At 67.8% G+C, this 56565-nt stretch carries 55 protein-coding genes and 3 pseudogenes (1 of these 58 only partly in view); 29 read left to right on the forward strand and 29 right to left on the reverse strand.

The window, feature by feature from the left end; all coding sequences use genetic code 11:
• Positions 1-176 precede the first annotated feature (176 nt).
• The 4 genes from AC1D1G_RS04670 to AC1D1G_RS04685 all read left to right on the forward strand — a co-directional run bounded on the left by AC1D1G_RS04670 (position 177) and on the right by AC1D1G_RS04685 (position 4213).
• On the forward strand, positions 177-1568 hold the full coding sequence (locus tag AC1D1G_RS04670; protein ID WP_283335725.1) for an MFS transporter: 1392 nt from the start codon (positions 177-179) through the stop codon (positions 1566-1568).
• A complete protein-coding gene (locus AC1D1G_RS04675; RefSeq protein ID WP_477951372.1) occupies positions 1565-2452 on the forward strand; it encodes a transketolase in 888 nt (295 codons plus the stop codon). Before AC1D1G_RS04670 ends, AC1D1G_RS04675 begins: the two co-directional genes overlap by 4 nt.
• A 1-nt stretch (position 2453) precedes the next feature.
• Entirely contained in the window at positions 2454-3446 is a 993-nt protein-coding gene (locus AC1D1G_RS04680; RefSeq protein WP_283353034.1) for a transketolase family protein, read from the forward strand.
• Between the two features lie 116 nt (positions 3447-3562).
• The gene (locus AC1D1G_RS04685; RefSeq protein ID WP_280782771.1) at positions 3563-4213 is read left to right on the forward strand and encodes a GntR family transcriptional regulator; all 651 of its coding nucleotides are present in this window, start codon (positions 3563-3565) and stop codon (positions 4211-4213) included.
• A 68-nt stretch (positions 4214-4281) separates the two neighbouring features.
• On the opposite strand, the gene AC1D1G_RS04690 is transcribed toward AC1D1G_RS04685, so the two are convergent.
• Both AC1D1G_RS04690 and AC1D1G_RS04695 read right to left on the reverse strand, forming a co-directional pair.
• The gene (locus AC1D1G_RS04690; protein WP_477951373.1) at positions 4282-5391 is read right to left on the reverse strand and encodes a C45 family autoproteolytic acyltransferase/hydolase; all 1110 of its coding nucleotides are present in this window, start codon (positions 5389-5391) and stop codon (positions 4282-4284) included.
• 59 nt (positions 5392-5450) lie between these two features.
• On the reverse strand, positions 5451-6878 hold the full coding sequence (locus AC1D1G_RS04695) for a purine-cytosine permease family protein (protein WP_477951374.1): 1428 nt from the start codon (positions 6876-6878) through the stop codon (positions 5451-5453).
• A 164-nt stretch (positions 6879-7042) separates the two neighbouring features.
• On the opposite strand from AC1D1G_RS04695, the gene AC1D1G_RS04700 reads away from it, so the two are divergent.
• Positions 7043-8062 carry a LacI family DNA-binding transcriptional regulator gene (locus AC1D1G_RS04700; protein WP_477951375.1) on the forward strand — a complete coding sequence of 340 codons (1020 nt, stop codon included), beginning with the start codon at positions 7043-7045 and terminating at the stop codon, positions 8060-8062.
• Positions 8063-8138: 76 nt separating this feature from the next.
• Here AC1D1G_RS04700 and AC1D1G_RS04705 read toward each other — a convergent pair whose 3' ends face one another.
• Genes AC1D1G_RS04705 through AC1D1G_RS04735 form a run of 7 tightly spaced genes read right to left on the reverse strand, consistent with a single transcriptional unit; the run spans position 8139 to position 14021 of the window.
• Positions 8139-8663 carry a flavin reductase family protein gene (locus AC1D1G_RS04705; protein ID WP_005237834.1) on the reverse strand — a complete coding sequence of 175 codons (525 nt, stop codon included), beginning with the start codon at positions 8661-8663 and terminating at the stop codon, positions 8139-8141.
• A 7-nt stretch (positions 8664-8670) separates the two neighbouring features.
• Positions 8671-9018, reverse strand: coding sequence for a cupin domain-containing protein (locus AC1D1G_RS04710; RefSeq protein WP_016884597.1), 348 nt, complete (start codon positions 9016-9018; stop codon positions 8671-8673).
• Positions 9019-9024: 6 nt separating this feature from the next.
• Positions 9025-10482 (reverse strand): pyrrole-2-carboxylate monooxygenase subunit, encoded by a 1458-nt coding sequence (locus tag AC1D1G_RS04715; RefSeq protein WP_317570873.1) that lies wholly within the window; start codon positions 10480-10482, stop codon positions 9025-9027.
• A gap of 1 nt (position 10483) precedes the next feature.
• Positions 10484-11161 (reverse strand): DUF2848 domain-containing protein, encoded by a 678-nt coding sequence (locus AC1D1G_RS04720; protein ID WP_280782749.1) that lies wholly within the window; start codon positions 11159-11161, stop codon positions 10484-10486.
• Positions 11158-11970: a carbon-nitrogen family hydrolase gene (locus tag AC1D1G_RS04725; protein WP_477951376.1), complete on the reverse strand. Its 813-nt coding sequence runs from the start codon at positions 11968-11970 to the stop codon at positions 11158-11160. The genes AC1D1G_RS04720 and AC1D1G_RS04725 overlap by 4 nt, the downstream gene beginning before the upstream one ends.
• Positions 11971-11987: 17 nt before the next feature.
• Positions 11988-12632: a GntR family transcriptional regulator gene (locus tag AC1D1G_RS04730; RefSeq protein ID WP_477951377.1), complete on the reverse strand. Its 645-nt coding sequence runs from the start codon at positions 12630-12632 to the stop codon at positions 11988-11990.
• A gap of 21 nt (positions 12633-12653) precedes the next feature.
• Positions 12654-14021, reverse strand: coding sequence for an MFS transporter (locus AC1D1G_RS04735; RefSeq protein ID WP_477951378.1), 1368 nt, complete (start codon positions 14019-14021; stop codon positions 12654-12656).
• Between the two features lie 328 nt (positions 14022-14349).
• On the opposite strand from AC1D1G_RS04735, the gene AC1D1G_RS04740 reads away from it, so the two are divergent.
• Complete coding sequence (locus tag AC1D1G_RS04740) at positions 14350-15963, forward strand: amidohydrolase (RefSeq protein WP_477951379.1); 1614 nt, start codon at positions 14350-14352, stop codon at positions 15961-15963.
• Positions 15964-15972: 9 nt separating this feature from the next.
• Here AC1D1G_RS04740 and AC1D1G_RS04745 read toward each other — a convergent pair whose 3' ends face one another.
• A complete protein-coding gene (locus tag AC1D1G_RS04745) occupies positions 15973-16602 on the reverse strand; it encodes a TetR/AcrR family transcriptional regulator (protein WP_477951380.1) in 630 nt (209 codons plus the stop codon).
• Between the two features lie 164 nt (positions 16603-16766).
• On the opposite strand from AC1D1G_RS04745, the gene AC1D1G_RS04750 reads away from it, so the two are divergent.
• From AC1D1G_RS04750 to AC1D1G_RS04765, 4 genes are all read left to right on the forward strand, one after another.
• On the forward strand, positions 16767-18272 hold the full coding sequence (locus tag AC1D1G_RS04750; protein WP_477951381.1) for an APC family permease: 1506 nt from the start codon (positions 16767-16769) through the stop codon (positions 18270-18272).
• 2 nt (positions 18273-18274) lie between these two features.
• A complete protein-coding gene (locus AC1D1G_RS04755; RefSeq protein WP_283353026.1) occupies positions 18275-18580 on the forward strand; it encodes a hypothetical protein in 306 nt (101 codons plus the stop codon).
• 42 nt (positions 18581-18622) lie between these two features.
• A complete protein-coding gene (locus tag AC1D1G_RS04760; RefSeq protein ID WP_477951382.1) occupies positions 18623-19174 on the forward strand; it encodes a TetR/AcrR family transcriptional regulator in 552 nt (183 codons plus the stop codon).
• Positions 19175-19303: 129 nt separating this feature from the next.
• Positions 19304-20893, forward strand: coding sequence for a GMC oxidoreductase (locus tag AC1D1G_RS04765; RefSeq protein ID WP_477951383.1), 1590 nt, complete (start codon positions 19304-19306; stop codon positions 20891-20893).
• 22 nt (positions 20894-20915) lie between these two features.
• Here AC1D1G_RS04765 and AC1D1G_RS04770 read toward each other — a convergent pair.
• From AC1D1G_RS04770 to AC1D1G_RS04780, 3 genes and pseudogenes are all read right to left on the reverse strand, one after another.
• A pseudogene (locus AC1D1G_RS04770) lies at positions 20916-22291 on the reverse strand (L-serine ammonia-lyase).
• A gap of 4 nt (positions 22292-22295) precedes the next feature.
• Positions 22296-23570, reverse strand: coding sequence for an amidohydrolase (locus tag AC1D1G_RS04775; protein ID WP_477951384.1), 1275 nt, complete (start codon positions 23568-23570; stop codon positions 22296-22298).
• A gap of 73 nt (positions 23571-23643) precedes the next feature.
• Positions 23644-25008: a DUF3100 domain-containing protein gene (locus tag AC1D1G_RS04780; RefSeq protein ID WP_477951385.1), complete on the reverse strand. Its 1365-nt coding sequence runs from the start codon at positions 25006-25008 to the stop codon at positions 23644-23646.
• Positions 25009-25237: 229 nt separating this feature from the next.
• Here AC1D1G_RS04780 and AC1D1G_RS04785 point away from each other — a divergent pair, with 229 nt between their 5' ends.
• Positions 25238-26218 (forward strand): Lrp/AsnC family transcriptional regulator, encoded by a 981-nt coding sequence (locus AC1D1G_RS04785; protein ID WP_477951386.1) that lies wholly within the window; start codon positions 25238-25240, stop codon positions 26216-26218.
• A gap of 130 nt (positions 26219-26348) precedes the next feature.
• Entirely contained in the window at positions 26349-26978 is a 630-nt protein-coding gene (locus AC1D1G_RS04790) for a nucleoside/nucleotide kinase family protein (RefSeq protein ID WP_477951387.1), read from the forward strand.
• Positions 26979-26984: 6 nt separating this feature from the next.
• Here the strand turns inward: AC1D1G_RS04790 and AC1D1G_RS04795 are convergent, their stop codons facing one another.
• From AC1D1G_RS04795 to AC1D1G_RS04810, 4 genes are read right to left on the reverse strand one after another with little or no spacing between them, the layout of a single operon-like run.
• Positions 26985-27986 (reverse strand): Gfo/Idh/MocA family protein, encoded by a 1002-nt coding sequence (locus tag AC1D1G_RS04795; protein ID WP_317570860.1) that lies wholly within the window; start codon positions 27984-27986, stop codon positions 26985-26987.
• A gap of 1 nt (position 27987) precedes the next feature.
• Positions 27988-29172, reverse strand: coding sequence for a Gfo/Idh/MocA family protein (locus AC1D1G_RS04800; protein ID WP_477951388.1), 1185 nt, complete (start codon positions 29170-29172; stop codon positions 27988-27990).
• A gap of 8 nt (positions 29173-29180) precedes the next feature.
• Entirely contained in the window at positions 29181-29540 is a 360-nt protein-coding gene (locus tag AC1D1G_RS04805; protein ID WP_477951389.1) for a universal stress protein, read from the reverse strand.
• A gap of 36 nt (positions 29541-29576) precedes the next feature.
• Complete coding sequence (locus AC1D1G_RS04810) at positions 29577-31019, reverse strand: sugar porter family MFS transporter (protein ID WP_477951390.1); 1443 nt, start codon at positions 31017-31019, stop codon at positions 29577-29579.
• A gap of 153 nt (positions 31020-31172) precedes the next feature.
• On the opposite strand from AC1D1G_RS04810, the gene AC1D1G_RS04815 reads away from it, so the two are divergent.
• Both AC1D1G_RS04815 and AC1D1G_RS04820 read left to right on the forward strand, forming a co-directional pair.
• The gene (locus AC1D1G_RS04815; protein WP_283335699.1) at positions 31173-31811 is read left to right on the forward strand and encodes a TetR family transcriptional regulator; all 639 of its coding nucleotides are present in this window, start codon (positions 31173-31175) and stop codon (positions 31809-31811) included.
• Entirely contained in the window at positions 31808-32470 is a 663-nt protein-coding gene (locus tag AC1D1G_RS04820; protein WP_009476973.1) for an enoyl-CoA hydratase/isomerase family protein, read from the forward strand. Before AC1D1G_RS04815 ends, AC1D1G_RS04820 begins: the two co-directional genes overlap by 4 nt.
• 39 nt (positions 32471-32509) lie before the next feature.
• Here the strand turns inward: AC1D1G_RS04820 and AC1D1G_RS04825 are convergent, their stop codons facing one another.
• Genes AC1D1G_RS04825 through AC1D1G_RS04835 form a run of 3 tightly spaced genes read right to left on the reverse strand, consistent with a single transcriptional unit; the run spans position 32510 to position 35168 of the window.
• Positions 32510-33709, reverse strand: a complete 1200-nt coding sequence (locus tag AC1D1G_RS04825) for an acetyl-CoA C-acetyltransferase (protein ID WP_477951391.1) — start codon at positions 33707-33709, stop codon at positions 32510-32512.
• 32 nt (positions 33710-33741) lie between these two features.
• A complete protein-coding gene (locus AC1D1G_RS04830; RefSeq protein WP_005260718.1) occupies positions 33742-34404 on the reverse strand; it encodes a 3-oxoacid CoA-transferase subunit B in 663 nt (220 codons plus the stop codon).
• Positions 34401-35168: a CoA transferase subunit A gene (locus AC1D1G_RS04835; protein ID WP_016884572.1), complete on the reverse strand. Its 768-nt coding sequence runs from the start codon at positions 35166-35168 to the stop codon at positions 34401-34403. The genes AC1D1G_RS04830 and AC1D1G_RS04835 overlap by 4 nt, the downstream gene beginning before the upstream one ends.
• A 197-nt stretch (positions 35169-35365) precedes the next feature.
• Here AC1D1G_RS04835 and AC1D1G_RS04840 point away from each other — a divergent pair, with 197 nt between their 5' ends.
• A complete protein-coding gene (locus AC1D1G_RS04840; protein WP_477951392.1) occupies positions 35366-36148 on the forward strand; it encodes an IclR family transcriptional regulator in 783 nt (260 codons plus the stop codon).
• Between the two features lie 242 nt (positions 36149-36390).
• Here AC1D1G_RS04840 and AC1D1G_RS04845 read toward each other — a convergent pair whose 3' ends face one another.
• From AC1D1G_RS04845 to AC1D1G_RS04860, 4 genes are all read right to left on the reverse strand, one after another.
• On the reverse strand, positions 36391-36630 hold the full coding sequence (locus AC1D1G_RS04845) for a DUF6400 family protein (RefSeq protein ID WP_005237803.1): 240 nt from the start codon (positions 36628-36630) through the stop codon (positions 36391-36393).
• A gap of 165 nt (positions 36631-36795) precedes the next feature.
• The gene (locus tag AC1D1G_RS04850; protein WP_283330859.1) at positions 36796-37350 is read right to left on the reverse strand and encodes a YceI family protein; all 555 of its coding nucleotides are present in this window, start codon (positions 37348-37350) and stop codon (positions 36796-36798) included.
• A 123-nt stretch (positions 37351-37473) separates the two neighbouring features.
• Positions 37474-37950, reverse strand: a complete 477-nt coding sequence (locus AC1D1G_RS04855) for a carboxymuconolactone decarboxylase family protein (protein ID WP_477951393.1) — start codon at positions 37948-37950, stop codon at positions 37474-37476.
• A 17-nt stretch (positions 37951-37967) separates the two neighbouring features.
• On the reverse strand, positions 37968-38429 hold the full coding sequence (locus AC1D1G_RS04860; protein WP_009476979.1) for a MarR family winged helix-turn-helix transcriptional regulator: 462 nt from the start codon (positions 38427-38429) through the stop codon (positions 37968-37970).
• A gap of 100 nt (positions 38430-38529) precedes the next feature.
• Here AC1D1G_RS04860 and AC1D1G_RS04865 point away from each other — a divergent pair, with 100 nt between their 5' ends.
• The 12 genes and pseudogenes from AC1D1G_RS04865 (at position 38530) to AC1D1G_RS04920 (ending at position 50061) form a co-directional block, all read left to right on the forward strand.
• Positions 38530-39039, forward strand: a complete 510-nt coding sequence (locus AC1D1G_RS04865) for a VOC family protein (RefSeq protein WP_477951394.1) — start codon at positions 38530-38532, stop codon at positions 39037-39039.
• A gap of 52 nt (positions 39040-39091) precedes the next feature.
• Positions 39092-39880 (forward strand): pirin family protein, encoded by a 789-nt coding sequence (locus AC1D1G_RS04870; protein ID WP_009476980.1) that lies wholly within the window; start codon positions 39092-39094, stop codon positions 39878-39880.
• Positions 39834-40970, forward strand: a pseudogene (locus tag AC1D1G_RS04875) (alpha/beta hydrolase fold domain-containing protein). The gene AC1D1G_RS04870 and the pseudogene AC1D1G_RS04875 overlap by 47 nt, the downstream one beginning before the upstream one ends.
• Entirely contained in the window at positions 40967-42037 is a 1071-nt protein-coding gene (locus AC1D1G_RS04880; RefSeq protein WP_283354545.1) for a quercetin 2,3-dioxygenase, read from the forward strand. The pseudogene AC1D1G_RS04875 and the gene AC1D1G_RS04880 overlap by 4 nt, the downstream one beginning before the upstream one ends.
• 51 nt (positions 42038-42088) lie before the next feature.
• Positions 42089-42766 carry a FadR/GntR family transcriptional regulator gene (locus AC1D1G_RS04885; protein ID WP_477951395.1) on the forward strand — a complete coding sequence of 226 codons (678 nt, stop codon included), beginning with the start codon at positions 42089-42091 and terminating at the stop codon, positions 42764-42766.
• Between the two features lie 136 nt (positions 42767-42902).
• Positions 42903-44180 carry an MFS transporter gene (locus tag AC1D1G_RS04890; RefSeq protein WP_283336477.1) on the forward strand — a complete coding sequence of 426 codons (1278 nt, stop codon included), beginning with the start codon at positions 42903-42905 and terminating at the stop codon, positions 44178-44180.
• A 41-nt stretch (positions 44181-44221) separates the two neighbouring features.
• The gene (locus AC1D1G_RS04895; RefSeq protein WP_477951396.1) at positions 44222-45067 is read left to right on the forward strand and encodes a fumarylacetoacetate hydrolase family protein; all 846 of its coding nucleotides are present in this window, start codon (positions 44222-44224) and stop codon (positions 45065-45067) included.
• Entirely contained in the window at positions 45064-46698 is a 1635-nt protein-coding gene (locus AC1D1G_RS04900) for an FAD-dependent oxidoreductase (protein WP_477951397.1), read from the forward strand. The genes AC1D1G_RS04895 and AC1D1G_RS04900 overlap by 4 nt, the downstream gene beginning before the upstream one ends.
• 54 nt (positions 46699-46752) lie before the next feature.
• Positions 46753-47886 (forward strand): DUF3500 domain-containing protein, encoded by a 1134-nt coding sequence (locus AC1D1G_RS04905; RefSeq protein WP_477951398.1) that lies wholly within the window; start codon positions 46753-46755, stop codon positions 47884-47886.
• Between the two features lie 159 nt (positions 47887-48045).
• Positions 48046-48630: an Rv1733c family protein gene (locus AC1D1G_RS04910; protein WP_105423210.1), complete on the forward strand. Its 585-nt coding sequence runs from the start codon at positions 48046-48048 to the stop codon at positions 48628-48630.
• Positions 48631-48778: 148 nt separating this feature from the next.
• Complete coding sequence (locus tag AC1D1G_RS04915) at positions 48779-48979, forward strand: hypothetical protein (RefSeq protein WP_105423212.1); 201 nt, start codon at positions 48779-48781, stop codon at positions 48977-48979.
• Positions 48980-49122: 143 nt separating this feature from the next.
• The gene (locus tag AC1D1G_RS04920; protein WP_283354549.1) at positions 49123-50061 is read left to right on the forward strand and encodes a dioxygenase family protein; all 939 of its coding nucleotides are present in this window, start codon (positions 49123-49125) and stop codon (positions 50059-50061) included.
• 26 nt (positions 50062-50087) lie between these two features.
• Here the strand turns inward: AC1D1G_RS04920 and AC1D1G_RS04925 are convergent, their stop codons facing one another.
• Complete coding sequence (locus AC1D1G_RS04925) at positions 50088-50693, reverse strand: Rv1733c family protein (RefSeq protein WP_280784808.1); 606 nt, start codon at positions 50691-50693, stop codon at positions 50088-50090.
• 138 nt (positions 50694-50831) lie between these two features.
• Complete coding sequence (locus tag AC1D1G_RS04930) at positions 50832-51734, reverse strand: LysR family transcriptional regulator (RefSeq protein WP_105423218.1); 903 nt, start codon at positions 51732-51734, stop codon at positions 50832-50834.
• Between the two features lie 74 nt (positions 51735-51808).
• Here AC1D1G_RS04930 and AC1D1G_RS04935 point away from each other — a divergent pair.
• A pseudogene (locus AC1D1G_RS04935) lies at positions 51809-52763 on the forward strand (DMT family transporter).
• Between the two features lie 28 nt (positions 52764-52791).
• Here AC1D1G_RS04935 and AC1D1G_RS04940 read toward each other — a convergent pair.
• The 3 genes from AC1D1G_RS04940 to AC1D1G_RS04950 all read right to left on the reverse strand — a co-directional run bounded on the left by AC1D1G_RS04940 (position 52792) and on the right by AC1D1G_RS04950 (position 56318).
• Positions 52792-53838 carry a GGDEF domain-containing protein gene (locus tag AC1D1G_RS04940; RefSeq protein ID WP_477951399.1) on the reverse strand — a complete coding sequence of 349 codons (1047 nt, stop codon included), beginning with the start codon at positions 53836-53838 and terminating at the stop codon, positions 52792-52794.
• A gap of 70 nt (positions 53839-53908) precedes the next feature.
• The gene (locus AC1D1G_RS04945; RefSeq protein WP_283336485.1) at positions 53909-54808 is read right to left on the reverse strand and encodes a carbon-nitrogen hydrolase family protein; all 900 of its coding nucleotides are present in this window, start codon (positions 54806-54808) and stop codon (positions 53909-53911) included.
• A 4-nt stretch (positions 54809-54812) separates the two neighbouring features.
• Positions 54813-56318 carry an APC family permease gene (locus AC1D1G_RS04950; RefSeq protein WP_283336486.1) on the reverse strand — a complete coding sequence of 502 codons (1506 nt, stop codon included), beginning with the start codon at positions 56316-56318 and terminating at the stop codon, positions 54813-54815.
• Positions 56319-56445: 127 nt separating this feature from the next.
• Here AC1D1G_RS04950 and AC1D1G_RS04955 point away from each other — a divergent pair, with 127 nt between their 5' ends.
• A protein-coding gene (locus AC1D1G_RS04955) for a TetR/AcrR family transcriptional regulator (protein WP_283354554.1) crosses the window boundary here: on the forward strand, positions 56446-56565 show its beginning. The gene runs 498 nt beyond the window's last position; 120 of the gene's 618 nt are visible here — the first part of the coding sequence; the start codon lies at positions 56446-56448; its stop codon lies beyond the right edge, outside the window.

Raw genomic sequence — 56565 nt, forward strand, 5'->3', positions numbered from 1 at the left:
CGACGACGCGGTAGGTGACTGCCACCACAGTAAGCCGATCGACTGTTAACAGTCAACCGTCGGCGGGTAACGGTTGACATATGGACGTGGCTCGGATCACACTGTTGGAACCGCACTGTTGACAGTCAACAAATCGGCGGCAATCGTAGAAACCGGCAGCCCGAAGAGGAGTCCCCATGAGTACCGAAACACTCAGGATGCGAGGTCCCGTCCATGGCACGAAGGACGCCAAGCGCGTAGCAATCGGCTCCTCGGTGGGGGCCGTGATCGAGACGTACGACTTCATCGGCTTCGGCACGGCCGCCGCGCTGTACTTCGGTACCGCCTTCTTCCCGGGCGCCGACCCGGTCACCGGAACACTCGCCGCGTTCGCGACGCTGGGTGTCGGCTTTGCTGCGCGCCCGCTCGGCGGGGTGCTCGGCGGACATCTCGGGGACAAGCTGGGCCGCAAGCCCGTGCTGGTGGCATCACTGATCGCGATGGGTCTCGCGACCTTCGCGATCGGCCTGCTGCCCACCTATTCACAGGTGGGGCTCATCGCGCCGGTGCTGCTGGTCCTCGTCCGCGTCGTCCAGGGCCTCGCGTTCGGAGCCGAGTGGGGCGGTGCGATCCTGATGAGCTACGAGCACGCCCCCTGGAAGTCCAAGGGTAAGTTCACCGGCATCGTGCAGGCCGGCTTCCCCGTCGGGCTGCTGCTGGCGAATCTGGTGTTCCTGTTCAGCGTGCACCTCGGCGGCGACTGGGCCTGGCGGGTACCGTTCCTCGCCAGCATCGTCCTGGTGATGGTCGGCCTGGTCATCAGGTCGAAAGTGCCCGAGTCCCCGGTCTTCGAGGACGTCAAGAACGAGGGCGACATCGTCAAATCCCCGGTACTCGAATCCATCAAGTACGACTGGCGAAACATTCTGCGCGGTATCGGTCTTCGAGTCGCCGAGACGGCCGGTTACGCGGTGTCGATCACCTACATGATCTCCTACCTGCACAACCAGGGTCTCGCCGGAAAGTCCGAAACCCTTGTCGCCCTGTGCATCGCGTCCGCAATCGGCGTCTTCGCCACCGTCGCCTGGGCCCGCCTCACTGACCGTATCGGACGACGCCCCCTCTACATCGCGTCCTGCGCCTTCGCGGCACTGTTCGGAATCCCGATGTTCCTTCTGGTCAACACCGGTCTGTTCATCCTGGTCATCGCCACCATCGTGATCGCCTACGCGGTCTGCCAGAACTCGATGGCGGGAGCGCAGGGAGCGTGGTTCCCCGAACTGTTCGACGCCTCGCGCCGAGCCTCGGGAGCGTCCCTCGCCTACCAGATCTCGGCGATGGTCTCCGGCTTCACCCCCTTCGTCACCACGCTGCTGTTCGTCTCCTTCGGCTGGTGGGGTCCGGCGCTGCTGTTCAGCACGTACGCCCTGATCGGACTGTGGGCGGCGTTGATCACCAGGGAGACCTGGGGACCCACCGAACGGCGCCTCGCCGCCGAGGCTGCGGCGCGCACCGATTCCAAAAGCACCGACGCGCCGACGTCCACCGGCACCACGCCCACGATCCGCAAGGAAAAGGAACTCCTGTGACCATCACAACCGCCACCACCGCGGTCGAAGACACGACCAGTGACGCGTCGCGCATCGCGACCGTCGAACAGTTCGCCTACCGCATGCGGCACAACGTCATCGACATGGGTGAGGAACAGGGCCAGGGATACGTCGGGCAGGCGCTCGGAGCCGCCGACATCTTCGCCACCGTCTACGCCGACCAACTGCGCTACCGCGCCGACGATCCCGCATGGGAGGGCCGGGACCGGTTCCTGCTGTCCACCGGCCACTACGCCATCGGCCTCTACGCCGCACTCGCCGAGGCCGGAATCATCGACCGCAGCGAACTGGAAACCTACGGCTCAGACGACTCCCGCCTCCCGATGTCGGCAATGTCCACGTACACCCCCGGCATGGAAATCTCCGGCGGCTCCCTCGGCCACGGTCTGACCATCGCGGTCGGGATGGCCCTCGGTCTGCGTCACCAGCGCTCCACCGCCCGCGTCTTCAACTTCCTCTCCGACGGCGAACTCGACGAGGGTTCGACGTGGGAGGCGGCGATGGGCGCCCACCACCACCGGCTCGGCAATCTCACCGCGATGGTCGACATCAACGCCCTCCAAGCCGACGGTGCGACCTCGACGGTGCTGAGCACCGAACCCGTGCACGACAAGTGGGCGGCCTGCGGGTGGCACGTCGAACGCGTCGACGGCAACGACGTCACCGCACTGGTGCGCGCGTTCGACAACGCCGCCGCCGAATCCGACGGCAAACCGTCGATCATCCTCTGCGACACCCGCGTCGGGAAGGGTGTGCCCCTGCTCGAGTCCCGGGAGAAGGCGCACTTCATGCGCATCGACGAACACGAGTGGCAGATCTGCCGCGACCAACTCACCGCCGGCTTCGACCACAAGGACGCCTGACATGACCACCGCCAGCAAGCCGAAGCTCAAGACCTCGGCCATGATCGCCTCGTTCGTCGACGACGGCCAGAAGACCACGTCCGCGCCGTTCGGGCACGCGCTGGTGAAGGCTGCCCGGGAGAACGACAAGATCGTCGGCCTGTCCGCCGACCTCGCCAAGTACACCGACATGCACATCTTCGCTCAGGAGTTCCCCGACCGGTTCTTCCAGATGGGGATGGCCGAACAGCTCCTGCTCGGAGCCGCCGCCGGGATGGCCGAGACCGGTCTGGTGCCGTTCGCGTCCACGTATTCGGTGTTTGCCGCGCGCCGCGCCTACGACTTCCTGTGCCTCGACATCGCCGAACCGAACCTCAACGTCAACATCATCGGTGGCCTCCCCGGACTGACCACCGGCTACGGGCCCAGCCATCAGGCCACCGAGGACATGGCCATCTTCCGGGGCATCCCCAACCTCACCATCGTCGACCCGTGCGACTCGATCGACATCGAACAGGCCGTCCCGCAGCTCGCCGCCTCCGACGGTCCCACCTATCTGCGGCTGCTGCGGGGGAAGGTCGCGACCGTGCTCGACGAGTACGACTACACGTTCGAACTCGGCAAGGCCAAGGTGCTCCGCGGCGGCAACGACGTCGTGTTCGTCACCAGTGGGCTGATGACGATGCGCGCTCTGCAGGCCGCGGACCGACTCGCCGAGCACAACGTCGACGTGGCGGTCGTGCACACGCCGACGATCAAACCGTTCGACGCAGAGACCGTTCTCGCGGAGGTGAACACCGACCGCCTCGTGGTCACCCTGGAGAATCACACCGTGATCGGCGGCCTGTTCGAGACCGTGGCCGCCGCCGTCGTCACGGCCGGGCTCGGCAAGCGGATCGTGCCGATCGCTCTCCCGGACCAGTTCCTCGACGCCGGTGCCCTGCCCACCCTGCACGAGCGGTACGGCCTGAGCACGGACCGGATCGTCGCCAAGGTTCTGGGCGAACTGGCATGACCAGCGCGTACGGCCCACGCCGCAGGCCGGGCGGCGCGGGCCGTACGATGGCTGTCAACAGGTTGCTGTCAACAGACCGCTGTCGACAGTTGATCGCTGACCCCACGGAGGCACCCATGGCCGGACAACCCGCCGCACTGCTCGGGCTGGAGAAGACCAGTCTCCGTCAGCAAGCCGTCGCCGCCCTGAGGGTCGCGATCACCAGCGGGGAACTCGCGCCGAGCAGCCCGCTCGTGGAGACCGAACTGTCCGAGATGCTGCAAATCAGCCGCGGCACGCTCCGCGAGGCGATGCGGCAACTCCAGCAGGAGGGATTGATCTCCGCAGGCGCGCGGGGCCGGCTGTACGTCCGGCATCTCGATTCCAAGGAGATCCGCGACATCTTCGCCGTCCGCGCCGCACTCGAGGCGCTGGCCGTCCGGGAACTCGCCGGCCTGGCCGACCGCACCACCGTCATCGCGGAACTGCGCGCCGCCCTCGACGTCATGGACACCGCCGTCCTCGAAGCCCGCATCGAGGCCGACCTGAACTTTCACCGCACCATGTGCACCCTCACCGGCAACGACACACTCCTGCACTCGTGGATCTCCCTCGAAGGATCGATCCGGATGTCGATCATGTTCGCCGGCCTCGACCGCGCCGTCGGCAATATGGACGTCGGCCGCCACAGCGCGATCGTCGACGCCATCGAAACCGGCGACGCCGACGAAGCGGCCACAGCGATTCAGACGCACATGGACTGGGCCTCGGCGAATCTGGTCTCCTGACCCCAGGTGAGTGAGAAAGAGTGCGGGCACACGCTTTGCCGCTCACGTACCCGGGACAGGCCGCCGCGTCACCCGCCGACGACGCAGGCGGTCCCGGTGGCGTCGAGTGTGGTCCACGACCGTCGGCGGGCGTCGATCGGTGTGCCGGCGAGGATGCGGGCACGGCGGTGCTCGGGTTCGAGCAGCACCGTCGCGAGGGTGGCCCAGCGCTGACCGAAGACCGCATCCGGGGCGGGGACGCAGCACAGCTGAGGCTGCCCCGGGTCGGAGTGCAGGTACTCGACGAGGTGATCGGCGACGGCCGGCTCGGCGTACCGCTGCTGCCGGGAGGCGATCAGACCGTAGCGGTCCTGCGAGTCCGGCTCGTACAGACCGGTCTTCTCGCGGGCGGCGTTGGCCGGGTCGAGAAAGTGGTTGGTGTGGGTGAGGAATCCGTCGCTCGGGCGGAGCGTCGCGACGCCGACGGGGCTGACCTCGGCACACGCGACGGTGTCAGGGTCGATCAGGGTCAGTGCGCCCGAGGTGGCGATCGGTGCCGAGCGCAGCAACTCGAGGGCTTCGTCCACGGTTCCGGCTTCACCGAGGACCGCCGCCGACAGGACGTGCACGGGCACCCCGGCCGGTGCGTCGTCGCGGTGGCCGAGGATGTTGAAGAACACGCCGAGACCCGCGCTGTTCATCCCGATCTTGCCGAGGATGCCGTGCTCGGTCAGCCCCACGTAACTGTGGCGGGTTCCGCGCACCTGATGGGTGTGCCAGAACGGGTCCAGTTCCTCGTGCCAGTCCCAGGTTTGGACGCCGAACGGCGCCGACGGACGATCCGCGGGTGCGTAGGCGATGGTGGAGCACTCGCCCGGGCGAGCGGCGGTCGCCTGCGACAGGATCTCCGTCCGGCCGTTCAGCGCCATCACGTGCCAGGGCTCGAGCCCGGCGCCGGCAGCGATGCCCTCGATCTCCTCGAGATACCGGGGTCCCCACGCCGCAAGGACATCCGCGAGGCGGTGCGCGCTGTCGCGGGTCCGGGGCTCGCTCACGCCGACCGTGTCGAACAGGCGCAGATACAGTTCGACGGACGCGGGCAGGTCGGTGCGCAGCTGCGTGCCGCGGGCGATGCCGCGTTCGCGCGGCCGGGTGTCGTCCACGCTGACGTGGGAGTGGTCGGTACTGGTCTCGGTCATCGTCGTCCTCGCTGTGGTTCCGGTGTGAATAGTGCTGTGTGCTCGCCGATCACAGTCGATCATCGGGTGCGGTACGAACGCATCAGCACGACGTACAGTGCTGCGGACACGATCAACCCGACCGGCAGTGACAGGTCCACGCCGCCGACCGCGTTCGCGATCGGACCGGTGTAGACCGGGGCGGCGACGCAGAGCGCGGCTGCGGCGATGCCGGTGAAGACGGCGACCGTTCCCGCCCAGTTGATCCCACCGCTGTACCAGTAGGGGCTGCTGCTGGTTTCGTTGCCGAGCTCGAGGCCGTCGTAGCGGTTGCGTCGCCACAGGACGTCGGCGACGTACACGGCCATGACGGGACCCATCACGGTCACGACGAGCTGCATCATGTTGCTGACGGTGTCGAGGAAGTTGGAGACGAGCAGGGCGTACAGCGTCATGGCCACACCCATCGAGCCGTCGAGGAGGACGCTGCGCGAGCGGCGCAGGCGCAGGCCGACCGATTGCAGGGCGAGCCCGGAGCTGTAGGCGGTCATCGCGTTGTTGGCGATGGTGCCGACGATGACGGCGAGCAGGAAGATCGGCGTGAACCACGCCGGGAGAATGGTCTCGAGCGCGATCTGCGGGTCTGCCATGTCGAGCCCGGTACCGGCGAGTGCGCCGAGCGCGGTGAACAGCACGCTGGGGACGAACGCGCCCAGCGCCGTCCACACGGCGACGGAGACCGGCGAGGTGGTCGCAGGCAGGTAGCGGGCGAAGTCCGCGCTGTTGGTGTAGGACAGCGGAGCCGACGCCACGATCGACACACCCGCGGCCACCGTCGCCCACAGGCCGATTCCGTGGAGTGCCTCCGCCGGCTGGTAGCCCCAGTCGGCGTTACCGAGGACGTACCCGGCCATCACCACGAAGATCGACGTCAGCACCAGGGCCAGCGGCTGGTAGAGCCGCACGATCGTGGCGTGCCCGTACACGCCGATGGCCAGCGTGACGGCGGCGATCGCCAGGATGACGACGACCTTGACGGGGGTGGTCGCATCGATCCCGAACCGTTCGACGAGCCGGAAGGCCGTGTACGACGCGGCCGCCCAGTTCAGCGCCAGGTAGCAGACGCTGATGAACCAGCTGGTGACGAGAATGTTCACCCGGTTGCCGCGGATGCCGAAGATCGCCCGCGTGATCACCTCGCTGGGCGTGCCCGACGCGGGTCCGCTGGCGGCGACGATCCCGGTGAGGATCGAGAACAGGTTGCCGACCACGATCACCGCCAGCGCCTGCCAGAAGGACAGGCCCATCAGGATCAGTGCGCCGCCGACGACCAGGGCCAGGTAGCTCACGTTGGGCGCCGCCCACACCGCGAACAGGTCCCGGGCGCGGCCGTGCCGTTCGCTGTCGGGGATGAAGTCGATGCCGTGTGTCTCCACCCGCCCGGCGCGATCGGCCGGCGGTGTTTCGCCTGGCGTCACCGCGCGCGGGTCTGCTTTTGTCGATGCCATGGGGTCCTCCGGATAGATGAGCACGGATGTGCGGCTGGTGGGCGCAATCGCCGATCTGGCGTGACCCCGGTCACCGTACGGAACCAAATCGATTTGGACAAGAGTCGCAAAAGCGAAATTACAAATCGATTTGGTGCAGGTCGGGCTGTTGGTAGCCTGAGTGCGTGACGGAGAAGCGATCGAGGCCCACCATCGCCGACGTGGCTCGGCACGCGGGGGTGTCGACCACGACGGTGTCGCACACGTTCAGCGGGAAGGGCGTCGTCGCCACCGCGACGCGCGAGCGTGTCCGCTCGGTCGCAAAATCCCTCGGCTACCGGCCGGACGTGGTGGCGAGGAGCCTGCGAAGCAACCGTCTCGGCGTGCTCGCCCTCGTGCTCCGGCCACTCGACACACTGGATTCGTCTCTCCCCGAGGGCGTCGACTACTTCCTGCGATTCGCGGGTTCGGCGGCTCTGGCCGCGATGGATTTCGGATACGGGCTCATGCTGGTGTCCGATCCGACCCGCGACGAGTCGCCGGCCGCCGCCCTCGCCTGCGACGGGTTCCTGATCACGGAACCCGTCACGAACGACCCCCTCATCGAGATGCTCCTCGGGGAGGGGGTGCCGTTCCTGTCCGTCGGCAAGGATCCGGCGAGGGCTGCGTACGACGCCTGGCTCGACACCGACACAGAACTCATGACCGGCCGAGTGCTGCGGCACCTCGAGGACGCGGGGGCGACGCGAGTGGCTCTCGTTGCCGGAACTGATCCCAATTCGTGGAACCTGGGCGCTGAGGCCGCCTACCGCGCGTGGGCAGCGACGCGCGGTCAGGACGCTCGGGTCGCCATCCGGCCCGAGACCACCGGTGAGGCCGGCGGACGCGACGCCGCGGACGAACTGTTCGACCGGAGCGACCCACCCGACGCGGTGTACTGCCTCACCGGCCGGCACGCGGCCGGGGTGCTCGCGCGGGTCCGGGAACGAGGACTCGACGTCCCCGGCGACGTGCAGATCGTCGGCGGCTCCGACTCGGAACACACCCGATCCGCCGTTCCCCCCATCACCTCGGTGGACCTGCAGCCCGAACACCTTGCCCGCGTAGCCGTCACACTGCTGGTCAACCGCCTCGACAACTCCGACCGGCCGGTCCCCCCGGGGCACCTCCACGGACGACTCGTCGTGCGGGGCTCCACCCGGTAGTCCTGTCGAGGACCCCGAATTACACGTGCTCGCCGGCGCACCGTCGGTGATGCGCAGGCGAGCAGGTTCGGCCGGATCAGAACAACCAGGGGACTTCGTCGTGACCGAAGTCGTGGAAGTCGCCGAACCGCCCCGAGTAGAACACCAGGCCGGTGCCCTCCCGGCAGCGCATGTCGGTGACTTCGCCGTAGAAGACGCGGTGGTCGCCGATGTCGTGGGCGCTGTGGACCCTGCATTCGAGCTGGGCCAGAGCATCTTTGATCAGCGGCAGACCCGAGCGGCTGCGATCGCAGGGCAGGTCGTCGAATCGGGCGCCGCCCCGCGTGGCGAAGCGGCGGGCGAGGGCTTCCTGACGGGAGCCGAGGACGGACACGGCGAACGACCCCGCGGCTTCCACGGCCTCGGTGGTGCGGGAGCCGTGGGTGAGTGAGACGAGCAGGATCGCCGGGTCCAGGCTGATCGAGGTCAGGGAGCTGATCGTCATGGCGCTGGGGTTGCCGTCGCCGTCGTCGGCGCTGACGACGGCGACGCCGGTGGTGAACCGGCCCATGCTTCGTCGCATGTCCGTCGGGGTGGGGGCGTGGAATGCCGGAAGGGTCATCGTGGGCCTACTTACTGTGGTACCGGACTTCGAAGGTGACGACGCCTTCGTCCGTGCTCCAGGGGCCGTGCGGCATGCCGGGCGGCCGGCAGGCGTACATTCCCGCGGTGAACGTCTCGCCGAGGGTCAGGTCGGTGAACGACCCCTCGAGGATGTAGACCTCCTCCCAGAAGTCGTGTTTCTGCACGCCCATCGGTGTCGAGTCGGCGCCGGGTTCGTAGCGCAGGATCCGGGTGGCGACGTTGCCTTCCGGGTCCTTGGCGAGGATGCGTTCGGTGATCTTCGGATCGTCACCCGGACATACCGTCCACTCGACGTCGGTGACCGGGAAGAATTCGAATTCGGGCTTGGCCATGATGGTTTACTCGCTTTCCGCTTTGTAGCCGTCGGTGAACTGCTGCACTGCCGCGACGGCGCTGTCGTAGTCGTAGTTGCGGTACGTGTATGCACCCTTCACCACGAAAGGGGCACCGGCGTAGAACATCTCGTACTGCTGGTGTCGTCCGGCGAATTCGGATCCGATGATGTCCCAGGCCAGCTTGAAGAGCTTGACGCGCTCCTCGGACGGCACACCGGGGGACTGGACGTAGTGCTCGATGTCCCGGGACGTCAGCGGACTGGTGAGATCCTTGACACTCGACGGGAGTTGCAGCACACCGCCGCCGACGAGGTCGCGCAGGATCGCGATCACCCGCGGGTAGATCTCCGACTGCAGGCCCATCGACCCGTACAGCGCCTGCCTGCCCGGCAACCACATCCCGGCCGAATCCGGCTCGGCGGTGTACTCGGCGGCCAGCACCGCGGAACGGACGCCGCTGACGAGTGCGGCGAGCTCGCCGAGCTTCTCCTGAACGCTGGGGATCTTGTCCACCCCGTTGACCTGGGTGACCCGACGCGCAACGCCGGCAATGAATTCGAGCTTCGTCGCAAAGCGGATCTGCGCCTGCCAGTTGCCGAGAACGTGGGCGCCGGTCTCGAAGAACTGTCGGCGGACGCCGGTGGTGTCGCGGTCGACGAACACTCGATCCCACGGCACGAGGACGTCGTCGAAGACGAGGAGCGAGTCGGGCTCGTCGTAGCGGCAGGTCAGTGGGTAGTCGAACGAGCTCGTCGCGGCCGGGATGTACGGGCGGCGGACGTACTGCTTGAGACCGGGGGCGTTGGTCGGGACCACRAACCCGACGGCGAAGTCCTTGTCGTCCGGGCCGAGCGGCTTGATGCACGAGACGAAGATTTCGTCGGCGATCGCCCCGCCGGTCGCGAGCATCTGCGAACCCCGGATGACCAGACCCTCCGTGGTTTCCTCGACCACGCCGGCCTGCAGGTACTCGCCCTCCCAGCCCGACGCCGTCGTCGCGCGTGAGACCTGCGGCGGGATGATCGCGTACGAGACGTAGAGGTTCTCGTCGAGCAGCCGCCGGTACAACTCGGACACGTTCGCCCCGAAGTCGTGCCCACCCTCGGCCGCGAACACCTCGGGATGCGCGGCGAACGCGGCGAGGAACGTCCCCACATGATCGGGGCTACGACCGATCCAGCCGTGCGTGTGCTTCGCCCACCGCTCGATCGCCTCCCGCCGCTGCGCAAGCTCCTCCCGCGACCGTGGAATCGAGAACACCCGATTGGCCGCGTTCCCGGTTTCGGGTGCGACGTACTGCATGCCGTTGGCCTCGTCCGCGGCCAGATCGAACAGCTCGGCAATCGTCCGGGTCACGGGCGCGAAAGCCGGATGGGTGGTGACGTCGTCGATCTTCTCCCCGTCGACGAGCACTACCCGCCCGTCGTTCAGGGAGGCCAGGTAGTCGGCTCCGGTGCGCATGTCAGTGTCCTTCGGTGGTGTAGGAGTGGGTCAGGGTTCGGCCGTCGGGCAGGGTGAGTTCGAGGTCCCACCGGTGACCGGGGGTGAACTTGCCGTCGAGCAGCGGCAGGGTGCCTGCGAAGCAGAGCAGGTCCTCGCCGGTGTCGCCGATCCGGTCGGCGAAGATCTGCAGAAGGTTGTGCGGTGTACGGAGGTTGGCCAGGGTGCCGTCCTGATACAGGACCCCGTCGACCCACGATCGGGCCCGGCACGCGTCCCAGTCGAACGACGCCCAGTCCGCGATCTCGACGACGGCCGGGCCTACCGGCTTCGGGCACGCCCGCTTCGAATCACCGATGTCGACGGTCTCGAGTTGGCGGTCGGTGTGATCGGAGCCGACACCGAGGTAGTACCGCCCACGGTGCCTCAGGATCACCGGCTCGACCTCGCCGGAGGTGTGCGCGCCGGTGACGGGGGCCTGCGTCGCGGTCGTGATCGTCGCGATCTCGACGGGGTAGAACATCGGCACCTGTGCCGGCGGTGCGACTCCGATGGCGGCGAGCTCGTCGATGTGATGTTGCACCGCTGCTTCGTCGCGGCCGGTGTACCCGGCGACCAGGGTTCGGCCGTCGCCGAATTGCAGGATCTCGGAGGAATCGAGGGTTTCGAAGGTGAGCACCTCCGTGGTGGCGCCGGTCATGAAAGGACCTTTCTGCGGTTGAGGAAGCTGTAGTCGTCGAGCCGGTCCCTCAGGACCGGGAACTCGGCGCGGGTGCGGTCGACCACGGTGGGGTCGATCTCGGCGATGGTGATGCCCTCGGACGAATCCGCCTCGGCGATCACCGTTCCCCACGGGTCGACGATCCGGCTGTGGCCGCCGAGTTCGACGGAATTGTGGGTGCCGGTGGCGTTGCAGGCGATCACGAAGACCTGGTTGTCGACGGCGCGGGCCGAGGTCAGCAGCCGCCAGTGCTCCTTTCGGGCTTTCGGCCAGGCCGCGGGCACGATGACGAGTTGTGCTCCGGCGGCGACCAATTCGGTCCACAATCCGGGGAACCGCAGGTCGTAGCAGGTGGTGGCCGCGATCGAGCCGAACGGCGTATCGGTGGTGTGGATCTGCGTCCCCGGCTGCAGGAGCTGCGCTTCGAGGGAGTCGTATCCGAACACGTGAACTTTGCTGTAGTGGTGTTGGATCTGTCCGTCGGGGCCGATCAGGACCGCGGTGTTGCGCAGCCTGCCCTCTTCGCCCTGTTCGACGATGCTGCCGGCGTGGATGTAGCACTGCCGTTCGACGGCGACGGCTGCCAGAACCTGGACGGTACCGCCGTCGAGGGTTTCCGCGGCTGTCGAGTAGCCGTCGAAGTGGTTGTATCCGACGCGCCACAGCTCGGGCAGAACGATCAGGTCGACGCGCTCGTCGAGCCCGGTCAGGAGGTTGCGCACGCGCTCGAGTCGATGCGCGGGGGTTTCGGAATCGGGGCTGGCCAGTTGAGCCAGGGCTATCTTCATGGGTTTCCTTCGTGCCGTTAGATGTTCGGCCGTTTCATTGACTGCAGGGTGGTGTCGAGGTGTTCCCGCACCGCCTGTACCGCGGCGTGGGGATCGCCTGCCGCGATCGCGTCGGCGATGGCGCGGTGCTCGACGAGAACCTGCTTCTTGCGGGTTTCGTCGGCCATGACGATGCGGATTCCCATCCGCATCTGACGGTCCCGCAGTGAGCTGTAGAAGTTGTTCATCAGTGGGTTGCCGGCCGCACGGATGATGGCCGTGTGGAATTCGAGGTCGTGCGCGATGAAGTCGACCGGGTCGGTGTCGTTCTCCTGGAGGTCCAGGAGAATGCGGAGCCGGTCCGGTACCAGGCCCGGTTGGGGCGCCACTTCGGTGACCGACCATTCCTCGACCACCCGGCGGGCCTGCATGATGGCTTCGACGTCGCTGTCGGACAACGCCGGGATGAAGGCGCCCTTGTGGGGCACTCGCCGGATGAAGCCTTCGGCCTCGAGACGTAACAGCGCCTCGCGCACGGGGGTTCGGGAGATTCCGGAGGACGCGGCGACCTGCGCCTCGGACAGAAACATCTCCTCGTCGCGGGGCAGGGTGATGATGGTGTTCTTCAGCCACTCGTAGGCCAGCCCCGGTGCCGTTGCCCCGGTGGTCTTCGATGTCGTCATGGCTTGCCCCTTCGAGGAGAGTCAGTTGTGGACGGACGCCGGTGTTTCCGGTGTCCGGGAGATGGCCTCGTCGCCCACGGCCGCGAGATCCACGGACTGCGTTTCCCGCGCGAGAAGTGAGGCGATCAGGGAGATGACTCCCATGGCTGCGAGATAGGCACCGATGGCGTATCCGGTGCCGAACCGGGTGTAGAGCGCGATCGCGATGATCGGGGCGAGCGAGCCGGCCAGGACGGACGCGAGGTTGTAGGCCAGCGACACCCCGGAGTACCGGACCTCGGTGGGAAACAGTTCGGAGAAGAACGCGCCGATCACGGCGCTGTAGGCCGCGAAGATCAGCAGTCCCACCGACACCGCGAGGGTGATCGCCGCCGGATTCTTCGTGTCCAGCAGCGCGAAGAACACGAACGCCCACACGATGGTGGCGGCGGACGCGGCGATGTAGATCGGTCGCCGGCCGATCCGGTCGGCGAGCACGGCGAACATCGGGATCGTCACCAGGGCGACGACCATGCCGATCATGACGGCGTTCAACCCGGTGCTGCGCTCGAGTTCGAGGATCTGGGTGATGTAGGTGATGACGAACAGCGAGAAGATGTAGAAGCCGGCGTTCTCGCCGAAGCGGGTGAAGGCCGCGAGGAGGATCTGGCGCCAGTGTCCCCGGACGGCCGCGGCGAGCGGCATGCCCTTCTTCTCGGCGGTCGCGGTGTCCCGGGACTGCTCGAACAGCGGGGTCTCCGCGACGTACAGCCGCAGCACCAGACCGATGATCACCAGCAGGGACGACAGCCCGAAGGCGATCCGCCATCCCCAGGACAGGAACGCGTCCTCCGACAGCGTGGACCCGAGGACTGCGAGCACCCCGGCCGCCAGCAGGTTGCCCAGCGGCGGACCGAGATTCGGCCAGGCGGACCAGAACGCCCGTCTCTTCGAATCGCCGTGTTCGGAGACCAGCAGGACTGCGCCACCCCATTCGCCACCGAGGGCGAAGCCCTGCACCAGCCGCAGAAGCACCAGGATCAACGGTGCGGCGACGCCGATGGACGCGTAGGTGGGCAGGAAGGCGATGAGGAAGGTCGACACGCCCATCAGCATCAGGCTGGCGATCAGGGTGGCCCGCCGGCCTTTGACGTCCCCGTAGTGCCCGAGCACCGCGGCACCGAGGGGGCGCGCCACGAAGCCGACCGCGTAGGTGGCGAACGCGAGCATGGTGCCCACCAGGGGATCTTCGGTGGGGAAGAACAGCTTGTTGAACACCAGCGCCGCCGCTGTTCCGTACAGGAAGAAGTCGTACCACTCGACTGCGGTACCGGCGAGGCTCGAACCTGCAATGACGGGCAGGCTGGTGTGGGGTCTGCGATTGATAGATTTGTTGTTGGCGGTTGCCATAGTCGACTCCTAGGTCGAATCGTCGCTACGTGACGAGCTGCACGTCCTTGCGCCTACCTCCAAGTAGGCGACTCGAACGGTCGCGCAGATGGTGCTGCCGGGGCTCGGTGGCTGCTCCAACAGCTGCCGAGCCCGCTTTTTTCTTGCCTTCATCCGACTGTGAAGCCGATCACGAAAAGGCCGTACACCAGTTGTATACGACCGGTCTACGATTCGCAAGAGGGCGGCTGAACTCTCCGTTTCCGCCCCGCGACCGGGCAACTCTTGACGCAGGCCCGAGCACGACCTAGCTTAATCGAATCATATTCGATTAATTTGAGGAGGTGTCGTGGACGCCGAACTGCTCGTCGTTGGAGGCACGGTGCACACCGGTGATCCCGACCGGCCGGTCACCGACGCGCTTGCCGTGGCCGGCGGCCGCGTGGTCGCGCTGGGGGAGCGGGCTCGTGCCCTGCAGTCGAGCCGCACCGAACTGATCGACCTGCGTGGGGGCGCGTTGTTGCCGTCGTTCGGCGACGGGCACGTCCACCCGCTGATGGGCGGGCTCGGTCTGCGCGGGGCCTCGATTCGCGACTGCGGCAACGTCGACGAGGTCCTGCGCGAGGTGCGCCGGTGGGCGGACGAGAATCCCGGAGCCGCCTGCGTATTCGGGGATGGGGTCTCTCCGACGCTCGCCGAGGGCGGGCGCTTCGAGGCCCGGTGGCTCGACAGTGTGGTGCCGGACCGGCCGGTGGTCCTGCGCACGATGGACCATCACACCGCGTGGGTCAACAGTGCGGCGCTGCGGTGTGCCGGACTGACTCGGGACACCCCGGACCCGGCAGGCGGAGAGATCGTGCGAACCGCCGACGGTGAGCTGCTCGGCACTCTGCGTGAATGGGGTGCGATCAATCCGGTTCTCGCACTGGTGCCGGAGGTGACCCTCGACGACCGGGTCGATGCGCTGGCGACGGTGTCGAAGATGCTTGCCGCCGCGGGCATCACGTGGGTGCAGGATGCGTGGACCGAACTCGACGACGTCGAGGTCTGGCTGACCGCCGCGGACCGCGGGAGGCTGTCGACCCGTGCCAACCTCGCGTTTCGTGCCACCCCGGAGAGCTGGGAGACCGACCGGGAGGCCTTCGCCCTGACGCGGCGGAAGGTCGAGGAACGCGGCGGCGACGCGGTTCGGGCAGGAACGATCAAGTTCTTCGCCGACGGGGTGATCGAGGCCGGTACGGCGGCGCTTCTCGCGCCCTACACGGACTGTCCGCACTCCCACGGCATCAGCAACTGGACGACGGACGAACTGTCTCGGGCTGCGGCCGAAGTGGACCGGCTCGGGTTCCAGATCCACATCCATGCCATCGGCGACGCCGGGGTGCGCATGGCGCTCGATGCGATCGAGCACGTGGACCGCAGCAACGGTCCGCGTGATCGGCGCGCCACGATCGCACATCTGCAGTTGGTCGACGGTGACGACCTCGACCGGTTCACGTCCCTCGGGGCGGTCGCCAACTTCCAGCCGCTGTGGGCCCAACTCGACGCCCTGATGACGGAATTGACGATTCCGCGGATCGGGGCCGAACGAAGCGCGCAGCAGTATCGCATCGGAACCCTCACCGAGCGAGGTGCACGGGTGGCCTTCGGCAGTGACTGGCCCATCACCGCCTACGAGCCGATCAAGGGAATTGCCACCGCGATTCACCGCCAGACCCCGTCCGGCGTACCGACGGAAGGATGGCTGCCGCGCGAACGCGTCGGCCTCGAACGAGCCCTCGCCGCGTATTCGGCCGGCGTCGCCTATCAGGGATTCGAGGAGAACCTGTGGGGCTGCCTCCGGCCGGGAATGCGGGCCGACATGATCCAGCTGCCGGTCGACCCCTACGACCTGTCGTCCACGCAGGCGCTCAGTGACCTTGCCGTGACTCGAACCTGGTTGGGCGGCACGCAGGTTCACTGAGGTTCGGCGCTACCGCCGCACCGCGCCGCATTCCTGCAGGAGGTTGCGAAAGCCCGCCAGCAGGGCCGCCAGGCCGAGTTCGAACGCCTGCTCGGCCCTCTCTGGGCCGCGGGGTGCGGCGGCAAGCGCCCGCGTCAGGGCGTCGTCGGTCGTCGTCGAATCCGCTTCGATCATGACCTCCGGCGCGGCCGCGTCCAGGGCGGCCCCGAGGAGAAAATTCTCCGCGGCGGTGATGACGGCCATGATGTGGTCGTCCGGGAAGCCGGCGTCGCGCAGTCCGGCCGCCGCCGAGTGGTACACCGAGAGCGAGCCGGGATCGCGCACCGTCTCGGTGGCCAGGAGGCGGATGGCGGTGGGGTGCCTGCTGAACGCTGCCCGATAGGACCGGGCCCATTCGGAGAAGGCCTCGTCCCAGGGCAGGCGCTCGAAGGCCGATCCGTCGATTTCCCGGACGACGCGGTGGCGAACCAGTTCGACGACGGCCGCGCGGCCTTTGGCATGGTGATAGATCGACGACACCTGCACATTCAGGTGCCGGGCCAGATCCGGCATCCTGAAGTCGCCGTCACGATCGACCAGTTCGAGCGCCGCCTCCGCGATGCGTTCGCGGTCCAGGCGTGCGACGCGAGGTCTGCCCATCGGTGCACCCACCTCTCCAATCGAAATTCATTCGATTATGCCCTTGTGGCGCCGGTCACAACGTTCTAGTCTAATCGAAACACATTCGATTAGAACCTCGTCGCGTATCCGCGCCCCCGGGTTTCCCCGCCGCCGCGCCCTTGCCCTGACTGGAGACGTCCCTCATGAAGAAATCCGCACCCGGACCCGCCTCCGGCACGCAGCTGGAAGGCGGCGCCCTCGGCACCTCCGGCATCGTGTTCTTCGTCGTGGCGGCCGCCGCGCCGCTGCTGGTGATGGCGGGGGTGGCTCCCCTGGCCCTGAACGTCGCGGGCATCGGGGCGCCCGGCGGGTACATCCTGGCCGGACTCGCGCTGGGCGTGTTCGCGATCGGCTTCACCGCGATGAGCAAGTACATCCACAACGCGGGAGCGTTCTACTCGTACATCTCGATCGGACTCGGCCCCCGCTGGGGCCTCGCGGCCGCGGTACTCGCCCTCGTCTCCTACAACGCCCTCGAGATCGGGATCTTCGGCGCCCTCGGGTATTTCACCCAGTCCACCATGGCGGATCTGGTCGGACTGAATCTTCCGTGGGGACTGTGGTCGCTGATCGGCGTCGGGCTCGTCTGGTTCCTGGGGTCGCGATCGGTCCATGTCGGCGCCCGGTTCCTGATCCTGCTGCTCTCCGCCGAGACGGGGATCCTCGTCCTGCTCGCGGCCGCCGTCCTTCTCCGGGGCGGCGCCGAGGGGCTCGGCGTCGAGTCGTTCGCTCCCGCCCACGTCTTCAGTCCCGGCCTGGGTGGGGTGCTGACCCTGGCGTTCGCCGCGTTCATCGGGTTCGAAGCGACCGCCCTGTATCGGGAGGAAGCGAAAGATCCCTCCCGGACGATCCCCCGGGCGACCTACCTGGCGGTCGCATTCCTCGGCCTCTTCTACGCCTTCATGGTGTGGATCATCATCCAGGCCTACGGCCCGGATCAGGCGCTCGCGCTCGCAGCCTCCGATCCCGCCGCAATGTACTTCGACGCCATCGAGAACTACGTCGGCGGCTGGGCGAGCACGCTCATGGAACTGCTGATCATCACGAGCATCCTCGCCAGCCTGCTCGCGTTCCACAACGCGATCACCCGCTACGCCTTCGCGCTGTCGCGCGAGCACGTACTGCCGCGGGTCCTCGGCACACTGCACCCGGTCTACAAGTCGCCGTACGTGGCGAGCGCCGTGCAGAGTCTGCTTGCGATGGTCGTGATCGTCGGATTCGCGCTCGCCGGCGCCGACCCCTACCTTCAGCTCCTGCTCTGGGTGAATTCGCCTGGCGTCGTCGGCATCGTCGTACTCCAGGCCATGGCCGCCGCCGCCGTACTCGCATTCTTCTGGCGGGATCGCCGCGGGCATTCGGTGTGGAGGGTGCGGGTAGCGCCCGCAGCCGCCCTCGCCATGTTGACCTACGCGACGTGGTTGATCGTGGCGAAGATGGACTTGCTCACTGCAGCAGGACCCGCCGTGAACGCGGTCCTCGTCGCCGTGACACCGGTAAGCCTGGCGATCGGGCTGGCGCTCGGTGCGCGGCTCGCGCGACGCCACCCGGATCTCTATGCCCGGCTGGGAACCACCGACGTGGACGCCGAACCCTCGGTCCCGCCCGGAGAAGTGAGCACCAGTCCCATCCCGCGCGGCAAGGCCACCTAGACGTGCCTTCACAGCAATCCGATCAGTTCGAGGTGGACGTCCGGCGCTACCGCCGGTGGCGCGATCGACGACGAGAAGCCGAACGACACCGCGCCCGACAGCCGAGACCGGGCAAAGAGGTCGACGACATCCTCGACTTCGCCCGAACCTGGGCGCCATTCGGCGGACCCCCGGAGGAGGAGACCCTCGTCAACTTCGGGATGTGCCCAACTCGATTCGCGGAACGACTCTGGCAAGTCATCGGCGAATTCGGCTGCGGGCGAGCCGACGAGACGCAACTGAAACGGGCCTATCCGCAACGCGAATAGCGAGGGTGCGGGCCCTTCGGGATCGTGATCGATAATGGTCGCATGCGGTCGCGGAGGAAGATCTTGGACGCCACGCTCGACTTGATCGCGCGTGACGGTTTCGAGGGGGTCACCATCGCGGCGGCGGCGCAGGGTGCGGGCGTCACGCGGCAGACCGTGTACTCCAACTTCGGGTCGCGCGAAGAACTGGTGTCGCAGGCGATCGCCGGTCTCGCCGTCGAGGTGCTGGGCGGGATCCACTCCCGCTCGAACGCGACCGACACAACGTGCGAGTACGTCGTCGAACTCATCGTGGCGGGCCGGGCCGCGGTGCGCGCGCATCCGGTGCTGGCTACCCTGCTGCAGGCGGAACGGGGAAACCCTGTTTTCGACACGGGCATGATGTCCCGCGCGAAACCCGTAGCGCGCGAACTGCTCGAGCCCCTCGTCGAGCGCGATCCCGGCGTGGAGTCGAGCCTGGACGATATCGTCGAGATCGCACTTCGGCTGGCGCTGTCGGTCGTCCTCTTCGACGACGACGCCGTTCACACCGACGACGACCTTCGCCGGTTTCTCACCCGCTGGCTGTCGCCGGCGATGCCGTCCAGCTCGTAACGGCAGTCACAGCTACTTCTTGACACATCTCGCTCAGAGTGTCTAGTTTGAGCTCGCCTAAGAGAAATGCTCCACGCTGATCTTTCGACATCTCGCCGAGTGAGTCCGTCTGTGATCTGGGGGAAATCTGTGTCTGCACTCAATCGCCGCTCCTTTCTGGCCGGGGCCGCTGCCGCGGGCGTCGCGTTGGCGAGTCCGCGCATCGCGCAGGCCGGGACCGGAGGCCGCCGGACTACCGTGCCGCTCACCCGCGAAGATCACCGGGTCATCGTCGTCGGGTCGGGGTTCGGCGGCGGCGTCGCGGCGCTCCGGCTCGCGGAGGCCGGCGTGCCCGTTCTGGTGCTCGAGCGTGGAATACGCTGGCCCACAGGGCCGGACGCAGACACCTTTCCCCGTGCGACCGCCCCGGACAAGCGCATCCTCTGGTACCGGTCCAGTCCGCAACTGTTCGGTGAGCCGGTGGCGCTGGAGCCGTACACCGGTCTGCTCGAGGCGGTGCCCGGCGACAACATGACCGCACTGTGCGCCGCGGGCGTCGGCGGTGGTTCCCTCGTCTACCAGGGGATGACGTTGCAACCGGCCGAGGCCGTCTTCAACACGTACCTGCCCGAAGCGCTCGACTGGGCCACGATGGACCGGGTTCACTACCCGCGGGTCGCGCGGATGTTGCGGCTCGCCGTCGCCCCCGACGAGTTGATCGACAGCCCGAATTACCAGGCCGCGAGGGTGTTTGCACAGAACGTGCAGCGAGCGGGACTGCCCGTGTCGAAGATCCCGATGCCGATCGATTGGAACTTCGCGCTCGACGAACTCCGCGGCCGCATGAAACCCTCGTACACCAACGGCGACGGCGCCCTCGGGGTCAACAACGGCGGCAAGCACTCGGTCGACGTCACCTACATCGCTGCCGCGGAAGCGACCGGCCGGGTGACGGTGGAAACCCTGCACCAGGTCACCGATGTCGAACGCGCCCCGGACGGCCGTTGGACGGTGTACGTCGACCGGATCGATACGTCCGGCAACGTACTCGAGAACAAGATCCTCACCACGAATGCCCTGGTGATGGCCGCCGGCAGCCTGGGCACCACCAAGTTGCTGGTGCGTGCCGCGTCGACGGGCCGCATCCCGGATCTGCCGGACGAACTCGGAACCGGCTGGGGAACCAACGCCGACCGAATCTATGTCTGGACGAGCCTCGAAGAAGAATTCGGCGCTCCGCAGGGCGGCCCGGTCGTCTACGGCAGTTTGAACTGGGACGACCCCGCCACCGCCGTCACGGTCATCCAGGCGTCGATGCCACCACTGTCCCTCGACGCACGCAGCACCATGCTCGTCGGATACGGCGTCAGCGAAGGCCGTGGGAGTTTCGTGTACGACTCGGCCACCGACGACGCGGTACTGCGCTGGCCGAGGGAAGGCGACGCCGTCATCCAGAACGGCCGCATCGACCCGATGGTGCGGAAGATCGCCGGGCCGGGATCCATACTCACGGACACCAATTCGATCTTCCCTTCCACCTGGCATCCGCTCGGCGGGGCATCGATGGGCTCAGTGTGCGATCTCGAAGGCCGGGTGCTCGGCCAGCGCGGACTGTATGTGCTCGACGGTGCCCTGATGCCCGGCAACACCGCGGCATGCAATCCGTCGATGACCATCGCCGCGGTCGCCGAACGCGCCCTGGACCACCTGGTCGCCCGCGACGTCGGAACGGTGATCTGACCACCGTCGATCCTGAGTGCACCTAGCATTCCGTGACGTTGACAGCTAATCCGCCCAGCGACGTCTCCTTGTACTTCGACAGCATGTCCACGCCGGTCTGGCGCATGGTTTCGATGGCCTGGTCGAGGTCACCCGGTGTGTCCCGTCGCCGTGCATCGCGATCTTTGCGGCGTTGACGGCCTTCACGGCGGCGACCGCGTTCCGTTCGATGCACGGAATCTGAACGAGTCCACCGACCGGGTCGCAGGTGAGGCCGAGGTTGTGTTCGATCGCGATCTCGGCGGCGTTCTCGACCTGTGCCGGTGTGCCGCCGAGCATGTCGGTGAGGGCGGCGGCAGCCATGGAACAGGCAGACCCGACCTCGCCTTGGCAGCCCATCTCGGCGCCCGAGATCGACGCCCGGCCCTTGATGAGTGATGCGATGGCGCCGGATGTGAGCAGGAAACGGACGACTGCGTCGTCGCGTTCATCGCCTGTGCCGACTGTGGGGACGAACCGCAGTGCCCAGTTGAGCACGGCCGGTATCACGCCGGCGGCGCCGTTGGTGGGTGCGGTGACGACGCGTCCGCCGCCGGCATTCTCCTCGTTGACGGCCATTGCGGCCGCGTTGAGCCAGTCCATCGACACCGAGTGGTCGGTGCCGATCAGCCGTATCCGCTCGTACAGGCCGGGTGCGCGGCGCTCGACTCCCAGCCCACCGGGCAGGCGGCCGCGGGTGTGGAAGCCGTGACGGATGGACTCGCTCATCACGTTCCAGACTTCGAGCAGATGTCTCCGCACGTGGTCGGGGGAGCGGGTCGCGCACTCGTTCTGCCACATCACGTCACTGATCGCGAGGCGCTCCCGAACGCAGATGTCGAGTAGTTCGCCTGCCGTGGCGAACGGCCAGGGGACCGAGGGTGTTGGGGCGAGGGGTGCGCCGTCGCGCTCGACGAATCCTCCGCCGACCGAGTAGTACGTCGCCGTGTGGCCGGGTTGTGCCGTGTCACTGTGCGGGATGTCCGAGTGGGCCGTGAACCGCAGGGTGTTCGGATGTCGAGTGCCGGCGTCGTGCAGGTGTAGCGCGATATCCGCAGTGGTGAAGCGTAATTCGCAGTCCGGGCTCAACCGCAGTGGAGAGCCGGCATCGATCTCGGCGACCCGCGACCGTGCGTAGGCGGGGTCGATGGTGTCGGGTGCATTGCCCTCGAGGCCGAGGAGCACCGCCCCGAGGGTCCCGTGCCCACGGCCGGTCGCGGCGAGCGAGCCGTACAGGTCGACTTCGAGTCGGGAAACCGTGCCGAGGCCGGAGTTCTTCACCTCGTCGACGAACATCGAGCCTGCCTTCATCGGGCCGACGGTGTGCGAGCTCGATGGACCGATTCCGACCGAGAACAGATCGAAGACGCTGGTCACCACACCTCTACTCCGCGAGATGGGCGGCGGCCCGGGCGTCGTCGTCGTGGTCGACCATCGTGGCGCCCGCGGGACGTTCGGCGGCGCGGCGCAGCAGGTGTTCGCGCGTGTCCGGATCCGACGCGACGTCGACGATCGTCCACGCGAGTGCGGTCGCCCCCGTGATGGCGCAGTCGTCGCCCGCGTCGGAACCGGCCGCTCGTTCGAACTCCACGGTGTGCGGCGGACCCGCTGCACCATCGAGCTTGATCATCGGGTGAATGCTGGGAACGACCCGCGAGACGTTGCCCATGTCCGTCGAACCGCCCGACCCGTCGTGCCTGTCCGCCACGGGAAGTCCGGACAGTTCGATGTTCGCGTCCCACGCCTGCGCGAGGAGCGGATCTTGGCGGATGCTGAGGTATCGGGGTTCGGTGCGCCCGTGCTCCCAGGAGCAGCCCGTCGCGATGGCAGCGCCTTCGAGGCAGGCCAGCACCCGCTGTTTGGCGTCGATCATCTCCTCCAGGTTCTGCGACCGGACTTCGATGTCGAGGCGCGCGTACCCGGGGACGATGTTCGTCACCGTGCCGGCGTCGGACGTGATCGATGCGACGCGGATCCCGTCACGCAACTGCTGCCGCAGTAGACCGATGGCGACCTGTGCGAGAGTCGCGGCGGCGCCGGCGTTGACGGCCTCGTGCGGTGCTGCTGCGGCATGGGCGGCCCGGCCGGTGAACTCCACGACGAAACGGTCGACACACTGCATGACGATCTGCGACGTGCGCACCTGGGTGTCGCTGTTCGACGGATGGACCATCGCCGACATCACGGCCGATTCGAATGCTCCCGCGCGCATCAACGCGATCTTCCCGCCACCGTGCTCCTCGGCGGGGGTACCCAGGACCACGAGTTGCACGCCGAGATCGTCTGCGATCGGCTTCAGGGCGAGGGCCGCGCCCACAGTGATGGCGGCGATGACGTTGTGGCCGCAGGCATGTCCGATCTCCGGCAGCGCGTCGTACTCGGCGCACAATACGACGCGGAAATCGCCGCTGCCGTACACCGCCTCGAACGAGGTCTCGATGTCGTACGCGCCCCTGGTGACGTCGAATCCTGCCGACTCGAGTTCCGTGGAGATGCGTTCGCACGCGTAGTGTTCGGCGAAGGCGAGCTCAGGTTGTGCGTGAATGTCGTGGCTGAGCGCGATGATTCGCCCGCGCTCCTCGGTGATGGTGTGCGCGGCCGTCTTCTTCAGGAGCCGGTTCGTTTCGGATGCGGTGGTGATGTCGTCGACTCGCGTCATCGGTGATCGACCTTCCAATCGTCGGGGTGTACTGCTGAGTCATCGCGTTCGCGAAGGGGGTTCGGCGTGCGAGTCACCGCCAGAATCCGAGGGCGAACTCGGCGATGAGGGTCGACAGCACGAAGGAGGCGAAGATCGCGGCGAATCCGACGGGAACGATCTTCCACCCGATCATCCGGAGCGCGGGGAGGTTCTTTCCCACAGCCAATCCGGCGAATCCCAGCACCACCGCGCACATCGACATGAAATCGATCGATTCGGTGTTGTGGACGATCCACGCCGATCCGGGAAACCAGGGACCCGATACCGAGACGCCGAGCACGCTGGCCCAGATGACCGCGGTGATCTTGCCCCGGGTCAGATGCGACAGTGCGGTCGCGACCAGCATGAGTCCGACGATGAGGGTGAAGCCGATCGGAATGCTGGTGGTCAGCTCGCCGGCAGCGATCGTTGCGGCGGCGATGCAGATCGCGGCGACGATCGGGACGCTCAGGTAGAGCGGAACGGTGACCTTCACGTCGTCGTCGCCGAAGGGTGCAGCGTGCGTCTCGGCGGGGTCGGTCGCGTCGACGTCCGGTGAGGATTCGGTGCGCTCGCCCGACACGGCGACGGGGCGGGACGCGGAACGGGTGAGCAACCCGTAGAGGCGATCTGCCAGCGGAAGGGCGATCCAGACACCGACGTAGACGCCGAGGATCATGGTGATGAGATTCGAGGTGGCCGCCAGTGCCAGGACCTGTTCGCCCACCTCCGGGTGAGCGGCGGAGATGGCCGCGGCACCGGCCGCCATCATCGATCCCGAACCGACGCCGGCGCCCATCGCCAGCGCCAGCGGGTCGAAGATGCCCAACGATGAGGTCAACGAGGCGATCAACGCAACGATGACGGCACCGAACATCGTCCCGAAGACGTACATCGACAGCACACCGCGATACTCGTCCGATTTCACCCCGAACCGGTCGCCCACGATGGCGAAGGAGGCTTCCCGATCGATTGAGAACGTGGCTCCGACCGTCGCGCGCCCCATCCGCAGCGCCACCGCGAGGGGAAGGGCGATGGCGACGGTCCCGACGAGGTGGCCTACCTCCTGCAACAGCAGAGCGGGGCCGGCGTCGAACAGCACGTCGATGTTGGGACCGAGCGTGAGGCTCAACCGGGCGACCAGGAGTGAGACACCCACCGCCATGAGTGACTCGGCGACGGCCCACATCCGCGGCGTGAGAGGCCACCGCCGCTGCGCCGAGACGAACCCGCCGGCGAGGAGCGCCCACACCATCGGGTACACGGCGATCGCGGCCGGGCCGAGGTTGATCTTCCAGACGCCGACGGCCTGGAACGCCGACACGATCACGAGTGCGAGGACGGCCGGTAGCCACACTTCCCGTCGAAGCGGACCCGATGCTGTCCGACGGACCGCGGGCGCAGGAATGACCTTCATGATTGTTGCCCCTACGAGGTGTAGTGCCGATATAGGCACGCAGGATTCATGCATACGAGCTGCGGGAATGATGGCGCATGAGGGTCAGCGCACCATCCGAGTCGCCGGATACCGGCACAGAACGGAAAGTTTGTGCAGAATGCAGGATCTACGCGCCTAATATTGCAGGAGAAATGCCCTTCCGGGGCGGACGACCGGCAGGACCCGGCAGCGGGAGGATTCGCAGGACATGATCGACGCGAGAGACACGATCCTGTCGGAGGAGGACCGGCGTCTGATCCATGCGCTCCAAATCGCGCCGCGGGCCCCGTGGACCGCGCTGGCGCCCGTCCTCGGAGTGGACCCCGTCACGATCGCCCGTCGGTGGTCCCGGCTGCAGTCCGAGGGCCTGGCCTGGGTCACCGCATACCCGGCCACCGCGGAACGCGTGCTGGCCCTCATCGAGCTGAAATGCCCGCCCGGCCGCACCCGCGCGGTGGCGGACGAGATCGGGCGCGACCGCGAAGCCATCACCATCGACCTGACGACCGGCGGCCGCGACCTCCTGGTCACCACCGCATTCGAGGACCACGAGCAGCTGAGCGACTATCTTCTCGAACGCATGGGATCGCTCGACGGCATCTCGGACATGACTACCCACGTGCTCACCAGCATCCACACCGATGCCCGCAGTTGGAGGCTTCGGGCGCTGGACTCCACGGAAGCCGCCGCCGTGCAGCAACTCGCCGGCAGCGCCCCGGCACCCCGTCGGCTGCGGGCTCATCCGAAGGACGAAGCCGAGATCCTCCGCGAACTCGCCACCGACGGCCGCCTACCCGCGACCGAGATCGCGTCGCGACTGTCGCTGAGCGTCGACAGCACGCGCGCCTCGATGAACAACCTGCTCGCCTCGGGTCGCGCGGTGATTCGCACGGAAGTCGCACGGCGGCACTCCGGGCGACCGGCATACGCGTGGTACTTCTTGAAGTCGGATCAGGTACTCGACCGGCTGGCGACCCTCAGCGACGTCCGGCTCCTCGCCCCCACCATCGGTCCGTACAGCATCATCATGGCGATGTGGCTCCGAAATCTCGACGAGGTCCGCAAGCTGGAAACGGTCATCGAACAGCACTGCCCCGACGTGATCATCGAAGACAGATCGCTCGTGCTGCGCACACCCAAGCATCTCGGTAGGCGACTGACCGCCACAGGCCAGACTTCGCACGGGTAATCAGCTGGCGGCACACGTCTGGACGTCAGCCACCGATCGCCCAATGTCACAGCGGTCCAATCCGACTGACCCGCTGTGACATCGGGCGCCGCGTGCGTGCGCCGCGGAGTGTCCGGACTACGGTCTTCCTATGGACGACGGTCGACTCGAGGGACTCGTTGCGCGCGCCCGGGCGCTGACCGAGCCGGGCACGCGCCGGATTCTCGGTATCGCCGGACCTCCCGGCTCAGGCAAGAGCACCGTTGCCGCGGCAGTGCTCGCGGCGCTGGGACCCTCCGCGGTGGTGGTGCCGATGGACGGATTCCACCTGGCGGGTGCGGAACTGGTCCGCCTCGGCCGGGCCGGCCGCAAGGGCGCACCCGACACGTTCGACGCCGCCGGCTACGTGGCCCTGCTGCGCCGGCTGCGTGAACCCGGCGGCGAGACGGTGTACGCCCCGAAGTTCCACCGCGACGTCGAGGAGTCCTACGCCGGGTCGATCGCCGTCCCGCCGGACGTGCCGCTGGTGATCACCGAGGGCAACTACCTGCTCCTCGACGAGCAGCCGTGGGCGAGGGTGCGCGACCTGCTCGACGAGGCATGGTTCCTCGCGCCGGACGACGAGGAGCGCGTCACCCGGCTCGTCGAGCGGCACATCCGGTTCGGCAAGTCGCCCGACGATGCGCGAGAGTGGGTGCGGCGCAGCGACGAACGCAACACCGCGTTGGTCGCGCCCGGCCGCGCCCGCGCCGACGTCGTCGTGCTCGGTGACCCGGTGTGACCGGGTTCAGGCCGGGTACTCGATCGGTTCCATCCGGCCGCTGGTGAGTGAGCGCGTCGCGGCTTCGGCGATCGCCTGCGCCTTCAGCGCCTCCGCCAGGGTCGGGCCGATCGCGGCACCGTTTTCCAGCGCGTCGACGAAGTGGTCGAGCGCGGTGCGGTAGCTGCCTCTGATCCGTTCGAACCATCCCGCGTGCAAGCCGTCGTCGACCACGCGGCCGGCGCTGTACCGGGAAACAGATCCGGCGCGCTGCCGTCGCGCCTCGACCATGCCCGTGGAACCGAGCACCTCGATGCGTTCGTCGTAGCCGTAGCCGATCCGCCGGGTGCAGTCGATCTGGACGAGCGCGCCGCCGGGCAGACGCAGGGTGACCGCCGACGTGTCGACGTCGCCGTACTCGGCGAGGCGGGGTTCGGCGAGCGTGGAACCGGTCGCGAAGACGGACTCGGGGTCGAGCCCCGAGATCCACCGGGCCAGGTCGAAGAAGTGGACGGTCTGGTCGCGCATCTGCCCACCCGAGACCGCGACGTACTCGAGCGGCGGCATCGCCGGACCGCGGCTGGTCATCTGGATCAGCTCGACCGAACCGATCTCACCGGACGTGACCACCCGCTGCAGTTCGGCGTAGTCGCGGTCGAAGCGGCGGTTGAAATCGACCATCGCCGGCAGCGATCGGGTCTCGGCGAAGCGCACGATGTCGACGGCGCGCGCGAGATCGAGGTCGATCGGTTTCTCGCACAGGGCCGGGATCCCCGCCGTCGCCGCGGCGCGAAGGTGCTCGCCGTGGGTGTCGGTGGACGACGCGATGAAGACGGCGTCGATTGCCGTGGGGTCGAAGACTTCCGCGAGATCGGTCGTCGCACGGCTGCCGTGCCGCTTGGCGAGGTCCGTCGCGCGAGCGAGGTCGATGTCGAAGACGAAAGCCAGGTCGACGTCGGGGTGCGCGGCGAGGTTGGCACCGTGCACTCCACCGATGAATCCCGCGCCGATGAGGGCGAAACGCTGCATGTCAGATACCGACCCTGTCGAGTGCGAAAGCGGGAACCACCCAGGCGGAGTCGGCGGCGTGCGAGGCGGCCGTCGCCTCGACGAACTGGACGCCGATCAGCCCGTCGCGTCCGGTGGGGAAGGACAGATCGCGGACGGTGGTGGGGGTGTCGTCGCGGCGGGCGCGGAGTTCGTCCGCGAGATCACGGTAGAAGTTCGCGAACGCCTCGAGGAAGCCTTCGGGATGTCCCAGGCCGGGGCGGGTGAGTCGGCCGGCGTCCTCGGACAGCGTGCGCATCCCCTGCGCGAGGATCGTCGTGCCACCGTCGAGGTCGCGCACCGTCAGGTGCTGGGGGTCCTCGTGTCGCCATTCGATGCTCGCGGTGTCGCCGAACACCCGGATGCGCAGGCCGTGCTCGTTGCCGGTGGCGGCCATGCTCGCCCACAGTGTCGCCGGTGTCCCGTTGGAGAGGGTGAGGCGAACGGTGGCGTTGTCGAACACCCGCCGTCCGGGGACGAGGGTGTCCAGTTCGGCAGACACCCTGGTGGCTTCGAATCCGGTGATGTACCGCAGGAGGTGGAAGGCGTGGGTGCCGAGATCGCCGACGACGCTGGGGAATCCCGCGACGCCGGGGTCGGTGCGCCAGCGTGCCTGCCGGTGCTCGCCGAGTTCGACGGGTGCCGCGGCCCAACCGGACGCGTGCTCGACCGCGGCGAATCGGATCCGGCCGAGGTCGCCGTCGCGCACCATCCGGGCCGCCTGCCGGACCATCGCATACGCCGAATAGCAGTGCGGGACGGCGAGAATCGCACCGGACGACTCGGCGATCGCGACCAGTTCCGCAGCCGACGCCGAGTCGGGCGTGAGGGGCTTTTCGCACACCACCGAGATGCCCGCCTCCAGGAACGTGCGCGCGATGACGAAGTGGCTGTCGTTCGGCGTGGTCACGGCGACCACGTCGACGCCGTCCTCGCGGGCGGATTCCCGTTCCGCCATCTCCCGGTAGTCGCGATAGGTGCGGTCGGCCGGCACACCGAGACTTTCGGCGATCCGCGCCGACGATGCGCCGTCTCGCCCGAAGACCCCCGCGTGCAGGTCGTATCGGTCGTCGAGGCGCATCGCGTAGCGGTGGGTCTTGCCGATGTCGGCGCCCTGCCCGCCGCCGACCATGCCCGCGACCAGGCGCAGGCTCCCTTGCTTGCTCAACTCGGCTCCTACTGAGGGGTTTTGACCGCGAGGACGGGGATCGGGGACTGCAGGATGAGGCGCTGGCTCACGCTGCCGAGCAGCGCCTTGCCGACCGCGCTGCGTCGTTTGACGCCGATTACGAGTCGTTCGATGTCGGGTCGTTCGTCGAGTAGGTCGAGCACGGCGGTCGCGGGATCGCGGTCTCCGCGTCCGATGCGGTCGAGGACGGTCACGCCGCCGTCGGCGAGAGTGTGCACCTCTTCGGGTTCGGTGAGGGAGAGGTTCACCACCAGGAGGTCGGTGCCCAGCATCGCGGCTTCCTTCTTGCCGGCGAGGAGGGCGTGCGATCCTTCGGAGGAGTCGGTTACGGCTACGAGCACTGTCATGGGATCAACCTTTCAGGGGACACGGTGCGGCGACTGTCACGAGTAGTCGCGCCGGAACTGGTCTTCGAGTTCCTCGAGGGAGCGGCCACGGGTTTCCGGGACCTGGGTTTTGATGAAGACGAGAGCCAGCACGCCGAGGACGGCGAAGATGAAGAACGTGGCACCGATTCCCAGTGCGGCCACGACGGGCGGGAAGAGCAGCGCGACAACCGCGTTGGCGATCCACAGCGCGAAGATGCAGACACCGATGGCGAAGCTGCGGATCTTCAGCGGGAAGATCTCCGACAGCATCAGCCACACCAGGGGGCCGATCGTGGCCTGCATCGAGAAGACGAACAGCACCACGAACGTCAGGATCAGGTATGCCTTGAGCGTGCCGTCGGGCAGCAGGAACGCGGACAGGCCGACGAGCACGTGGAACGTGGTGGTGAGGGTGAAGCCGCCGAGGAGCATCTTCCGACGGTCGATCCGGTTGATCAGGGCGACGCCGGTGAGGACGCCGAGCACGCTGAACAGGCCGTTGAGTGTGTTCGCGACGATGGCGGCGTTGGAGGAGAATCCGGCGTCGCCGAGCAGCTGGGTGCCGTAGTACATCACCGAGTTGATGCCGGTGGCCTGCTGGAACACTCCGAGGCCGACGCCGATGAAGATGAGGCGGCGGATCCACTTCACCGACAGGTCGGCGGCCCCGCCGGTCTGTGAGAGCTTCTCTTCCTCGGCGAGCGCCCGAACTTCCTCCAACTCGGCACGTGCCCGCTCCGGGGACCGAACCTGGAGAAGCACGGCGAGCGCTTCGTCGTGCCGGTCCTGCGACATCAGCCAGCGCGGGCTCTCCGGCATCCGCAGCATTCCGGCGAACAGGAAGATGGCCGGAATGACGGCGACCAGAAGCATGAAGCGCCAGACGTTCTCGTGCTCGCCCCAGATGTTGAAGATGATGGCGTTGATCACGAATGCGGCGAACTGTCCGACGACGATCATGACCTCGTTGCGGGAGACCACGCTGCCGCGTCGTTCGGTGGGGGAGATCTCGGAGAGGTAGACGGGCACGGTCGCGGATGCGCCGCCGACGGCGAGGCCGAGGATGAAGCGGAACAGTGCGAGCACCTCCCACGTCGGGGACAGCACGCAGCCGATCGTCCCGATCATGAAGATGATCGCGAGCACCAGGATGTTGTGCCGGCGTCCGAACCGGTCGGACATCCGTCCGCCGATGAGAGCGCCGATCGCGGCACCGAAGATCAGGATGCTCACCACCAGGCCCTCGGTGAACGAGGTGAGCTGGAGGTCTTCCTTCAGCGGTGCGAGTGCGCCGTTGATGACTCCGGTGTCGTATCCGAAGAGCAGGCCGCCGAAGGTGGCGACGACGGCGATGATGCCGAGTCTGTGCGAGTGCCGCCCAGGGGCGTCGGCAGGCAGGGACGGGGCGGTAGTTCGGGTGAGATCGCTGGCCATGAACATCTCCTCGACGTATTCCATGTACAGAACACGTAATGTGTTTATGTCCGAACAAAGCTAACCCATTGTGACTCGGCGCACAACGGCAAGCCAACCATCGGGCGGTTCCCGCGGCCCGATCGGTGGCTACCTACCCGCGAGTAATAGAACGCATGATCTGTTATTGTTCGCGGTATGCCCAGGCCACGAGTCCACGACCTCGACGCCGCGCTCGATGCCGCCGAACGGCTGGCCGTCGATGGCGGCCCCAGTGCGGTGACCCTGCGCGCGGTCGCCGCGGCCGCGGAGATGTCCAACGGCGCCATCTATCACGCATTCGGCTCGCGGGGAGGGCTGGTCGGGCGCGCCTGGTTGCGGGCGGCGCACCGATTTCTCGACCTGCAACAGGAATCGGTCGAGGAGGCTCTGGGGCGCGGTCCCGTGGACGCCGTCGTCGCGGCCGCCGACACCCCGGCCGTCTTCGCCGAGCGATTCCCGCAGTCGTCGCGGCTCCTTCTCACCGTGCGCCGCGACGAACTGCTCGGCTCCGAGGTCCCCGAGGACGTCGCTGCCGAATTGTCGCGCCTCGACTCCGTCCTCGTCGAACTGTTCGTCCGTTTGGCGCTGGCGTTGTGGGGGCGCAAGGACGGTCGCGCGGTCGAAGTGATCGAAGCGTGCGTCGTCGGGCTCCCCACCGGACTGCTGCTGCACGCCCGGCGAAAACCGGACGACGCCATGCGCTTGCGCCTGGAGGCGGCGGTCCGCGCCGTCCTCACTCTCGACCCCCCGCCCCCGGGGAAACGTCACGACAGCAACACGAAAGGTTCCCGATGACCGCCACCTTGACCTACCAGGACACGATCGCCGTCCTCGACCTCGGCGACGACGAGAATCGTTTCTCCCCCGAGTGGCTCGACACCGTCGACCGGCTCCTCGACGACGCCCACGACCACGGCGCGCAGGCCCTGGTCACCACGGCCACCGGGAAGTTCTACTCCAACGGCCTCGACCTGGACTGGCTGATGGCCAACGGTGACCGCGCAGACTGGTACGTCGGGCGCGTGCAGGCCCTGTTCAGCCGGATTCTGACGCTCCCGCTGCCGACGGTGGCCGCGGTCAACGGGCATGCGTTCGGCGCCGGCGCCATGCTCGGAATCGCCCACGACTACCGGGTGATGCGGTCCGACCGCGGGTACTACTGCTTTCCCGAGGTCGACATCCACATTCCGTTCACCCCGGGGATGGCCGCGCTGATCCAGGCCAAGCTGACACCGCAGACCGCGATCACCGCCATGACCACCGGCCGCCGCTACGGCGGCCCCGACGCGCAGACGAGTGGGCTGGTCGACGGGACCGCCCCCGAAGGGGCGGTCCTCGGCGCCGCTGTCGACCTGATCGCGCCGCTCGCGGGGAAGGACACCGGCACGCTCGGCGCCATCAAGTCCACCATGTTCGCGCCGGCCGTCGCCGCGCTCGCATCGGGTCGATCATGACCCGGTGGTGACGCAAAACCTACTGTGCGTGACTGGTGATCACTCGCCCGGGACGTGGAGAAGCAGGGCGTCGCCCTGTCCGCCGCCGCCGCAGAGAGCGGCGGCGCCGGTTCCACCACCGCGTCGCTTCAGCTCGAGCGCGAGGTGCAGCACGACCCGTGCCCCCGACATGCCGAGCGGGTGCCCGATGGCGATGGCGCCGCCGTTCACATTGACCTTCGACGGGTCGACTCCGAGTTGCCGGGTCGACACGATGCCGACGGCGGCGAAGGCTTCGTTGATCTCGACGAGGTCGAGCGCCGAGGGGTCGAGTCCCTCACGGGTGCACGCCTTGTCGATGGCATTGGCGGGCTGCTGCTGGAGCGTCGAGTCCGGCCCGGCGACGACGCCGTGGGCGCCGATCTCGGCGAGCCATTCGAGTCCCAGCTCCTCGGCCTTGGCCTTGCTCATCACCACGACGGCGGCCGCGCCGTCGGAGATCTGCGACGCGGAACCCGCGGTGACGGTGCCGTTCTTGCTGAAGGCGGGCCGCAGCTTCGACAGCGACTCGGCGGTGGTGTCGGCGCGGACGCCCTCGTCCTCGGTGACGACGAGCGGCTCGCCCCGGCGCTGCGGGATGGGGACGGGTACGACCTCGTCGTCGAAGAGTCCGTTCTTCCACGCGGCCGCGGCGCGCTGATGTGAGGCGGCGGCGAAGGCGTCCTGCTCTTCGCGACCGATCTTGTCGGTGTTCGCGTTCCGGTCCTCGGTGAGCGCACCCATCGCCTGCTCGGTGAAGATGTCGTACAGGCCGTCATAGGCGAGGTGGTCGACGAGGGTGGTGTCGCCGTACTTGAAACCGCTCCGCGAGTTCGGGAGAAGGTGCGGCGCCTGGGACATCGACTCCTGCCCACCGGCGATGACGACATCGAATTCGCCGGCGCGGATCAGCTGGTCGGCGAGCGCGATGGCGTCGAGACCCGACAGGCACACCTTGTTGACGGTCAAGGCGGGCACCGACATCGGGATGCCCGCGTTGACCGCGGCCTGCCGGGCCGGGATCTGACCGGCACCGGCAGTGAGGACCTGCCCCATGATCACGTACTCCACCAGTTCCGGTGCCACCCCGGCCTTGTCGAGGGCGCCCTTGATGGCGATGCCACCGAGATCGGATCCGGAGAGTGACGCGAGCGAACCCGTCAGCCGGCCGACGGGGGTCCGGGCTCCGGCGACGATGACGGACCTGGCGGAAGAAGTCATGGGATTGTCCTTGGTGTCGTGACGAATGTTGCTCAGACGAGTGCGGATTCGCGGATCTCGAGGGGGGTTCCGGTGGCGGCGACGACCTCGTCGACGGTGACGCCGGGAGCGACCTCACGGAGAGCGAGGGTGCCGTCGCCGACCACGTCGATGACGGCGAGGTTGGTGATGATGCGGTTGACGACGCCCTGGCCGGTCAGCGGCAGGGTGCAGGCGTCGATGATCTTGGGGTTGCCGTCCCGGTCGGTGTGTTCCATGAGGACGATGACGCGGCTCGCGCCGTGCACGAGGTCCATCGCGCCACCCATGCCCTTGACCATCTTTCCGGGGACCATCCAGTTGGCGAGGTCGCCGGTGCGGGAGACCTGCATGCCGCCGAGGACGGCGGTGTCGATGTGGCCGCCGCGGATCATGCCGAACGACAGCGCGGAGTCGAAGAATGCGGCACCGGCATTGACGGTGACCGTTTCCTTGCCGGCGTTGATCAGGTCGGGGTCGACGTTCTCGTCGGTGGGGTAGGGGCCGGTGCCGAGGATCCCGTTCTCCGAATGCAGGGTCACGGTGACGTCGGTGCCGAGGTATCCGGGAATGAGCGTCGGCAGTCCGATGCCGAGGTTGACGTATTCGCCGTCGACCATCTCCGCGGCCGCGCGAGCGGCCATCTGCTCACGTGTCCATCCGTTGGTGCCGGTCATCGAGTGGCTCCTTCCGTGCTGCTGACTGTCCGCTTCTCGATCCGCTTGTTCTGGGGGCCGGTCTCGACGATGCGTTGAACGAAGACTCCGGGCAGATGCACCTGGGCGGGATCGATGGTGCCTGCGGGCACGAGTTCCTCGACCTGCGCGATGGTCACCTTCCCGGCCATCGCCGCGAGGGGGTTGAAGTTCAGGGCCGACTTGTCGAATACCAGGTTGCCGGCGGTGTCGCCCCGCAGTGCGTGGACCAGGGCGAAGTCGGCGGTGATGCCGAGTTCGAGAACGTAGCGCTTGTCGCCGAACACGCGGGTCTCCTTCGGGGGCGACGCGAGCGCGACGGAACCGTCGGCGGCGTACCGCCACGGCAGTCCGCCGTCGGCGACGGGGCTTCCCACACCGGCGGGGGTGAAGAACGCGGGGATGCCCGCTCCGCCCGCCCGAAGGCGTTCGGCCAGCGTGCCCTGCGGGGTCAGCTCCACCTCGAGCTCACCGGAAAGGTACTGACGCGCGAATTCCTTGTTCTCGCCGACGTACGACGCGGTGACACGCCGAATCTGGCGGGCGCCCAGCAGAATTCCGAGTCCGTGGTCGTCCACACCGCAGTTGTTGGAGAAGACCTCGAGATTCCCGACACCGGAGTCGGCGAGCGCGCGGATCAGCGAGTCGGGGATTCCGCACAGGCCGAACCCGCCCACGGCGATCGACGCGCCGTCGGACACGTCCGCGACTGCTTCTTCCGGGGTGTCGAACACTCTCGATCCCATGTGCATCCTTTCTCCTGGCCGCCGTACCGGCGATACCGTCTTCCGCATCACATCGTCCACCTGATGAACGTCTTCGTGCGACGAGCTTTGCTCCACTAAAAGGGGTCGCTTCATGCATTTCAAGGGTTTCGGAGAGAGTGCTCGCGGTTTGAACGTAGTGCCGGAGAGCGTTCACTGAGTGAACGTATACTGCGGTCATGGACGACGCGCAGCGGCCGCAGGTCATTCGGCGGGTGGGCGCCCTCTTCCGGGCCATCGCCGCCCTCGAATCGTCGGGATCCTCGACGTCCGCCCTGGCACGGGAGACGGGTCTCGCCCGCCCCACCGTGCACCGTCTCCTCGTTTCGCTGGCCGAGGAGGGGCTGGTGGACCGCGACCAGAAGTCGGGGAAATGGTCGCTGGGACCCGAGCTGTACCTGCTCGGCTCGCTCGCGGCCAGCCGGTACGACATCACGGACCGATCCCGCGACGTCCTGCGCGATCTGGCCCGCGAGACCGGCGAGAGTGTCTTCCTGTCCGCCCGCCGCGGCGACGAAACGGTCTGCATCGCGAGCGAGGAGGGCAGCTTCCCGCTGCGCTCCCACGTGCTGTACGTCGGCATCCGCCTGCCGCTGGGGGTGGCGTCGGYGGGTCTGGTCATCCTGTCCCACCTGCCGGACCGCGACATCGACGACTACCTGTCGCGCGCCGACGTCACCGGCGAGTGGGGAACACAGCACAGGCGGGACGAGATCGCCGAGCGCATCGCGGAGACACGCCTGAACGGGTACGCCGTCAATCCCGGACTGCTGGTGGAGGGCAGCTGGGGGATGGGCGCCGCCGTCTTCGACGCCCAGGGATCACCGGCCTGGGCGCTGAGCATCACGGGGGTGGAGAGCCGGTTCCGCGAGGAGCGCCGCCGCGAACTGGGCGAACTCCTCCTCCGCCAGGCGCACCGGCTCACCCAACTGCTCGCCGACAGGCCGCGGAGTCGGGGATGACCGAGCGGTGGGCCGGCGCCTACGCCGCCTTCCGCCGCCGCTGCGGTCGCCCGTGGCGAGTGTCGATACTCCACAGGTGGGTGCAGTCGGGGCACTGCAGATGGACGTGGGTTCCCTGATTGCTCAGCAGGTACTGCCAATGCCGGTCGCAATTGCGGCCGGACCCGCAGTCGTGGCAGTCCGAGCCGTGATCGCAGCCAGGGCAGGGCAACCAGGCGCGACGGGAGAAGTCCGCGGTCGGATCAATCGGTAACACGGCCCACCGTCCGATCCGGGAGCACACCCGCCTGGACCAGCTCGTCGTAGATGCGCTGCTGCTCGGGGTCGAGGCCGGAGTACAGCATGTCGTACGCCCGCTCTTCCTCCGCGAGCACGGCGACGGGGTCCCAGTCCTCGCCGATCGCCTCGAGAACAGCGGTGCGCCGCCGCGCCTCGTCCAGCGTGAGGTCGAGCGCGAACGAGAGTTCGGAGTCGCTACCCATGTGGTCACCTTCGTTTCGCAGTCGCCGTTATCGAAGGGGCCAGGGTCACTCGAGCCCGCCCAAGATCACAATGACCTGGATCACGTCGATCGAAAGTGTTGCGTCGTATTAACGACGAAACGCCCCGCCATCCGGGTGGATGACGGGGCGCTGGTGCGAGTGGGGTCAGGCCTGCAGGCCGGCCTCGATCTCGAGGGTGATGGTGATCTTGTCGCCGACGACGGCTCCGCCGCCTTCGAGGGGCATGTCGATGGTGATGCCGAAGTCCTTGCGGTTGAGGACGGTGGTGGCTTCGAAGCCGGCGACCGGGCCGTTGCCCATGCCGGGGTTGACGCCGTTGAACTCGAGGGCGAGCTCGACGGGGCGGGTGACGCCGTGGAGGGTGAATTCGCCCTCGACCACGTAGTCGTCGCCCTTGGGGCGGACGGCGGTGGAGGTGAAGGTGGCGGTGGGGTACTGCTCGGCGTCGAAGAAGTCGGCGGACTTGATGTGGGCGTCGCGGTCGGTGTTCTTGGTGTCGATGGACGCGACCTGGATYTCGGCGGTGACGGCGGCGGTGCCGTCCTCGGCGACGGTGATCGCGCCGGTGAAGTCGTTGAAGGTGCCGCGGACCTTGCTGACCATSAGGTGGCGGACGGAGAAGCCGACGGTGGAGTGGACGGTGTCGATGGCCCAGGTTCCGGCGGTGAGGTTGGGCAGGGTGGCGGTGGCGGTGGTCATGAAAACTCCTTGAGCTGTGGAATGGTCACTCGAAATCGAGGTAATTGAATCTGCAACTACTACGTTAGGCCGATGTCGTTGCGAAGTCAACTAAATTCTGCGAAAGGCTGGTGAACGGCGGTATTACTGCTTCGGCCGGACCGGATGGCGGCTGACGATGGAGATCCGGTTGAAGGCGTTCATGGTGACGGCGATCCAGCTCACCGTGGCGATCTCCGGCTCGGAGAGGAACTGGCGCGCGAACGCGTAGTCGGCCTCCTGGGTATGCGCGTCCGGGAGGGTCGTGATCGATTCGGCCAAGGTCAGCGCCGCAACCTCCCGATCGGAGAACAGTGCCGTCTCCCGCCAGGCGGGCAGAACCGCGAGGCGCTGCTGGGTCTCGCCGGCCGCGAGCGCCGCGGCGACGTGAACGTCCAGGCAGTACGCGCAGCGGTTGATCTGGGAGACGCGCACGTTGATCAGCTCGACGAATCGCCGGTCCATCCCGACCTCGGTGGTCGCATGACGGACGGCCTTGGCGACGCCGATCTGCGCCTGATAGACGGCCGGACTCTGCTTGTCGATGTGGACGTACTCGTTCACGGGTGCCGTGCTGCTCATGGTCGACCTTTCCGGGCTCAGGGGTTTTCCAGCAGGTGGGTGCGCATTTCGCTGAAGTCGTGACCGAGGATGCCGACGTCGCGGGGGCTGAGCAGGTCGAACATGTTGCGGCGCACCTCCGCGACATGTCCGGGGCTGGCGGCGGCGAGCTTCTCGGCTCCGGCGTCGGTCAGCTCGGCCAATGTTCCCCGCTTGTCGTCTTCGCATTCGACGCGGCGCACCCAGCCTGTGTCGACCAGCCTGCTGATGGCCCTGGTCACACCGCTGCGGGTGGTGGTCACCGCGTCGGCGAGTTCGCGCATCCGCAGTTGCCGCTGCGGCGCCTCCGACAGCACGACGAGCAGTTCGAAGTCCGTGAACGAGATGCCGGCGTCGCGGGTGAGCTGCCGATCGAGCGCCTGCAGGAGTAGGCGTGTGGCGTCCAGGTAGGCGCGCCAGGTGTTCTGTTCGTCGGCGCTGAGCCATCGGGTCGGTTCCACGACACCAGCATAGCTCAAGTAGTTGACAGCGCAACGACTTGCTGTAGTCTGAATTTAGTTGAAAGCGCAATCACTGCGCTCCGCGGAGAGGGGCAGGGCAATGAGCACCACAGACGAGCAGGAGCGTTCGCAGAGGTTCGCGGAGCAACGCGACCGGATCCGCGTCGAGCATCTGAAGCCGGTGGCGTCGAGGCCCGCGTCCTCGGCCCGCGGACTCCATCACACTGCGCTGATCAGCAGTGACGTCGAGCGCACCGTCCGGTTCTATCAAGACCTGCTCGAGTTTCCGCTCACCGAACTGATCGAGAACCGGGACTACGCCGGGTCGTCGCACTTCTTCTTCGACATCGGCAACGGCAACCTGCTGGCATTCTTCGACTTCCCGGGCCTCGACGTCGGCCCGTACCGGGAAGTGCTCGGCGGACTCCACCACATCGCGATCAGCGTCGAACCCGACCGGTGGAACCACCTGCGCACGAAACTGATCGACGCCGGCGTCGAATTGGTCGAACACAGCGAGGTGTCGATGTACTTCCGCGACCCCGACGGTGCCCGCCTCGAACTCATCGCCGACCCGCTCGGCGAAATGTACGGCTCACACGTTCTGTGAGAACCCCGACTCTGAGAAGCCTGGCTCTGAGAAACCTGGAGAGGATTCGCTCATGACTGCCGCCATCACCCCACCCCGCATCGACGTCCGCCGAGCCGACGACCGGTTCAAGACCGACGCCGGCTGGCTGGATTCCAAGCATTCGTTCTCGTTCAGCAACCACTACGACCCGGCCAACACCCATCACGGGGTGCTCATGGTCAACAACGACGACATCGTCATCCCGGGTCAGGGCTTCGACACCCACCCTCACCAGGACATGGAGATCGTCACCTGGGTGCTCCAGGGTTCACTGGTGCACCAGGATTCGATGGGACACTCCGGCGTCATCTACCCCGGACTGGCCCAGCGCATGAGCGCCGGGACCGGAATCCTGCACTCGGAGAAGAACGACTCGTGGCGACTGGACGGCGTCACCGGTGAGCACGCCGACGAGCACACCGATCCGGTCCACTTCATCCAGATGTGGGTCGTGCCCGACGAAGCCGGCATCACACCCGGTTACGAGCAACTCGAGATCGACCACGAGTTGCTCGCCGGGGGACTGGTGCCCGTCGCGTCGGGCATGCCGCACTACGCGGACCACTCGGCGATCCGGATCAAGAACAAGTACGCCGCAATGCACGTCGCACGTCTGCAGCCCGGGCAAGCGCCGATCACCCTGCCCGACGCCCCGTTCCTCCACGTGTTCGTCGCGCGCGGCGAAGCGTCGATGGAAGGCGTCGGCATCCTCGCCGAGGGTGACGCCGTCCGGCTCAGCGGTGGCGGCGGCCAACAGGTGACCACCGACACCGGTGCCGAGATCATCGTGTGGGAGATGCACGCGACGATCGCTGCATGACGCGAGCCGCGGGGCAGGTGCGGGTCTTCCGTTCGGGTTGCCGAAGCTGCTACTGTGCCCGACAGACAGTGACCTAAGGAAGGGCCTTACAACCGCGCAAGCGGCGACCCAGGCCCGGGTCCTGCATCCGAAGGAGTTCAGTCCCTTGGACACGGCTTCGACCGTCGTCCGCCGATCCACCGTCGAGTACGCGCCCGATCTGCTACTCGATCTCGTCCGTCCCGCCGAAGCAGAGCACCCCTTGCCTGCGATCGTGTGGGTGCACGGAGGTGGTTGGCGGCTTCAAGACCGCACTGCATGCCCAGATCTGGTGCAGCACTTCGCACGGCACGGCTATGTCATGGTCAGCATCGACTACCGGCTCGCGCCCGGGACTTGCCACCCCGGCCAGCTCTTCGACGTCCGGCGGGCGGTGCGCTGGCTGCGTGCCAACGCCGCGGACCACGGCATCGACCCCGACCGGATCGGTGTGTGAGGCTCGTCCGCCGGTGGGCACCTCGCCGCGTTGACCGGAGTGCATTCGGGCACAACACGATTGCCCGGGGAAGAACCCGCGTCAGTCGACAGCTCGGTGCAGGCCGTCGTCGACGGTTACGGGCCCGCCGACCTGCCCGGCCTCGTCGACCTCTCCGCGGAACGGGCACCGGGGGAGGACGATTCCCCGGAGGCATCGTTGCTCGGCGGCGCGATCCGCGACCGACTGGACGCCGCGAGATCCGCGAGCCCCGCACTGCAGGTGGCGCCCGGAGCACCGCCGTTTCTGGTCATGCACGGTCTCGGCGACAACCTGGTGCCGTTCACGCAGAGTGTGGAGTTGTACGACGCGCTCGTCGCGCACGGCAACGAGGCCATTCTCTATCTGATCGAGGGATTCGGGCACGGGTTCTTCAACCCGGGCCACGTCCTCGAACTCGGCCCCGACCAGACCCTCGACCAAGGCCATCTCGAACGAGATCCGCAGGCGCCCGCCTCGACTCGCGCGGTGAGCGCCTTCGGTCGCGCACTGACCGAGAGGTACCCCTCCGCCTCGTTCGCCGCGGTCGAAGCCTTCTTCTCGCACACACTGAAACCAGGAACACCCACCCCATGACTACTTTCGACATTCCCGTCCTCGACGAGGTCCACGCTGCCGCTCCGCAACTCGACACCCTCCCCGGCCGCTGCGTGCCCTACGCCATGGCCGCCGGGGAAGGCGAGCGCCACGAACTCGGCGGGCAACTGATCACCGTCATCGCCCGGCCGGAGGACACCGGCGGGCAATTCGGTGCCGCATATGTCTACGGCGGCAAGGGAACCGAGACGCCGTTCCTCGCCCACGATCGCGAGCACCGCTTCCTGTACGTCACCGACGGGCGGCTGCAGATCTGGTTGCCGGGCGAATCGCACCTGCTCGTGCCCGGTGACTCGGTCACCGTCCCGGCCGGGACGCCGTACGCCTACCGCATGCTCGCGCACCGGACGCGGTTCCTGAGCTGGCTCACCGTCGGCGACGGGCACCGGTGGTCGCAAGCCACCGGTCAGGCCACCTCATCGCACGTCTTCGACGCCGAGGCGGCGCCGATGTCGGACGCGCGGCAATCCGAACTCGCGGACCGGTTCGGTGTCCGGGTCCACGATCTCGAGAAGACGGACCTGCCTGCGGTGACCGGCACGGCGTTGCCCGCCGCGGAGTCCCCCTACGTGCTGCAGGCGGGCGAAGGCGACCGCTGGGCGAGTCTCGACCAGCTGAACACCTACCTCGCACGACCGCGGAACACCGGCGGAACGTATTTCGCGATGCACACCATGGGCGGCAAGAGTGCGTACATTCCCCGTCACTTCCATCGTGAGCACACAGAGAACTTCTTCTGCATCGAGGGTCGAATTCTCCTGCACGCCAACGGCCGGGAGATCATGCTGACCAAGGGTGATTTTCTCCATGCGCCGGCCGGGACGATCCACAGTTTCGCCTTCGACAGCCATAACACGCAGATGCTCGGCCTGCTGACCACTGGCGTGTTCGAGAAGTTCTTCGAGTACATGAACGTCCCGACGGACGCGCACGTCCACACCGAGGGCGGCGACATGCAGTTCCCGGCCGAAGGGTTCGCGCGGGCGCGTGCGGAGCTGGACCTCGAGGTCGTCGGCCCGCCGCCGGCACGAGGCGACGGTCGCTGAGACCCGTCCGGCGCGCACACGTCCGGAGCGGCCGAGCTCTACACTCGTGCCATGGCGATCCAGAGCACCGTCACCCGGGCAGAGTCCCTGGTCGCCCACATCCAGGACCGGATCGCCGCGGGTGAACTCGCGCCCGGTGATCGGGTGGGTACCCGCAGGGAACTCCAGGCGGAGTCGGGGATGGCCCGCGGAACGGTCATCGAGGCCGTCCGGCTCCTGCAGGATCGGGGAGTCATCACCGTCCGGCCCGGACCCGGCGGTGGCCTGTTCGTCGCCGAACCGTCCTCGGTGGTCCGGCTCGGCCGTACCCTGCTGACCGTCGAGGGCGACGCGGCGGGAGTCGCCGACGCCATCGCCGTCCGGGAAGAACTGGAACCCCTCGTGACGGAACTGGCCGCCCGTCACCGGACCGATGCCGACGTCGCCGACCTGCGGCAGGTGATGACCGTTCTCGAGGATTCGGCCGGCGACCCCGAGGCGTTCATCCGTGCCGTGTGGGATCTGCATCGCCGGATCGTGGCGATCGGCCCCAACCAGGTGTTGCGCGAAACCTATCTGAGCCTCGAAACCTACGTCGAGCAGCACGCGACGCGAGCGAGCCGCGAACGAAGCGCCACCAACAGCGAGTACTTCGCGCGACGGATCGACGTGCACCGCGCGCTGGTCGATGCCATCGAGTCCGGCGACCCGGCCCGTGCCCGCGCGGCTGCTCAGGCGCACGCTCACTGAGCAATCGCTTCTCGCAGCCCTTTCTCGAATGCAGTGCTTGACAGAGGGCAGTGGTCTGTGGCTACCATCACACATAACGGTTATAACCGTTTATCGGAGGAGTTGATCCTCCCCCCACTGACCAGGAGTGTTCCGCATGAATTTCTCCACGTCCTCGCCCGGCGGCCGCGGCAGAGTGCTCGTGCCCGTCCTCTGCTGGGCTGCCCTCCTCAGCGACGGATACGACCTGTTCGTCTACGGCGCCACCCTGCCCGCCCTGATCGGCCACGCCCCCTGGTTCATCACCGCCGGGGCGGCAGGCACCGTGGGCAGCGCCGCCCTGGTCGGAGTCCTCATCGGCTCGCTGACCGCCGGGACGCTCACCGACATCCTGGGCCGCCGCCGCCTGTTCCTCGCGTGCCTGACGCTCTTCTCGACGGCAACCCTGGCCACCGCTATCGCCCCCACCTTCGAGATCTTCGCCGCCACCCGGCTGGTCGCCGGCCTGGGAATCGGCGGGTTGATGCCCACCGCCATCGCGATGGCGGCGGAGTTCGCGTCCCCGGCCTACCGGTCCCGGATCCTCGGCATGGTGCTCACCGGACCGGCGTTCGGCGGCGTCCTCGCATCGGCGGCGTCCCTGCTGCTGCTCGAGGAGTTCGGGTTCCGTCCGGTCTACGCACTCGGTGCGGTTCCGCTGATCACGTTGCTGCCGTTGGCGTTCGCGTTTCTGCCGGAGTCGCGGGCGTTCGTCGCCGAACGATCCTCCGAGGACCGGGCGTCGAAGTCGCCGGTCGCCAAACTCTTCGGTGACGGGATGGGGCGGGCCACGGTCGGTATCTGGTTCGTCGCGATCTGCAGCATGCTCACCATGTTCGGGGTGACCACCTGGCTGCCGCAGATCATGCGCAATGCCGGTTACCCGATCGGTTCGGCGGTGACGTTCCTGCTCGTCTACAGCGCCGGCGCCATCGTCGGAACGCTGCTCGCCTCCGTGCTGGCCGAACGGTTCGGTCCGAAGCCGCTGGTCCTGGCCGGGTTCTCCACGGCCGCAGTCTCTCTCGCGCTGCTGGGCACGCACCCGCCGACCGCCGTCCTGATGCTGCTGGTGGCGTTGGCCGGATTCGGCGGCCTCGGCACCCAGAACATGCTCAACGATCACATCGCGACGTTCTACCCGGCCCGATTCAGGGCAACCGGGCTCGGATGGGCGCTCGGAATCGGCCGGGCGGGCGCGATCGCGGGCCCCACGTACGGCGCGTTCTTCGTCGCCGGTGGCGGTGCCGTCATCGTCAGCTCACTGGCATTCGCCGTGCCCGCGCTGATCGGCGGCGTCGTGATGGCCACCCTCCCTCGACGCCCCCGCGCCACCCCCGCCGCCGCGGACAACCACCTCGAAGCGGCCACCGCGCGCAGCACCGAAGTTTCCCGCTAGGACTCGCCACCGAACGGTGGCGGACGAAAAGGATGAAATAGATGAAGATTGTCGGCTACCGCAAGAAGGATCAGGACGCCGTGACCGTGGGTGTCCTCCGTGACGGCTTCGTTCGACCGCTCGCCTCACTCGATGAATTCTGGAGCGACGCCGCCGGCTGGGTGGCACGAGCGGAACACCTCGAATCGCCCGAGATCGACGTCACGCTCGTCAGCGTGGTGCCGCCGGTGCCCGACTCCGCCCGCGTCATCTGCGTCGGCCTCAACTACAAGGCCCACGCCGCCGAGGGCGGCTTCACCCCGCCGCCCTACCCGACGTTGTTCGGGCGGTGGACCCCGTCGCTGAGCGTCGACGGAGCCCCGACGCCGGTGCCGGCCAACGAGGCGGGCCTGGACTGGGAGGGTGAGGTGGCCGCGTTCATCGGCACCCGGCTCGAAAGCGTCGACGCGGCCACCGGCCAGGCCGGGGTGCTCGGCTACGCCTGCTTCAACGACCTCACCGCCCGCAAGGCGCAGAAGCTGACCGCGCAATGGACGCTCGGCAAGAACGGCGACCGGTCCGGCCCCCTCGGCCCGCTGGTTCCCGCCGGTGAGGTCGGGGATCTGTCCGACGGTCTGCGGGTGCAGACCCGCGTCAACGGAACGGTCGTGCAGGACGGCAACACCCGGGACCTGATCTTCTCGGTCGGCGAGATCATCGCCCTCATCAGCGAGACGTTCACCCTGCACCCCGGCGACATCATCGCCACCGGCACCCCGGAGGGCGTCGGCTACGTGCGCAACCCACCGTGGCTGCTCGGGCCCGGCGATATCGTCGAGGTGGAGATCGACAAGCTCGGCGTCCTGCGGACCCCGATCGTCGATGCCAGCGGAAGGAAGGGCGCATGACCGACGTCGCGTCCGGTGTCGACCGGACACCGGTACTGATCGCCGGCGGCGGGCCGTCCGGGCTCGCGGCCGCGCTCGAACTGGCCCACCACGGGGTGGCAAGCCTGGTCGTCGAACCGAGGGTCGACGTCGACGCCGAACGCCCGCGCGCCAAGACCACCAACGCCCGCACCATGACGCACCTGCGGCGGTGGGGACTGGCCGACGAGGTGCGTGCCGCGTCGCCCCTTCCCGTCGAGTGGGCGCAGGACATCGTGTTCTGCTCGACTCTGCTGGGCCACGAGATCACCCGGTTCGAGAACGGCTTCCAGCTCGACGTCGCCACCCCGACGGTGGCGCCCGAACGCGGCCAGCAGGCACCACAACCTGTCGTGGAGACCGTGCTTCGGGAGGCGGTGCAGCGCAGCGAATTCGCCACCCTGCAACTCGGGGAGCGGGTCACGTCGCTCGAGGAACTCCCCGACGGCACCGTCCGTGCCACGGTGGAGGGTCCGGGGCAGACCCGAACGGTCGTGGCGGACTACGTCCTCGGGTGCGACGGCGGCGCGAGCATCGTGCGCGAGTCCATCGGCGCCCGGTTCGAGGGCACGTCCGGCGAGCGCCCCAATCTCAGCATCCTGTTCCGTGCGCCGGGCCTGGCCGAGCGGGTGCCGTTCGACGGTGCCGTCCACCACTGGGTGATGGCGCCCGGGGCGGCGGGCATCGTGGGCCGGCTCGACCTGTCGGACACCTGGTGGGCGATCGTGCAGGGCGTCGACGTCCGGGACGAGGAGGTCGACGCCACCGCGCTCGTGCACCGCCTCATCGGAGAGCCGGTCCCGGTCGAGATCATCGCCACCGACCCGTGGGTGGCACGAATGTTGCTGTCCGACAGCTACCGCAAGGGCCGGGTGTTCCTCGTCGGCGACGCCGCGCATCTCAATCCGCCATGGGGCGGGCACGGGTACAACACGTGCATCGGTGACGCCGTCAACATCGCCTGGAAGATCGCGGCGACGCTGCGCGGCTGGGCCGGGCCGCAACTGCTCGACAGTTACGAAGCCGAACGCCGGCCCGTCGCCGCCCGCACCATCGCCGAAGCCGGAGCGCAGGAAAAGGCTCTCGCGCATCATTTCTCCACCGTCGAGATCGGTCAGGACGGTCCGGCAGCGGAGGAGGCGCGCCGCCGCACGGCAGAGGCGCTCGCCGTGAAGAAGAGCGAATTCCATTCACTCGGACTCGTTCTCGGCTACGCCTACACCGACTCGCCCGTCATCGTGCCCGACGGATCGGCGCCGCCGGCGGAAGATCCCGTCGAGTACGTGCCCACCGCGTGCCCCGGAGCGCTACTGCCGCACGCGTGGTTGGGAGACGGCCGTTCGCTCTACGACGTTCTCGGCCCGGAGTACACCCTCGTCGTGCTGGACGACGTGGGATCCTCGCGGCACACCGCCGAACTCGAACCGCTGACGGCGAAGGCCGAGGAACTCGGTGTCCCTGTGACGGTGCTGCGATTGTCCGACACCGGGGGATCTCTGGGCAGTCTCCTCGGCGCCCCCTTCGTCCTCGTCCGACCCGACCAGCACGTGGCGTGGCGGGGCGGCGACCTCGCGAGCGCCGAGAAGGCGATCGACATCGCGGCGGGATGGTGAGAACACCTCCCCTCGCCGGACGCTCCACCTCCACACTCGAGAAGGAAGATTCACGTGTCTGCTCTCCATGAGGCGCCTCAGACGGCGACCAAGCTGCTCGTGACCGCCATGGGTTTGATCGATACGTTCGACCCCCGGCAACGGGCGACCGCGATCATCGACGATTTCGACGACCCGCGGCGGTTGAACTGGGACATCATCCCCAAACCGGACCGCACCGGCATCCCGCTGCACCAGTTGGACCGTCACCAGAAGGTGCTGGTGTGGGATCTGATCCGGTTGGCCGTGCCGCTGCGCACCTTCACGAAGGTGCTCTCGATCCCCCAACTCGAGCACGTCCTCCGGGACTACGAGCAGGATTTCCTCGGACCGGCACTGCAGACCTGGCGCACCTCGGATTCGTACTTCCTGACCTTCTTCGGCCGGCCGGGATTCGAGGACACCTGGACGCTGCGTTTCCTCGGTCACCACGTCTGCCTCAACCTGACGATCGTCGACGAGCGGTGGATCTCCGCCACCCCGGTCGCGTTGGGCGCGCAGCCCACCGAGTACGACGGGGTGCTCAAACCCCTCGCCGACGACGAGGGCCTGGCCTTCGACCTGCTGGCCTCCCTGGACGACGAGCAGCGCGGCCTCGCCGTCATCCACGACGTCGCACCGGCCGACTTTGTGACCCGGCAGGTGCCGCGGATCGGGGCCTACGAATACCCGGACCACTACGACCTCGGCATGCCCGGGTACACCATCACCGACGCCGACCGGGTCGCCCTGAAGTTCGTCCGCGATCGGCCGTCCGGGATCAGCGGGGCGAAGTTGTCCGGTGACCAGCAGCACGCACTGCTGGGGATCGTGGACTGCTATCTCGAGCGACTGCCCGAGGAAGCCGGCGACCGGCACCGGCAGGCGCTGCGGGAGGGCGGCATCGACCGGGTCTTCTTCGCGTGGGCCGGTGCGCAGAAGCGCGGCGCACCGCACTACTTCCGCGTCCACACCGACCGGTACCTCATCGAGGCGGTCAACGCCGTCGGCGGCGGGAACCACCTGCACACCGTGCTGCGGGACTTCGACAACGACTTCGGACACGACCTGCTCGCACTCCACGCCGGGACCGACTCGAAGTGGGGCGGCGGGCACCTGAGCAGCCGGACGGTGTCCAGCGAACAGTCCGATCCGCACCTCGAAACCTGAGTGCCGCTCTGCCCCGCACAGCGCTGAGCGGGGCCGACTCCGGTCTGCCCGCGGAGTGTGAGACTCGTCAAGTTTGTCCATTTCGGTTTCCCTGTTGCCTGATCAGTGGCGACACTGGTGAAGCTGACATTTAACGTGGACGAAACAATGAGGTGGATTGTGTTGGGGCGCTCGAAGGCAACCGTGGTGTACTCGGTGTCGGGTCGACCGTCCAACCCGTTCGCGCGACCGGTCGATCGTTTCGCGGCCACCCTGAAATCCGTCATCGTCACCCTCGCGGGTCTCGCGATCGTGCTCGCCGCCGTGATCGGCACCTGGGAGTACCACCAGGAGAGTGCGCGGGCCGCGCAACAACGCGCCACCACGACCCTCGTCGAGGCCGTCACCAACGCCGACGCCCCGATCACCCTGTCGCCCCGCGGCTCGGTCCGGACCACCCCGATGGTGAAGGCGACGTGGGCATGGGGCTCCGAGTCCCGCACCGACAGCATCGAGGTCCCCTCGGGGACTCCGGCGGGCACCTCGAAGACCATCGCCGTCGGCGACGACGGAAGCTGGGCCGGCCCGCGGATCACGACCTCCGACGTCGTCAGCGCCGCGGTCGCGGCAGTGCTCATTACCCTCGCCGCGAGCGCGCTGCTCCTGGGTGCGGTGTGGGCGATGTTCTCCCGCGCGGTCGAACGCCGGCGCCAGCAGTACTGGGACGAGAGCATCCGCAGGCTGTTCGCGACCTACAGTCGCTGATCCTCCCGCGGGCCGGTTCGACAGGCCTCGTACCTCACCTCGGACGGATCTGAATCCGCTTCGGACGTCACCCGGTCGCGCTGTCCCGTGTCGGTTTCGGTGGCCTCACTCCGGGCTATTCAGGTGATGCCGAGGAAAGGTGGGAGCCATGTCCGACCGGGATGCTTCTATATTCGAAAGCGAACGCGAGCTCGACGAAGAGTCCGTCCGTAAGGCGCAGCGGACGGTCGCCCACCATTCGATCGATGCCGACGACTGCCGGATGCTGCTCGCTGCGCTCGGCATCCCCCTCGTGCGTGACCTCGAGAACGAATCATTCTCCGGCACGGCCGGCGCCGAATCTCTCTGACCGACGCGTCTCGCGAGACGGCCCCAAGGCGACCGCTGCTGGGCGACAGGCGTTCACAGCGACTCCACAGCGAAGCTCGAGGGGGCCCGCACCGGCGACCGCTTGTATGGGATGTAACCGGAACAGCCCATGGAGAGGTCCTCATGACGAACAGCCCGCGTCACCACGCCGACGAAGTGCACGAGCACGATCGCGGCCTCAGCCACGACCTGAAATCGATGTTGTCGCGTCGCCGCGCACTGTTCGTGTTCGGCGCGGCGGGTGCGACCGCGCTCGCGGCGTGCTCGTCGGCGGGATCGACGGCGACGTCGTCCTCGTCGTCGACAGGGGCCGCCGCGACCACGGCGGAGACGGTGAGCGACGGCACGTGCGTGGCGGCGGCGCCGCAGGAAACGGCCGGACCGTATCCCGGTGACGGGTCCAACGGCCCGAACGTGCTGGTCGAGTCGGGGATCGTCCGGCAGGACATTCGCAGCAGCTTCGGCGCGTACTCCGGGACGGCGGAGGGTGTCGCGACGACCATCGAACTGAACCTGCAGGATCTGACGAAGGACTGCGCGGCCGGCGCGGGAATGGCCGTCTACCTGTGGCACTGCGACCGGGACGGCGAGTACTCGCTCTACGGTCAGGGCATCACCGAGCAGAACTACCTGCGCGGCGTTCAGGTGGCCGACTCCGCCGGCACGGTGTCGTTCACGTCGATCTTCCCGGCCTGCTACTCGGGACGCTGGCCGCACATTCACTTCGAGGTGTTCGACTCACTGGAATCTGCGGTGGCGGGCGAGGGCGCCCGGTTGACGTCGCAGATCGCAGTGCCGCAGGACGCGTGCACCACCGTCTTCGCCTACGACAGCGGGTACGCGAACAGTGTCGGCAACCTGTCGAAGGTCTCCCTGGACTCGGACAACGTGTTCGGGGACGGCTGGGATGCCGAGTTGGCCACCGTGTCGGGAGAACCCGCCACCGGTATGACGATCTCGATCACGATCGGTGTCGCCGAGAAGTCGGCGAACACGCAGTCCGCGCCGAGCGGTCCCGGTGAGGGTGGCGGGCAGCCGCCGAATGGGGCACCCGGCCGGTAGCCGTCGCGGCTCGGTTCCGTCGTCCGTCAGCTGACGTGCCACCCGGGTGGTCGGTCGAGTTCGTTCCATTCGCGGGTGAGCTGAGCCTGCTGCCGGCGGGACGCGACCCAGTGGACGACGAGGAAGAGGAGGCAGTACCCGCCGGTCGCGGTCACCCAGATCCCGCACGCGACGCTCACCGCCGTGGCGGCGTTCTGCGAACCGGTCTCCGGCGCCGGGACGAGATCGCCGTTCGGGTCGAGCCAGACGGTGACGGTCTGGCCGGCCTTCGCGGCCGATTCGGTGGGAACGTCGGCGGTGTGTGTCTGCCCGTTCGCCGACCACTGCACCCGTGCGTGGGCTTGATACTGGGGTGCGGCCGGCAGGGGTTCTCCCGTGGTTCCGGTGCGGGAATCCTCGACGAGCCTGGCGGGTGTCGGGTGCTGGGTGGCGAGTTCGGCCTGCGTCTGCTGGTCGAGCCGTGAGTACGTCTCGGTTCCGTAGGCCGCGGCCAGTGGAATCATCATGAGCACGAAGAACACCCCGATGAGGACCATCGCGGAGCGGAGCCGGTCGCACCCCCGCATGAGCGGGTTGCGGCTCCATGGACCCAGACGCCACAGCCGTGTCGGCGCTGCACACGTTTCGCTCATCGCGCACCTCCGGGTGGTTGCCCACCACCATTGTGCAACCGAAACGCCTGCACGTGTAGGGCCTTCTGGCAGGTGTTCGTGCGCGGCCGGTGTGGCCGCGTCAGACCTGTCGCGAAAGGTCGGGCGACGGGGGAGCTGTCACGCGCCGATTCCGGCGAAGGCTTCGGTCAGTGCCTCGATCCCGGCCCTGACCGTGGGGCGGTCGTTGTCGGCGCGGCGGAGTGCGTAGATCTCGCGTTCGAGTGTGGGGCGCACGGGGACGATCGCCACGTTGTCCGGCACCCAGACGCGGGCCAGGCGCGGCACGAGTGCGGCGGCGAGACCGTGCGCGACGAATTCGAGTTGAGCCGCGAATTCGGGCACTTCGTACCTGATATCCGGTTCGACGCCGCGGTTGCGCAACGTCTGCACCAGCCAGGTGTGGTACACCGCGCCCTTCTTCCACGTCGTCCACGGCATGTCCGCGATCTCGTCGAGATCGACGTGATCGCGGGACGCCAGCGGATGGTCCCGGGACAGTGCGACGTCGGCGGAGTCGCGGTGCACCAGGGTGTGCACTGCGTCCTCGGGCAGGTGCAGTGGCATCGTGACCCAGCTGTCGACGACGGCGAGGTCGAGTTCCCGGCGCACGATCGCGGGTATGAGGTCCTCGGTCTCGCCGGCGAAGAAGCTGACCGCGAGCTGCGGGTGACGCCTGCGCAGCGTCGCCACGGCAGTCGGCACGACGACTCTGCCTGCGGAGGAGAAGGACCCGATTCGCAGTTCTCCCACCACGTCGCGGTCGAGGGAGACGACTTCGGATTCGGCCTGCGCCAGAAGCGATATCACTTCCTGCCCGCGACGGGCCAGGAGCCGGCCGGCATCGGTGAGCTGGACGCCGCGGCCCGCGGGCACCAGGAGCCGGACGCCGACCTCCCGTTCGAACTTGCCGAGTTGCTGCGACACCCCGGATGGCGTCACGTGCAGGGCGCGGGCTGCGGCGCCGATCGATCCGTGTTCGGCGACAGCGCACAGCGCGCGGAGGCGATCGACGCTCAACATAGTAGTGATGCTACTGCTTTCATGACACGACTATTCACTTGTTGTAATGGTTGGGGCCTCGGAGAATTCTCGGTGTGACTACCGCTCTCCGTTTGCGTCCCCGTGCCCTCGTCAGCCCCTCCTTCAGCGTCGCGTCCGTGGATCCGCGACTGCTGGTGCTGGCGGGTGCGGTGGCGACTTCGCTGACCGGCAGTCTCATCAAGCTGTCCGGGGTGGAGCCGGCCACGTCGACGTTCTTCCGGTGTGTGCTGGCTGCCCATCCTCGGTCTTTTTGCGCTGCAAGAGTTTCGGCGGTACGGCGGGATTCCGCGTCGGGTGATCGGCGCCCAGGTGCTCGGCGGCATGATGCTCGGCGTCGACTTCGCGCTGTGGGCGCGATCGATCCACCTGATCGGCGCCGGAATCTCCACCGTCGTCGTCAACGTGCAAGTCGTCGTCGTGCCACTGCTCGCGTGGGTCTTCTTCCGTGCGCGGGTGCCGGTCCGGTTCGTCGTGGCGGTTCCCTTCCTGTTCGCCGGTGTGGCTCTCGCCGGCGGAATCCTCGGCGGCAGCGGCGACGGCGATCAGCTGTTCCTCGGAACTCTGCTGTCGCTGGCGGCGGGCGTGGCCTACGGGATCTACATCTTCGTCATCGGCCGCGCCGGATCCGCACACCGGGCGTCGTCGCAGGTGTTCGTGTCGACGATCGCCGCGGGCATCGTCGGGACCGCCGTGGGATCGCTGTGGGGAACGGTGGACCTCACACCGGGATGGCCCGCGCTGGGATGGCTGGCGGCGCTGTCGCTCAGCAGCCAGGTGCTCGGCTGGGTCCTCATCGGATTCGCCCTGCCGCGGCTCGCCGCCGAGGTGGGCGCCACGTTGCTGCTGCTCCAGCCGGTGCTGGCGATGCTGTTCTCCATCGCGATCGTGCACGAGCGTCCCAGCATCGGGCAGTTCGCCGGCTGCGCACTCGTCGTCGCAGCGGTGTGGGTGGTCACCCACGTGAAGGCGGCGGACCGGCGTCCGGTGACCGCGCGAATCGCCGAATGACGCAGGGTGCGGCGTCTGCCCAGGTGTTTCACCCCGTCCGCAGTGTGGGTTCGTCGGCGGGCGGTTCGGGTGGGTGCTGTCGCTGCTTCGCCGAGTACAGCTCGCGGTCGGCGGTTCGATAGAGCGCGGTGAGTGGGTCGGCCTCGCCGGTGCACGACGCGCAGCCGAAGCTGAACGGGGTCGGGCTCTGCCGGGCGAGTTGCGCCATCACGCCGGGCAGCTCGGCGTGATGCTCGCCGACCACGCAGGTGACGAACTCGTCGCCGCCCACCCGGGCGAGAAGGGCGCCGCGGGGCATGTGCTCGGCGAGGTAGTTCGCGAGGTCGACGAGAACAGCGTCGCCCGCGGCGTGGCCGTAGTGATCGTTGGTCGACTTGAACTGGTCGACGTCGATGAGGACCAACGTCACGGAGACCTGTCCGGTGCCCGCGCCTTCGAGGGCGTGCCGGAACGCGAGCTCGAAACCGGCGCGGTTGAGCAGGGCCGTCAGTCCGTCGGTGCTGGCCGATTCGATCAGGGTCCGGGTGAGGGACCCGAACATCTCGGCCGCACCGAGTACGCAGGTGACGGCCACGACGAGAACGGCGGCCTTCACCGTTACCGTGTCCACCTCGACCGGCACCAGCGTCAACGCGGTGGGTGCGACGACGACTCCGACCACCATCAACGCGGTGAGGCATCCGACGAGGAGCCGCGACTGCCGCTTCGGGTAGAACACGACGAAATACATCGCCAGGAACATCGCCGCGATCGCGCAGAGGAGTTGGGCCACGGCGAGAACGAGACCGGACATCACGATCGGAGTGGCGAGCAGTGCCGCCGTGGTGCAGACCTGGTAGGCCCGTCGGCTCGGCCTGCGCCCGCCCCGGTGCAGCACGACGAGTGCGAACACTCCGAGAAGAACGCCGGCCGTGCGAGCGGCGACGGTCTCCGGCCGGATCGACAACCCGACCATGGGAGGGAGGACGAACCCCGCCAGATGCAGCGCAGTCGTGATCCACAGGTAGCGGCGCAGGATGCGCGGCTGATAGTCCTGCAGGACCGTGTCGACGGACGAAGCAGCGAGGGGCCTCACCCTCGCAATTATCCAGGACCGGTCCCGGATGGGGCGGGTCTCTCGTGACCGCCCCTTCCGGGAGGGCGGGTCAGCTGGGTGTGGACGCGGGGACCGGCACGGCGTCGTCGTGCCACGGCGGTGTCTGGATGCCCCCGCCGCCGTACATCGGGAGCCGGATCCCGTCGCCGTGCCGGGCGATCTGGTCCCAGGGGCGGTTGAGGCCGAACGTGCCGTACGTGCGGACCCGGGTCACGGCGTCGAGGTCGAGGGTGTCGACGAGCACTTCTTCGCCCGACCCGGCCTGCTGGCGGACGATGCCCTCGGGGTCAACGACGACGCTGGCGCCGACCCCGGCCGGGTCGGCGCCGTTCACGTTGACGACGTAGACCTGGTTGGTCCACGCGTTGGCGCGGGAGCAGACGAGTTCCATCTCGCGGTCACGGGTGGTGGTGAGGGTGGGTTGGATGATCACTTCCGCCCCGAGCCAGGCCAGTTGGCGTGCGGTCTCCGGGAAGGAGCCGTCGTAGCAGATCGCCAGGCCGATCCGGCCGGTGCCGGGGATGTCGAAGACGACGAACTCGCTTCCGGGTGCGGTCTGCTCGTACGGCTGCCAGGGGAAGACCTTGCGGTAGCGGGCCACCACCTCGCCGAGCGGCGACACGGCGATGGCGGTGTTGTAGATCCTGTCGTCGTCGCCGCGCTCGTAGAGGCTTCCGGGCACCAGCCACAGGCCGGTTTCCTCGGCGAGTGCGCAGATCCGGTCGATGTGGGGGCCGGCGAGTGGCAGCGCCACCTGGTCCATCCAGTCGGCGCGGGCCTGCAGGAGAGGCGCCTCCGCGGCCAGCACGAGTTCGGGGACCACGACGAGTTCGACGTGCGGGAAGGTGTCGCGCACGGCGCGGACCTGGTCGGCGAACCGCTGCCAGGTGGCCTCCACGTCGAACGGGACCGGGGCGGTCTGGATGGCGGCGATGGTCAGTGTGCGCATGGGTTCAGTCCTCTGTGACGGTCAGTTCGGTGACGGCGGTGCGGCCGTCTCGGAAGAAGCGGCGGAAACGGGTGCGGACGAGCAGCATCACCACGGCGCCGACGGCGATCGAGCCCACACCGAGCAGGAACACCCCGCCGATGCCGTGGAACGAGGTCGCCCCGTAGCCCGGGTCGAGCATGTCGTGGGCGCTGCGCGCGAAGGCGGCGAGCATGATCGTCCCGCCCAGTGCGGGCAGGATTCCCCGGAGGAACAGGTCGCGCGGCGAGTCGGTCAGGCGGTGGCGGAAGTACCAGACACAGGCGAGACCGGTGACGCCGTAGTAGAACGCGATGAGCAGTCCGATCGAAAGGATCGCGTCGCCGAGGAAGTTGCCGGAGACGAGCGTGAGGACGGTCAGCAGGACCGCGGCGGTCGCACCGAAGAACACGGTGGCGAACGCGGGCGTGCGGTAGGTGGGGTGGATTCGGGTGAAGGCGCGGGGCAGTGCGCCGTGGGCGCCCATGGAGAGGGTGGCGCGTGAGCTGCCGATGACACACGTGAGCAGCGCCGAGATCGCCGACACGCAGATGGCGAGTTCGACCACCTTCGACAGGCCCGCGCCGAGTACCGGCGGCCCGAGCGTGGCGAGTACGTCCCCCGCGTTGTCGGGATTGCCCAGGCCCAGCCCGTCGGTGCCGATGCCGGCGAAGCTGATCGCGGCGAATCCGGTGAACAGATACGTGCCCAGCAGGACGAGGGTGGAGATCACCGCGGCCTGACCCGGGATGCGGTCGCTGTCACGGGTTTCCTCGTTGACGGTGATCAGCGCGTCCCATCCCCAGTAGATGAACAGGCACAGCAGTACCGCCTCTGCGAAGGGGCCGAAGCCGCCGAACGCGAACGGGTTCAGCCAGGACAGGCTCGGTGCGGAGGCGCCGGTGCGGGCGAACGCGGCCGCTCCGAAGCCGAACAGGGCGACCAGTTGAAGCCCCAGCAGCACGTACTGCACGGACGCGGCGAGTTGCAGCCCGCGGTAGGCGATGGTGGTGACCGCGGCGACGATCAGGACCGCCGTGACGATCACCGCGACGTTGTCGGACGCCAGCGAATCCAGGCCGAGCAGGGTCAGGAGGTACCCGGCTCCGACTCGGGCGAGTGCCGTCATCGCGATGAGGGTCGCGATCTGCACCACCCAGCCGCCGGAGAGCCATCCCGTGTGCGGACCGAACGCGCGGGTGGTCCAGACGAACGTGGTGCCGCAGTCCGGCATCTCCCGGTTCAGCTCGCGAAAAGCGAACGCGGTCAGAAGGATCGGCACGAAACCGAGGAGCAGGGCGGCGGGGGCGAGGTTGCCGACGACCATCGTCACGAAACCGAGCGTGACCGCGATGCTGTAGGCCGGCGCGACCGAGGACAGGCCGAGCGCGACTGCGGCGAGCAGACCCACGGAGCCGCCCCGCAATCCCTTTCCGGTGGGTGCTGGTGGTGGGTCGAGACTCGTCTCGGCGTCGGTGGGATTGGTCGACACGGTGACTCCTGAGATCGGGACGGATTCTTTAAACAGAAATTTAAGAACAGTGTGATCTACGTGTCAATAGCTGGGCAGGTATTGTCTAAATCTCCATATAGAAACCGGAAAGGATGGAGCGAGAGTCGTGGCACGGAAGAAGGATCAGGGGGCCCGCCGGGCCGAACTCGGTGAGGCCGTCCAGCGGGCGGTGCTCGCCCGCGGACTGGAGGGGGTGCGTCTTCGTGACATCGCGGAGCAGGCCGGG

Source organism: Rhodococcus sp. P3_B8, from assembly GCF_056402775.1.

Coding starts and splice junctions, on each gene's coding strand:
- AC1D1G_RS04670 (WP_283335725.1), top strand. CDS start 177: ATGAGTACCGAAACACTCAGGATGCGAGGTCCCGTCCATGGCACGAAG.
- AC1D1G_RS04680 (WP_283353034.1), top strand. CDS start 2,454: ATGACCACCGCCAGCAAGCCGAAGCTCAAGACCTCGGCCATGATCGCC.
- AC1D1G_RS04685 (WP_280782771.1), top strand. CDS start 3,563: ATGGCCGGACAACCCGCCGCACTGCTCGGGCTGGAGAAGACCAGTCTC.
- AC1D1G_RS04690 (WP_477951373.1), bottom strand. CDS start 5,391: ATGACCGAGACCAGTACCGACCACTCCCACGTCAGCGTGGACGACACC.
- AC1D1G_RS04695 (WP_477951374.1), bottom strand. CDS start 6,878: ATGGCATCGACAAAAGCAGACCCGCGCGCGGTGACGCCAGGCGAAACA.
- AC1D1G_RS04705 (WP_005237834.1), bottom strand. CDS start 8,663: ATGACCCTTCCGGCATTCCACGCCCCCACCCCGACGGACATGCGACGA.
- AC1D1G_RS04710 (WP_016884597.1), bottom strand. CDS start 9,018: ATGGCCAAGCCCGAATTCGAATTCTTCCCGGTCACCGACGTCGAGTGG.
- AC1D1G_RS04720 (WP_280782749.1), bottom strand. CDS start 11,161: ATGACCGGCGCCACCACGGAGGTGCTCACCTTCGAAACCCTCGATTCC.
- AC1D1G_RS04725 (WP_477951376.1), bottom strand. CDS start 11,970: ATGAAGATAGCCCTGGCTCAACTGGCCAGCCCCGATTCCGAAACCCCC.
- AC1D1G_RS04730 (WP_477951377.1), bottom strand. CDS start 12,632: ATGACGACATCGAAGACCACCGGGGCAACGGCACCGGGGCTGGCCTAC.
- AC1D1G_RS04735 (WP_477951378.1), bottom strand. CDS start 14,021: ATGGCAACCGCCAACAACAAATCTATCAATCGCAGACCCCACACCAGC.
- AC1D1G_RS04745 (WP_477951380.1), bottom strand. CDS start 16,602: ATGGGCAGACCTCGCGTCGCACGCCTGGACCGCGAACGCATCGCGGAG.
- AC1D1G_RS04750 (WP_477951381.1), top strand. CDS start 16,767: ATGAAGAAATCCGCACCCGGACCCGCCTCCGGCACGCAGCTGGAAGGC.
- AC1D1G_RS04760 (WP_477951382.1), top strand. CDS start 18,623: ATGCGGTCGCGGAGGAAGATCTTGGACGCCACGCTCGACTTGATCGCG.
- AC1D1G_RS04775 (WP_477951384.1), bottom strand. CDS start 23,570: ATGACGCGAGTCGACGACATCACCACCGCATCCGAAACGAACCGGCTC.
- AC1D1G_RS04780 (WP_477951385.1), bottom strand. CDS start 25,008: ATGAAGGTCATTCCTGCGCCCGCGGTCCGTCGGACAGCATCGGGTCCG.
- AC1D1G_RS04785 (WP_477951386.1), top strand. CDS start 25,238: ATGATCGACGCGAGAGACACGATCCTGTCGGAGGAGGACCGGCGTCTG.
- AC1D1G_RS04790 (WP_477951387.1), top strand. CDS start 26,349: ATGGACGACGGTCGACTCGAGGGACTCGTTGCGCGCGCCCGGGCGCTG.
- AC1D1G_RS04795 (WP_317570860.1), bottom strand. CDS start 27,986: ATGCAGCGTTTCGCCCTCATCGGCGCGGGATTCATCGGTGGAGTGCAC.
- AC1D1G_RS04805 (WP_477951389.1), bottom strand. CDS start 29,540: ATGACAGTGCTCGTAGCCGTAACCGACTCCTCCGAAGGATCGCACGCC.
- AC1D1G_RS04810 (WP_477951390.1), bottom strand. CDS start 31,019: ATGGAATACGTCGAGGAGATGTTCATGGCCAGCGATCTCACCCGAACT.
- AC1D1G_RS04815 (WP_283335699.1), top strand. CDS start 31,173: ATGCCCAGGCCACGAGTCCACGACCTCGACGCCGCGCTCGATGCCGCC.
- AC1D1G_RS04820 (WP_009476973.1), top strand. CDS start 31,808: ATGACCGCCACCTTGACCTACCAGGACACGATCGCCGTCCTCGACCTC.
- AC1D1G_RS04825 (WP_477951391.1), bottom strand. CDS start 33,709: ATGACTTCTTCCGCCAGGTCCGTCATCGTCGCCGGAGCCCGGACCCCC.
- AC1D1G_RS04830 (WP_005260718.1), bottom strand. CDS start 34,404: ATGACCGGCACCAACGGATGGACACGTGAGCAGATGGCCGCTCGCGCG.
- AC1D1G_RS04835 (WP_016884572.1), bottom strand. CDS start 35,168: ATGGGATCGAGAGTGTTCGACACCCCGGAAGAAGCAGTCGCGGACGTG.
- AC1D1G_RS04845 (WP_005237803.1), bottom strand. CDS start 36,630: ATGGGTAGCGACTCCGAACTCTCGTTCGCGCTCGACCTCACGCTGGAC.
- AC1D1G_RS04855 (WP_477951393.1), bottom strand. CDS start 37,950: ATGAGCAGCACGGCACCCGTGAACGAGTACGTCCACATCGACAAGCAG.
- AC1D1G_RS04865 (WP_477951394.1), top strand. CDS start 38,530: ATGAGCACCACAGACGAGCAGGAGCGTTCGCAGAGGTTCGCGGAGCAA.
- AC1D1G_RS04870 (WP_009476980.1), top strand. CDS start 39,092: ATGACTGCCGCCATCACCCCACCCCGCATCGACGTCCGCCGAGCCGAC.
- AC1D1G_RS04880 (WP_283354545.1), top strand. CDS start 40,967: ATGACTACTTTCGACATTCCCGTCCTCGACGAGGTCCACGCTGCCGCT.
- AC1D1G_RS04885 (WP_477951395.1), top strand. CDS start 42,089: ATGGCGATCCAGAGCACCGTCACCCGGGCAGAGTCCCTGGTCGCCCAC.
- AC1D1G_RS04890 (WP_283336477.1), top strand. CDS start 42,903: ATGAATTTCTCCACGTCCTCGCCCGGCGGCCGCGGCAGAGTGCTCGTG.
- AC1D1G_RS04895 (WP_477951396.1), top strand. CDS start 44,222: ATGAAGATTGTCGGCTACCGCAAGAAGGATCAGGACGCCGTGACCGTG.
- AC1D1G_RS04900 (WP_477951397.1), top strand. CDS start 45,064: ATGACCGACGTCGCGTCCGGTGTCGACCGGACACCGGTACTGATCGCC.
- AC1D1G_RS04915 (WP_105423212.1), top strand. CDS start 48,779: ATGTCCGACCGGGATGCTTCTATATTCGAAAGCGAACGCGAGCTCGAC.
- AC1D1G_RS04920 (WP_283354549.1), top strand. CDS start 49,123: ATGACGAACAGCCCGCGTCACCACGCCGACGAAGTGCACGAGCACGAT.
- AC1D1G_RS04925 (WP_280784808.1), bottom strand. CDS start 50,693: ATGAGCGAAACGTGTGCAGCGCCGACACGGCTGTGGCGTCTGGGTCCA.
- AC1D1G_RS04930 (WP_105423218.1), bottom strand. CDS start 51,734: ATGTTGAGCGTCGATCGCCTCCGCGCGCTGTGCGCTGTCGCCGAACAC.
- AC1D1G_RS04945 (WP_283336485.1), bottom strand. CDS start 54,808: ATGCGCACACTGACCATCGCCGCCATCCAGACCGCCCCGGTCCCGTTC.